This is a genomic window from Psychrobacillus vulpis (assembly GCF_006861825.1).
GTDB classification, from domain to species: domain Bacteria; phylum Bacillota; class Bacilli; order Bacillales_A; family Planococcaceae; genus Psychrobacillus; species Psychrobacillus vulpis.
In genome coordinates this window covers 1-44,331 of the sequence record NZ_VDGI01000025.1, presented here as the reverse complement: position 1 = coordinate 44,331, position 44,331 = coordinate 1, and the positions used below count along the sequence as shown (strand labels likewise).

The window sequence follows — 44,331 nt, the reverse complement described above, 5'->3', positions numbered from 1 at the left end:
CTGTCTACGCTTAAAGGCTAATGTTACCATTAGCCCTCCAAGACTCGCTACGAGTGAATGGCTAGTTCTTTCTCGACGGGAATCCCACCCGCTATATGATACGACCTAGGCTCGGCCGCACACCTGCTGCGTTAGTTCAATAACATTATTCACATCTTGTTTACATCTTTTTATCTCTGTCAGGTTCTTTCATAAACACATTTTCATTCTCATCAAATCCTTCAGGCATCCAGTATTCCTCTGGTAATCCCTCTTCCTCAAATAACTTTCGAAGTTGCCCAATCGCCTCGAACCACGTTTCAAATACCTTGATAGAATATGGGGGTTGTCCTTCATCATTCCAAACTGCCCACTTTTTATTGGGGAGTTCTGTCACATGCCAACCTGCATCTGGTTCTATACGATAAACATAAAACGTGTTTTCGTCGGCACCTTTCCAATCTGTGTAGCCTAAAACTTTTGCAAATTCATCATATTTATTAAAAATAAGAAAGCGTAATAACTTTTTTACTCGTTGCATCTACATCTTCTCCTCCTCTTTTTTTCAAACAATCCTAGCACTTCTTATTGAACTAAACTGCCCCTTTAGTTAAACAGGAATTGGTTTTATAATCTTTTCACCAAATCCAGTGCTTGTTTAGTAGAATCAATTAAAGTAGAATCGCCTTTAAATTCTCTTAGCTTGAATGCTTTTATAAAGCATTTTTCAGCTTCATCTAACATTCCCAATTCCATTAGACATTTTCCCTTGTGTTGTAAAGCATAATCTAAGTATGAGTCTATCTTATTGTCTTTACATTTATTAAAAGCTTCATCAAAAAACTCTATCGCTTTATTATGTTTTTTATGATATTTTAACGCTTCTCCAAGTCGTATTAATGTAACTATTTCTTTGCTTATGTTTTCTTCTTCTAATGCATAATTTAGGCAATAGTTTAAATAGTTGATTGCTTTCTCAGGCTCTCCGCAAATCCTATACAAATTACCTACTGTTCCGTAAAGAAAATACTTATCTTCTTCATCACTTATTCTTAATAGATTTTCAGCTTCAGCAATAACCTGTTTTAGTTTCAAAGGATTTGTGGTCTTTTCTCGTAGATAATCGTTACTATCAAAATAAATAAACTCATTTATGGAAGAAAGGTTTTTTTTAAAATCAACTATTCTCATCTCTTCCCCCCCCCATATTTTTAGTATCAACTAACCCCCCGTAAGTTAAATAAGAAAAAATGCTTTACTCCTTCTTGAAGTAAAGCATCCGTTAGTGCAGTAAGGTTAGTTAAGAACAAGATTTAAATAATCTCCATGACCTCTTATAAGTTCGACATCATCTATTGATGAAATCCAGAAGTAATGAAATGTTAGACCGTCTTCATCTCCTCCACCAGTTGGGTGATAGTCCCATTCATCTTCTATGCTTGAAACGGTTATCTTATAAAAAAATCTGTTATGTATTGCACCGTCATCATTCTCCCAAAAATCTTCTGCAATTAAATTCTCAACTTTAAAATTTCTAAGTCCAGTTTCTTCTTCAATCTCTCTAATTACTGCATTATAAGTATCTTCCTTTGGCTTTACTGTACCTTTGGGTATCTGAATACCTGCTTCAGCATTTGAATGTCGAAAAACTAATACCTGTGTTTTTCCTTCTCTAATTCTTGTTACATAACCATAAGCTTTTTTAATAGGATTCATGTAAGTATCCTTCCCCCACTCATGTATATTCTCCACCTTCTTCAACTAAACTGCTGCGTTAGTTTAAGTGTATTTCTTCACAATCTTTATATCTATTTTAATAAATATCCAGTTGAGGATAAACTAATTTTATTTGTGCAGGGCATGCGACATCATACCATTTTACGATAAATCAACCTTTTCCTTTAACATAGCATTTACTTAATAAAATTATTTGGTTAAAGAATAAGTAGCTAAGTAATAGACAATAAATAATGTATATTGGAGGGAAAGATAATTATGATATTAAAAAGTGATGATAAAGTAATTTATTGCTACAACTGTCGCAAAAGGACCTTATTTACACGTAGAGATACTAAAAATAATAGTGGAGTAGAGAGTCATTGTAGTGAATGTTTATATGTTTGGTTTGAATGGCAAAATCGAGCAGTAGAGCGAGAAAAAGAAAAATGGATTGAATTTAATGGAGATACAGACCTGCGAATCTGCTTGTTACCTTCCAAACAAACATCTTTTCAGAGTCTTAGTCTTGTAAAAGGGTAATGATAAAAGTCACCCTTGAGATTACCCGAGGACATTGGGTTTAGTAAATCTTATTATTTTTTTTGTAGTTATTCACATACTCTGCCAAGGCTGCTAATGGATTCTCCATAACATTTGGAGCATGCTTCCATGTGTTTGGAATAGTGGTAGGATGAACTTTTAGTTGTTTACATTCCAACAGCCGTCTGTTAAATGTTGAACGAGCCATGGATCTCTGCGGCGATGTCAAATCTCCGCGACTTACAATAGTCAGAAACTTCGTCAGTGATTTCTTACATATTATCGAGAGATTACTTTTTTCTATTTGGTTAATTGCCTTTGAAAACTTATAAAAATCTTCCGTCAGATATGTCTTCAAAAGATACTTTTCAACATAATAATTGAACGAAGCATCGTTAAAGTAATTATCAAGAGTTTTCAGAAGACCTGTGATTCGGAACTGATAATTAAGATGATCTTCTTTTAATCGAACTTCAAATCTTACAACATCTTTTTCGTAAGAGGCAATAACTTTGTTCTTTTTCTTGCGTTCGGCCACCTTGTCATAAATAATCGTTTCAATAGAATCATTAGTGTGTATTAAACCAGTTTGGTAATCTTCAAAAAAACCATAAATGTTATGATAACCTTGCTTCTTGTGTCTCTTTCCTATCTGTCTCATAGATTTACCAAAGAGCTTAATATAGTCCAATCTTTTGAGTTCTCCTAATATTATTACATCAAAACGATAGTCAAATCTCATAAGAATATGATTATCATAAAGTGCTCTCTCACCAAAAACTGTTTCAACAATATCTCTTAAGTACGCTTCAATAGTAGGTAAGTCTCTTACAGTAATATCTCCCTTATCAAGTACTTCTGTTACATCTACGAAGATGTGTGCATTTAAATCATTTCGATATGGAACATTTACAACCGAAATAGTCAAACCCTTAAAAGTTGTTCCAAATGTTCTTCCAACCTCGTAAATCCCGATCCCATGAATATCCTGCAAATACTGAAGGTGTTTTTCTTCCAAACTCAATCTCAATTTAAATGTATGAATCATTTCAATACCTCCTTATCTAAATTACTTTGTATCCTTTGGTGCCACTGGGATAGAGCCCTCTCTAACTCTTCTATCCCACCTATAATTATTACTCTTTCAATGATAGAGAAATAGGTTGTTTATGAGATGCTATTTAGTTGTGCACTAAATAATTCAAGAGAGTATGTCTGACAATTATTAACAATACAAAGTTAGTCTTAAAGTAAGAGTCAAACTTGTTTCTATATTATTGAACCTACAAAAATACATATAATTTACTACTATTAAGAACCAAGAATTAACACTCTAAAAGAAAACAATTTATACTCCTGAACGAGTCATAAAAGAGGTTCTTTTTCATATGTTTTATTTGGAAAAATTTAGGTAAAGAAGCGTAGAGCATTTTTCTGCTTTTTCGACTCTATTTCTTTTATAAAATTACCTTAAATAAACGAATTATATTTAGGGAGGAATTAATGAAATGGTAGTAGAGAGAGTTTTTTATGAAGATGATTTGATATTATTGGAAGATTTACTAACTTCGTTCGTAGAAGATCAAATTGAACAGGAAATAGGTAAATTCATTAAAAATACAACAATACTAAATGGTAGAGATGTTGCATAAGTATTGAATTTTAACGTACTCAGACATAGTAGAACCGATTTTAAGTTTGCACTAGCATTTCTTTTAGTAACATTATGCTAAAGCAAAATAAAGATAAAATTGGAGGCAATATAATGACAAGTTTATTAGAAAGAAAAGTTGAAACAAATAATGAAGGTAAGACACGAATTGACATGCATTTAGAAGACTCATACAATCTAAATAAGGTGAATGCAAGTACTTCTCATGAGCGTGAGGAGAAAGATTCTAAAATGAAATGTGCAGTATATATACGTGTTTCAACCAATAAGGAAGAACAAAAAGAATCTCTAATTTCCCAAAAAGAGTTAGCCTTTGCTTTTATCAAAAGCAAGGGTTGGACTTTTTACGATGTCTATACCGATGTTGCAACCGGTACAAATTCAAATAGACCACAATTTCAGCGATTAATTAAAGATGCAGAGGAACAGAAATTCGATGTAATTCTCACAAAAGAGCTTTCAAGATTAGCGAGGAATGGAGCTACTTCCTATCAACTCAGGGATTTAATTGAACAAAAAGGAATAGAATTAGCAACAGTAGACGGTAATATAGGATTTGGGTCACAAGGTAAATATATGTTTGGTATCTTAACCGCTATTTTTGAGCAGGAGTCACGTACTATGAGCGGAAGAATTAAATCGGTATATAAAATGAAAGCAAAGAAAGGTAAGTTTTTATCTTCAACCGCTCCACTTGGATATGAAATAAAAGACAAGAAACTCTTCGTTAGAAATGATGAAACCCCTGATATAGTAAGAAGAATATTTAGGGAATATATTAGTGGTAGTGGTCATGATGCAATTGCTCGAGGATTATATAATGAAGGGATCCCAACACCATCTTTCTATGCAGACAAAAGTAATAAATCTGATGTTTGGCATGGTTCTACTGTCAGGGGGATTCTCACAAATCCCAACTATACTGGAGCAGTCACTAATCAGAAATATGTTACAACAAGTTTATCCACAAAAAAAAGAAAACAAATGGATCCCTCTGAATGGATAATTGTAGAAGACGTCCATGAGCCAATAATTTCAAAAGCACAATTTCAGTTGGTTCAAAATCTGATACTTGAAAGAAAAAAAATAAGACCGCAATCCCAATCTCATTTATTTTCTAATCTGTTATTTTGTGCAGATTGTGGTAGAGGCATGCATTTTAAAAAAAATAGCAAAGGTTATGTATGTGGTAATTTTAACAAGCATGGTAGTAAGCGATGCTCAAATCATCGCGTACGAGAATTAGATTTAACGATAACAATACAATCAGAACTATGTAACTTAACAAGAAGTTTAAAAATTGAGGATATCGAAGGGAAACTCCTAAAGAAAATTGAGCGAACAAAAAAAGAGAAGCAGAAGAAATACCCGACTTTAGAAAAGAAATTGGCTAATATCTTAAATAAAAAAAATAAAGCAACTGCTTTTTTTCTAGATGAACAAATTTCACAAGATAATTATAATGACTTTATTGCATCCTTGGAAGTAGAGGAAAGAAAATTACAAATTGAAATTAGTTCAATAAAGGAAAGCTCTGATTTGCAGTTCGAAATAGATATAATTAAGGAGTTAAAAACAAAACTAATTAGTAAGTTGAATTTTGAAGAAATTACGCCTGAGATATTAAATTACTTTATAAGTAAAATAGAAATTAAAGCAGATGGCAGTCCGAGAATCCATTATCGATTCTCGGAAACCTCTGCTCTTTATTTATCTAAAACAAGCAACGCACAGCACTCCACGTGTGTTGTCTGCGGGAACATGTCCACTGGCTGAATTTCTTTCGTTTTATAACCACCATCTTCTAAAATGCGAAGGTCACGAGCAAGTGTCGCAGGGTTACACGATACATAAACTACTCGTTTCGGGCGTTGTTCAATAATCGTTGTTAGCAGCGCTTCATCACAGCCTTTTCTCGGTGGATCAACGACCAGAACATCTGCTGTTTTGCCTTCCTTGTACCATTTTGGAATGACTTCTTCCGCTGGACCAGCTTCAAAATACGTATTCTCAAAACCATTTAGCTCTGCGTTTCGTTTCGCATCTTCAATTGCTTGAGGAACGATCTCTACGCCTAAAACTTGTTTAGCTTTCTGTGCAAGGAATAAAGAAATTGTACCGATACCACAATACGCATCAATCACTGTTTCATCTCCAGAAAGCTGTGCGTAATCTAGTGCTTGCTTGTATAACACCTCTGTTTGCACGGGATTCACTTGATAAAATGAACGAGCTGAAATTTCAAAACGTACAACACCAATACGATCCTCAATGACTGCTTTGCCCCAAAGGATATTTGTTTCATCGCCGAAAATAACATTTGTGTTTCGAGTGTTCACATTTTGCATAATGGAAGTAACATTCGGCTCTACTTCACGGATTAGCTCAATAATGTCTTCTTTTTTTGAAAGCTTAACATGTTTTGTTACAAGGACGACCATCACTTCACCAGTTGCTCTTCCTTTTCGAACAACAAGATGGCGTAATTGGCCTTTTTTTGTTTCTTCATTATATGGAGTTAGATCTAGTTCCAGTGCTTTTTCTTTAATAGCTCGTAGCAAACGGTCTGCCTCGTCTGTTTGAATGATACAAGTATTTGTATCTGCAATTCTGTGCGATTTTGTTTGATAAAATCCTGCTACGACCTCTCCATTTTCTAAATCGAATGGGATTTGTGATTTATTGCGATAACGCCATGAGTTGTCCATTCCTTTTACAGGCAATACCGGAGCATCAACTTTTCCGATTCGTTGCATGACATTACGAACCATGCTTTCTTTCCATTGTAGCTGACCCTCATACGTCATATGCTGCAATTGGCAGCCTCCGCACTCTGAAAATACATGGCATGGTGCTTCTACACGAAATGGAGAAGGTTCTATAATATTCGTTAATTTTGCGAAGCCATAGTTTTTCAATGTTTTTAAAACATGGACTTCTGCTGTTTCATTTGGTAGTCCACCTTGTATAAAAAGGGGATATCCATCTACTTTTGCAACTCCTGCTCCGTCATGTGTTAAGTCCTCTATATGAACTGTTAACTGGTCATTCTTTTTTACTGGTGTATTCACGTTATTTCTCCGTTCTTATTTGATTGATTCATTATACCAAAAATACTCGTTTGTTTGGTACGTAGTATATGGCACCATTCATTTTTCCAACTATAGCTTCTATTTTTCCAACTAAACATCTAAAAATTCCAACTAACACGTCAATTTTTCCAACTAATCCTTATGTCACAAAAAAGAACCCCAAAATTGAGGTTCTAAAGATTAATTTACTTCCACCACTTCTTTTTTAACTATATCTAAAAACTCTGACCATGTTTGTATCTCGTAAGTCGGCTGTATTACTGTATCATTTTTCTTCATATGTGGATTAAACCAACAAGTATCTATACCAAAGTTATTTCCACCTTGAATATCCGATGAAAGGGAATCTCCAATCATTAAAACACGGGACTTGTCTAGAATTTGTAGTTTATCCAATGTATATTCAAAAATCTCCGATTGAGGCTTTTGATAACCAGTTTCTTCTGAAGTAATAATTGCCTCAAAAACATCTTTTAGTGAAGATCCACCGATTCTTGCATGCTGTACTTCTTTAAAACCGTTTGTTAATATTGCAAATCTGCACCCAGAAAGATTTGCGATCATTTCTTCTACACCGTCCATTAACTGAACTTCTTTCCCTAAATTCTCTAAGTACTTTTGCCCAATAACTTCCGCATCTAGATCAAGTGCTTGCTCTAAAAACAATCTCTTAAATCTCTCCACTTTAAGCTCGGCTAGGCTTGTACGACCATGCTCCAAATCATTCCATAATACTTTACTTATTGCTTTGTAGCTTATAAGATAATCGCTCACACCATTCGGTAAACCGTATTCTACAAATAAGTGATGCAGTGCATTTTTCTCCGTTATTCCAAAGTCAAACAATGTATCATCTAGATCAAACAATAAAACATCGTATCTCATTCGTATTCCCACCTTTACATGCGCAGATTATTTTTTACTTCCTCTTCATCATATCTTGCTTTTGAAAATCCTCTTCCTAATATTTCAGATGCATTTAAGAAGATGACAAATGAAGTTGGCTCTTTTTCTAATAGAAGTTTCTTAAAGTAGACTGCCTCTGATTGTTCTACTACGCATAAAATCATTGTTTTCTCTTCGTTTGAGTAACCACCTAAAGTTTTGATTTTCGTTAAACCACGGTTAATTTCTTCTCTGACAATTGTTTGGATTTCCTCTTCTTTGTCTGTAATGATGAGTACTAATTTAGTTGGTGATGTTTGAAGTTGAACAAAATCGATTACTTTACTTGATACATATATCGATATCATCGCATATAGGGCTAATTCAAAATTAAAGACTAATGCAGATGTTATAACAACTAAACCGTCTACTAGAAGTTGAGAGAACCCACTTGAAATTCCAGTGAATTTCTTTAATATTTGGGCGATTAAAGCCGTACCACCAGTTGACCCATTACCTCGATAAACTATACCAAGCCCCACGCCTAGCATAATTCCACCATAAATGGCACCTAGCAGCGGATTATCAACTAACAGCTTAATATCGTGCGTCAACCAAATGACCAAAGGAACAAATGTTGTACCAACGAGCGTTTTTGCACTGAAGTCCTTCCCTACAATTAAAATCGCTAAGAAAAATAATGGAATATTGATAAGCCACTGTACATAAGCGGGATTATATTGAAAAAGTTCATAAAGAATTGTACTTATCCCTGAAACTCCTCCTGCTGCGAGCTTAGAAGGCAGTAAGAATATATTGTACGCGAGCCCGACAAGAGCAGCTCCAAACATTATTTGAATATACTCGAAAATTAACGTTTTTTTACTATTCGTCTTCGCCATGTTGTTGTCTTCCCCTTTTGTAATATTAATGCTTTTCCATTCTAACAAACTTTGACGAAAAGTTTAATTGTACTTCCCTATATTTTGGAATTGATATTAAAAATATTTATAATATGTATAGAGAATCCTTTTTATCATGCTTCTTAAAACAAAAAAATAGAGGGGATCATCAACAATCCACACTCTACTTTTTACTTCTAGAAAATCGTTGAAAAAGGCGACACTCCTGTGGGAAAAGCTTTAGTCGAAGACCCCGGAGCGAAGCGAGGAGGCTGAGACAAAGCCCGCGGAAAGGGAGCCATTTCAACGATTTTTTTATTTATTGGACAATCCGTTTTTTTTTATTCGTCTGAAACGGCTTTATCTTTTGGAGCTATCCAAAAAGCTACAATGATTGATAAGATAACAACGATAAATGGTGCGTAAAAAATGAGAAAGTTTGTCATGGTGCTCCTCCTTATGCGTGATTGTCTTTTTTTCCGCGAACGTAGTCTTTATTGAATAAAAATAGTTTCAATAGTAAATACAACGATGGTATTAATAGTCCAAGTCCCGCTATAAATGCGATAATCAGTGCAACCGCCATCGTTGGGTTTGTAAACCCATCATACAATGTTAAATGTGGATATAGTAAATACGGATAATGTGAAATACCATACGCAAAAAACGCTAATGCAAATTGTCCTATTAATAAGCTAAGTGCAAGACCGTATTTTTTTCGCTTCCAAATAAGCCACACTGTTCCAACATACATAACTGCAGAGATTGCAAATAACCACCAAAAGTCAAGCATCCGTCCATAATGTTCTGCGTTATGCTGACGTAATTCAACCATAATTCCTATAGCTGTAATAATGAGGGGCAATGACCACAGTAGCGCATACTTTCTCATTAAGCTAGTTGCCTTTGCATCTTTCGCTTTGTCTGCATACCACGTTAAAAATACAGCGGAAATGTATAGTACTGCAGCAATACTAAGTACCACAATACTCCATGTTAAAGGGTTAGTAAAAAGCTCCCAGTAATCCAAAACTGGCTGACCATCCACCATGGACACGAATCCACCTTCAGAAATGGTTAATACAATCGAAAGCGAAGCAGGAATAAACAAACCTGCTATACCATACATAAACGAATAACCTTTATGCCCGCGAGAACCATACGTTTCAAATGCATAATAGGATCCACGAATCGCTAATAAAATTATCGCTATACTTGCTGGTACGAGCAAAGTAGTTCCATAATAAAACGCTGTTTTTGGAAAGAATCCAACAACACCTACAAAGAAGAACACTAAGAAAACATTCGTTACTTCCCAAACAGGTGATAAATATCTTTGTATAATATTCGTTAAAATATGTTGTCGCCCCGTTAACAAACTGTATGCATTGAAAAAGCCTGCTCCAAAGTCAATCGAAGCAATTATCAAGTAACCAAACAAAAAGAGCCATAATACAGAAATCCCTACAATTTCAAGCGTCATGTGAAATCACCGCCCTTTTCAGCATGTCGATCTTCCAGCTCTTGTTCAACTGGATTATTTCGGAACATTCGTCGCAATACTACAACACTTCCAATTCCCAATATAAGGTATAACCCGGAAAACAGTATTAACATGATATCAACATTATTACTTGTAGTAGCACCTTCCGCAGTACGCATAAAGCCTTTTAAAATCCACGGTTGACGTCCTACCTCTGCAAGCCACCATCCGAATTCAATAGCAAGAATTGCTAAAGGACCACCCATAACAACAATCCATCGGAACCATCTGGAAGAGATAAACTTCCATTTTCTAATTTTCCCTATAACATAAACAAAGGATATGAAAACGAGAAACATACCGATCATTACCATTCCATCAAACAAATAGTGAATGTAAAGTGGAGGTATCTCGTCTTGTGGGAAATCATTCAATCCAGTCACTTCAGTTGCTGGACTTCCATGCGCTAAAATACTAAGTGCATAAGGTATTTTGAATGCATATTTAACCTCTTCCCCATCTAATATTCCTAATAGAACAAGTGGTGCTCCTTTTTCTGTTTCAAAATGCCACTCTGCTGCTGCTAATTTTTCTGGCTGATATGCAGCTAAATATTTCCCAGAAAAATCTCCAATAATTGCTGCTGCTATGCCAAAAATTAGCCCAAGTTTCAGCATTAAAAATAAGGACTTTTTATGATAAATATGGTTGGAACCTTTTAGTAATCGGAATGCTGCAATAGACGCTAAAACAAACGCAGTTGTCATATATGCTGTAACAAGCACATGCGCAACCTTTGTTGGCATTGCAGGGTTTAACATAGCTACTAAAGGTTGGATATTAATGAGTTCTCCATTTAAAATATCAAAACCTTGTGGAGCATTCATAAATGCGTTTACGATCGTAATAAACACCGCAGATGCAGATGCACCAATGGCAACAGGGATAAGTAATAATAAGTGCTTCTTTTGATTTTCGAAACGATCCCAAGTGTATAGATAAATACCTAAGAAAATAGCTTCAAAGAAAAACGCGAACGTTTCCAAAAATAGAGGGAGTGCAATAACATTTCCCGCCAATTGCATAAAATTCGGCCATAATAGTGAAAGTTGCAAACCAATTGCTGTTCCGGTTACAACACCAACGGCCACTGTAATAACAAATCCACGTGCTATACGTCGAGCAAGTAAAATATAATGCTCGTCATTTTTTTTAATCCCAACCCATTGAGCAATCATAATCATTAGTGGCACGCCGACTCCAATTGTTGCGTAAATAATATGAAATGATAAAGTCAACTCGGTCAATACACGACTAAAAAATACTGATTCTTCATTTCCCATCTGTTATACCTCCTTAGCTTCCAAAAATCCGTCCAATAAATGACAATAACATAATACCTGCAACTATAAATGCAAGCCATATTAAGTATTTTTCTTGTTTTTTATACATACACTTATCTCCTTTGGTTTCATTCTACATTAGAATATATAGTAAACCATTCCCGTTCTTGTCTGATTTCTAACATATTCATGGTGAAAGAATGACAAACTTGTGTTAGATATGTGAAGTGTTCAAAAACCCAGCAATCGGCAGAATGCTGGGTTAGTTTTTTTTACGGTCTGTCTTGTTCACGAATTTCATCGATCGGTACAAAAACCTCTATATGTCTGTATAAATTTTCAAAAGCTGCTGGGATAGTTCCACCATATTCACCATCAAGATTCAATTGAACTTTGTCTTCAGATGTCACCTTAATATGTTTTGCTTTTGTCGAAATTACTAGTGGATCGTGTAAATGTTCTCCCCGGATGGCTAAGGACGCAAGACGAATAAATTCTGCTACATTACATTTCCTCAAAATCAATAAAGTAAATTTGCCGTCATTAATACTAGAACTAGGTGCCAGTTTTTCAAATCCACCTACAGAATTAGTCAGCCCTACTAAGAACATCATGGCTTCCTCTTCAAATACTTCATCATCGTACTCAATTCTTACTTTCGTTGCATTGATAGATGGAAGCATTTCAATCCCTTTGAGATAGTAGGCAAGTTGACCAAGTACTGTTTTTAACTTACTTGGTACTTCATATGTAAGTTCTGTAATTCTTCCTCCACCTGCAATATTAATAAAATAGCGGTCGTTTACTCGGCCAACGTCAACTGGAATTGTATCACCCTTTATAATGATTTCAACAGCTTTTGAGATATCTCTAGGAATATGCACAGCCCTTGCGAAATCATTCGTTGTTCCCATTGGGATAAGTCCAATTTTTGGCTTATGCTCAAACTCACTAACTCCTGCTACCACTTCATTGAGAGTGCCATCTCCACCAGCAGCTATAACTAAGTCAAAGCCATTTTCAACAGCCTTCTTCGCAGCAATCGTAGCATCTCCTTCACATTTTGTCGCATGACAAGATGTTTCATACCCTGCAATTTCTAAAGATTCCAATACATCTGGCAAACTCTTCTTGAAAAGTTCTCTTCCGGAAGTTGGATTATAAATGATTCTTGCACGTCTCATACAGATTTCCTTTCTGCTTCACAATTTCTTTCTTGTCATAAAGACTTTGTTACTTAACAAAAAGTTCCATTTCACTACTAAAAGAGCCGACTGATGCCGGCCCACACTTTTATTTACAATAATTTTTTTGTTATTTCTGAAGTGCTTGTATCCAGTTATTACGAATGTCCTCGTATACAGCTAAGTGAAATTCGTTATTCTCAGTGAACTCTTTTGTCATTTGCTGAAAAAAAGCATTTTGTATTTCTTCGAAAGTAGGATCTTCCTTCGGAGGAAACTTTTCTCTATTTCCTGCTACAAATTGTTGCACTTTTTCTGCACGAGGCCCCCATTTAGAAATAACTTCCCCATCACTATTTAGCAATAAATAAACTGGAATTGAGCGACCACCGTTTGTTAAATATTGATCGATTAACTCTAAATTTTCATCGCGATAGACAGCTCGAACTTCAATTTCTGCAGCTTCTGCTATTCTACGTAATATCGCGTTGTTCATCATTGCATCTCCACACCAATCTTCCGTTATAACTAGTACATGTGGAGATTTTTCTTTTAATAATTCAATAAACTCATCATCCGCTGGTACTTCGAACTTATCGTATATGCTAAAAGATTCTTCTTTTTTTGTAGTCATATCGTTCATATATTGTGTAAGTGGTTTAGCTTGATTATAATATTGTTGTTCTGTAGGCAATTTGAAAATCCTCCTTTTTGCTAAGTATACTGCGTTCTATCAGGTAATTCAAATAAGTTATTGACATGTGACAGAAAGAAGAATAAAGTATTTCTTATTTATTGAATACAAAAAAAGGAAGTGTTTTAATGCTAAAACATAAAAAGAGAAAACTTTTAGTTTCTCCTCCCCTAATTATTGCTGGTAGTTTTTTATGTTTAATCGCATTAGGTACAATTTTATTGAAATTACCCTTTGCAACAACGACATCCGTTTCGTGGGTAGATGCATTATTCGTTGCAACTTCTGCAACGACTGTTACTGGACTTAGTGTGTTTGACCCCGGTACAACTTTGACATTGTTTGGTGAGCTTGTTCTTCTTTTCCTTATTCAATGTGGAGGAATTGGTACAATGACATTTGCTGTTGCTATCCTTCTACTGCTAGGCAAAAAAGTTGGTTTACAAAATAGAATTTATTTACAAGAATCATTCAATCAGCAATCGATTGGTGGAATTGTGAAACTTACAAAACTTATTTTAATATTCGTATTAACGGTAGAAAGTGTAGCCATTTCTTTGTTAACTCTTCACTGGATACCAACTTACGGATTCTCAGATGCTTTTTATTATAGTTTGTTTCATGTAGTTTCCGCTTTTAATAATGCTGGTTTTTCACTGTTTGCTGATAATTTAATGGGCTTTACGAGTGACCCTATTGTTAATCTTATATTGTCCAGTTTATTTATTATTGGTGGACTCGGATTTGTCGTAGTTGTAGATATTTTTCAAAAGAAATCGTTTCGTACTTGGTCACTTCATACAAAGATGATGGTAATTGGAACGATTGGGTTGAATGTTTTCGCAGCGATTACTCTTTTTTTATTGGAATTTAATAATGATAGTACTATCGGGAAAATGAGTCTTTGGGATAAAATATTTACTTCCTACTTTACGGCAGTTACGCCTCGTACTGCAGGGTTCAATATGATTGATTATGGACAAATGGAAGATCCCTCATTATTATTTACTATGTTTTTAATGTTCATCGGAGGGGGTAGTGCATCGACAGCCTCTGGGATTAAATTAACGACATTTATGGTAACTTTATTGGCAACATTTGCTTTCTTTCGTTTTCAAGAAGAACCATCATTATTCGGAAGGTCTATTCGGAAGGAAACTGTTATTCGTTCATTAGCTATTTCAACTGTTAGTTTAGCTATTGTATTTCTATTTACATTTGCTCTAACTATAAGTGAGAAGTTGCCATTACTTCCATTAGTATTTGAAGTGTTTTCTGCATTTGGTACTGTCGGATTGACGATGGGAATTACAAATCAGCTTAGTAATATAGGCGAAGTACTAATATCTATAGTAATGTTTCTCGGACGAATTGGCCCGCTTACTTTATTTTTCATTTTGACTAAACCGAAGAAAGTGAACTATCGCTATCCGTATGACCAAGTGATTACTGGATAATTTATATGGATCTACTCGAAATGTATATTTCGAGTAGTTCTTTTTTTATTGAAATTAATTCCGATTCGAGAGAATTATTTTGGTATGCGAGAGAATCTGCGAGCTATGTGAGAGAATCTACGAGCTATGCGAGAGAATATCTAATTTATCCGAGAGAATGTACACCCTATCCGAGAGAATAGTAAATCAACTAGATTACTAGTTAATTTATAGGTTTATATTCTGGGAGTTTTTTTATTGGGATATAATTCCGATTCGAGAGAATCTACGAGCTATGCGAGAGAATAAATAAGTTATCCGAGAGAATGTACACCCTATGCGAGAGATCGCACACTCTTTCCGAGAGAACAGTATATCAACTAGATTACTAGTTAATTTATAAGTCTCTACCCTGGGAGTTTTTTAATTGGATTATAATTCCGAATCAAGAGAATCTACGAGCTATACGAGAGAATAACTAATTTATACGAGAGAATAACTAATTTATCCGAGAGAATGCACAACCTATCCGAGAGAATCCCATATCAACAAAAAAGAGGTGTCCTAGGACACCTCTACTAATTAGCGTTTTACAATTTCTTCGTTTAGAATTTTGTTTACAAGTGGTGGGTTCGCTTGTCCTTTTGTTGCTTTCATAATTTGACCAACAAGGAATCCAATGGCACGGTCTTTACCGTTTTTAAAGTCTTCAATTGATTGTGGATTTGCATCTAGTGTTGCAAGTACGACTTCACGAAGTGCACCTTCGTCTGAAATTTGTACTAGGCCTTGTGCTTTCACGATTTCTTCTGCTTCTCCGCCATTATCCGCAAGTTCTTTGAAAACTTTTTTCGCTATTTTCGATGAAATAGTTCCGTCAGAAATTAACTTAATCATACCAGCTAGGCCTGATGGAGTTAGTTTAATATCCTTCAGTTCTTTTTGGTCTGCATTTAAGTAAGCAGAAACTTCACCCATTAGCCAGTTGGAAGCAAGCTTTACATCCGCACCAAGTGCAATAGTTTCTTCAAAGAAATCGGACATTTCTTTTGTTAATGTTAAAACCATTGCATCGTATGCTGGTAGTCCAAGCTCTTCGATGTAGCGTTTTTTACGAGCATCAGGAAGCTCAGGAATTTCAGCGCGTACTCTTTCTCTCCACTCATCATCTATTACGATTTCTACTAAGTCTGGCTCAGGGAAGTAACGGTAGTCATCCGCGCCTTCTTTGACACGCATAAGTACTGTTTTACCAGTTGACTCATCAAAACGACGAGTTTCTTGTGGGATAACTCCACCAGAAAGTAATACTTCCGCTTGACGAACTTCTTCATGTTCCAAACCACGACGAACGAAATTGAATGAGTTTAAGTTCTTCAGCTCTGTTTTTGTACCAAATTTTTCTTGTCCGTATGGACGTAACGAAATATTTGCATCACAACGGAGTGAGCCTTCTTCCATCTTACAGTCAGATACACCTGTATATTGGATAATAGATTTAACCTTTTCCAAATATGCATATGCTTCTTCAGGAGTACGGATATCTGGTTCTGATACGATTTCGATTAACGGTGTTCCTTGACGATTGTAGTCTACAAGGGAATAACCGTTACTAGTGTGCGTTAATTTACCCGCATCTTCTTCTAAGTGAAGACGTGTAATACCAATACGTTTCTTTTCTCCACCAACTTCGATTTCTACCCAGCCGTTTTCACCGATTGGTTTATCGAATTGAGAGATTTGGTACGCTTTTGGATTATCGGGGTAAAAGTAGTTTTTACGGTCAAACTTAGTAACTGGTGCAATATCCATGTTCAATGCTAGTGCAGCTCTCATGCCCCACTCTACTGCTGTTTTATTCACAACAGGTAGTACGCCTGGATATCCAAGGTCAATTACATGTGTATTTGTATTTGGCTCTGCTCCAAAATGAGCTGGTGCAGGAGAAAATATTTTAGAATCTGTTTTTAATTCTACGTGAACCTCTAGTCCAATAATCGTTTCAAAATTCATCGTTTTGTTCCCTCCCAAATTTGAGGAGTTTGTTTATGGAAGCTTGTTGCTTGCTCATACGCATGTGCAACACGATAAATCGTTGCTTCATCAAAATGCTTCCCAATAATTTGTAATCCAAGTGGAAGACCATCAGAGAATCCACATGGAATCGAAATTCCAGGTACTCCAGCAAGGTTTACTGGAATTGTTAAAATATCGTTTGCATACATAGTTAGTGGGTCTTTTACGTTTTCACCAATTTTAAATGCTGGTGTTGGTGTAGTTGGCCCAATAATTACATCATAGTTTTCAAAAACAGTTTCAAAATCTTGTTTGATCAAAGTTCGAACTTGTTGTGCTTTTTTATAATAAGCATCGTAAGAACCTGCACTTAGCGAGTAAGTTCCAAGCATAATACGACGTTTTACTTCATCGCCAAAACCTTGCGCACGAGTTTCTTTATATAGTTCCATTAAGTTTTGTACATTTTCAGCACGGAAACCATAACGAATACCATCGAAACGAGCTAAGTTAGAAGACGCCTCTGAAGAGGATAATAGATAGTAAGTAGCAAGTGCATATTTAGAATGTGGTAGTGATACTTCTTCCCAAACAGCACCAAGTGATTCTAATACTTTCAGTGCATCTAAAACAGATTGTCTAGATGCTTCTCCTACACCTTGTCCCAAATATTCTTTCGGTACAGCGATTCGAAGTCCTTTAATATCTCCTGTTAGAGATTTAGTAAAGCTTGGTACTTCTACATTTGCAGAAGTTGAATCGTTCTTATCAAGGCCTGAAATAGCTTCCAATAAAAACGCATTATCTTCTACGTTTCGTGTAATAGGTCCAATTTGGTCTAAAGATGATGCGAATGCAACTAATCCTGAACGAGAAACACGTCCGTATGTAGGTTTCATCCCAACTACACCACAGAAAGAAGCTGGTTGACGAATAGATCCACCAGTATCTGATCCTAAAGAAAATGGAACCTCACCAGCTGCTACTGCAGCAGCAGAACCGCCTGAAGATCCACCTGGTACATGATCCAAATTCCATGGATTACGAGTTGTTTTGTAAGCTGAATTTTCGGTAGATGATCCCATAGCAAACTCATCCATGTTTAATTTTCCGATCGTAACAAGCCCCGCATCACGTAGTTTATGTACAACTGTTGCATCATAAATAGGGTTAAAGTTTTCTAAAATTTTACTTGAACAAGTTGTAATAATTCCTTCTGTCACGATATTATCTTTCACACCAATCGGTAAACCGAAAAGTGGACCTCTTTCTTCAAAAGGAACTTTATCCATTTCTTTCGATTGTGCTGTAGCTTTTTCTTCATTCAAAGCTAAAAATGCTTGCACATCTCCGTCTAACTCTTTCACTCTTTTATAAGATTCAGCTGTTAACTCTTCAACAGATACTTTTTTCTCTTTTAGTAATCCTTGAAGTTCTTTTGCTGAATGTGTAAATAATGTCATCCGTGGCCCTCCTTACTTATTTATTATTCGATGATAGTTGGAACTTTTACTTGTCCATCTTCTTGTTCTTGTACATTTTTCATCATTTTTTCACGGTCTAAACCTGGAATAGATTTATCTTCACGAAGAACATTTACTAATGGTAGTACATGCGAAGTTGGTACAACATTCGTTGTATCTAGCTCGTTTAGTTCATCTGCAAAGTTAGTAATTGCTGCTAACTGCTCTGCAAATTTTTCAGCATCCTCTTCTGTGATTGCAAGTCGTGCCAAATGTGCTACGTGTTTTACTTCTTCCTTTGAAATATTCGCCAATTTTCACACCTCCGAATTCAATAACCATAAGCAATATCATATCATTTTTCACTCTAATTGAACAGAGTGGCCCTTTTACTGTGAGTATATATGCACATACGGTTCTTCTTCACCTGGTTTTTTGATCAATAATGCCTCGGTACCGTTCAATGAATTCACATTAACTTCCACGCGCATCGAAGTATTAAAGTGATCCTTTAACAAACCTGCAATTTGTTGAGTAAACCCTATTATTTCAGCAGTTCCATAAAACTGAATAGGAATAGTGATCGTTAATTTTTGAAGCTGTTTATCTTTAAAATATCCAGTTCCAATAACACTTGTATAATTGGAAAAATACTTTTCTACATCTTGTTTGAAATTGCGGAAAACCGTATCTAAATCACGATACTTTTCTTCCGATTCTGTAGTAGGAAATAGAATATATTCTTCATCGATAGGTTTCCAGTCTGAAACGTTTTTTCCACCTGGAGCAACACTATATGTGAAGTATGTTCCTGGTACAACAGCATTCCTACTATTTTGTTTAAATAGACCAACAACTATTGGTATGTCTTGTAGACCATCCATTTGACGCATACGTTGAACTACTTCCTTTGCAATTCTTTTCCCATTTTCCTCTATTTGTGCTTGTGTTAACGGTTCTTCATACGTTGCACCGTAAGCTTCCTTTTGATAATAATAAATAGAGTTCAAAGCAAGTCCCACCGAAATTCCTGCGAGCTTCACTGTGTTACCTTCTTTTTTCAAATAGTTTTGTTCGACAATATGTGTAATATAAACTGGAGCATTTTTTGCTTTCGCTTCACCAGTAAGCCCTTCATCACTTGGATTTAAACCGCCATCTCTTTGATTACTTCTTGCTAACCAATTTTCTAACGTTTTCTTCTCTAAATATTGACCTTCTTGAAATAAGTACGTATCTACTGGGAATTCTTTTTGAGAAACTCGAAGGAGGCCAGTTTCGACCTCTTTCATATCGTATTTTGTTGCTAGATTGGATACAACTAATCCTCTACTTGCACTTTCCGCATAAGGTAATAATGTACGGTAATAAGTATCATCTAATTGTACACTTGGTATGATAACTGTTTTCGTTGCATCTTGCTCTGAGTCTTGAATAACCTCTGTTTCCTTTTTCAACGAAGGAGTACACCCAGAAACAATTAGCAATAAAATCAATATTGGCACGCCTAAATATTTTTTTGCCACGTTCAGAACTCCTTTTTATTACGATAATTGGTCTAATAGTTTTTGTTCATCCCAGACCTCTATGCCTAAGCTTGTTGCTTTATCAAGCTTAGATCCTGCCTCTTCTCCTGCAATCACAAGATCTGTTTTCTTACTTACACTTCCAGCAACCTTGCCACCTAGTGCTTCGATTTTTTCTTTTGCTTCTGGACGTGTCAATTGCATAAGTTTTCCAGTTAATACAATAGTTTTACCGGCAAATGGACTATTTTCAATAGTTGATGCGTCAATAATTTTACCTGTATATTGAAGATGAAGTCCTGCACCTCTTAATCTTTCTATTAGTTGCTGCACTTCTTCTTGTTCAAAGTATGTCACGAGAGAGTCTGCCATTTTATCTCCAATTTCAAAAACTGCTGTAAATTCTTCTCTCGTTGCTTGCATTAGTGCATCGAAGTTATGGAAAGTCTCAGATAAAATTTTAGCAGCTTTTTCCCCAATATGACGAATACCGAGACCAAATAATACACGTTCCATTGAGTTTTCCTTAGAAGTTTCAATCGCTGCCACTAAATTAGTAGCAGATTTCAATCCCATTCGTTCTAAATTGATAAGTTGATCAACTGTTAACCTGTAAAGGTCTGAAACGTCTACAACTAGCTGTTCTCTAAACAACTGCTCTACTACTTTTTCTCCCAGTCCTTCGATATTCATCGCATTACGTGAAGCAAAGTGATAGATGCCCTCTTGTATTTGCGCTGGGCATTGGGGATTCACGCAGCGTAATGCAACTTCTTCCTCTATTCTCACCAAGTCGCTTTCACATATTGGACAATTGCTTGGCATTTCAAAAGGTATTTCTGTACCTTTTCTTTCATCCAAGATAACCGCTACAACTTCCGGGATAATATCTCCTGCTTTTCGAATAATAACACGGTCTCCAATTCGGATATCCTTTTCACGGATTAAATCTTCATTGTGTAAAGAAGCACGTTGAACGGTAGACCCGGCAACTTGTGCTGGCTCTAAAATTGCTGTCGGTGTCACAACTCCAGTACGACCTACAGTTAAATCAATATCGATAATTGTCGTTACTACTTCCTCTGCTGGAAATTTGTAAGCAATTGCAAAACGAGGACTTTTCGCAGTAAATCCTAACTCCTCTTGCTGTGAATAATCATTTACTTTTATAACAATACCATCTATTTCATAAGGAATGTCGTTTCTTTTAGCTGTCCATTCTTGAATAAATTCAAGTACTTCCTCAATGGAAGAGCATACTCTTGTTTCTCTATTTGTCGGTAAACCTTGTTCTTTCATAAACTTCAGTGCTTCGGAATGCTGATCTACATTTTCTACAGTTCCATCACCACCCATTCCATAGACAAACATAGACAAATTTCTGCTCGCTGCCATTTTAGGATCTAGTTGACGTAGTGATCCTGCCGCTGCATTTCGAGGATTCGCAAGTAATTCTTCTCCTTGCTCCGCACGTTCTTCGTTTAACTTTATAAACGAAGACTTTGGCATATAAGCCTCTCCCCTTGCCTCGATCGTTACTACGTCTTTCAATCGAAGTGGAATGGAACGTATTGTTTTAATATTACTTGTAATATCTTCTCCAGTCGTTCCGTCACCTCTAGTTGCTCCACGTACAAGCATCCCATTTTCATACAGAAGAGAAACAGCTAGGCCATCTATTTTCAGCTCACATACATACGTAGGTGATTCATCAATAATGCCGCGAATTCGACGATCAAAGTCACGTAAATCTTCTTCGTTAAATGCATTTGATAGGCTAAGCATCGGATTTGTATGAGTTACTTTTTGAAAACCATCTTTTACTACCGCCCCAACTCTTTGCGTAGGAGAATCAGGTAATATTAAATTTGGATTTTGTTCTTCAAGTGCAATTAGTTCTTGTAAATACTGATCATAAACTGCATCTGGCACGATTGGTTCATCCAATACATGATAGGCATAACCATAGTCATACAAAAGCTTGTTCAGTTCTTTTACTCGTTGTTCTAATTTATCCATGGGCTTTCCTCCACTACGTGAATTATCCTTTTTCAATCGGTGCAAATTTAGCAAGTAATCGCTTAATACCCGTTGGACTTGGGAACGCAATGTCGAGTTCCGTATCTTCTCCGTCTCCTCGAACGCTAACGACCATCCCTTCGCCCCATTTTTTATGCACTGCTTTATTACCTACTTGCCAGCCCATTTTCTCGCCGCCAGACTCTTTATAGGACGGTCGAACAACCGCTGATTTCCTTGCTTGCGGTATTGCTTTAGGAGCAGATGACCTTTGCTTATTGTCGTTTGTACCTCCAACTGTATCAATAATTTCATCTGAAATTTCTCCGATAAAACGAGAAGGACTATTAAAACTTCCACGCCCAAAAATTGTACGGGATTGCGCACATGTAATAAACAGTCGTTCCTCCGCACGTGTTATACCAACGTAAGCAAGTCTGCGTTCTTCCTCCATCTCATCATCATCCCCAATGGAACGTGAATGAGGAAAAATATTTTCTTCCATTCCGATTATAAATACTACCGGGAACTCAAGTCCTTTTGCAGCATGCATCGTCATTAAGATAATATTACCTTGTGACGTATCTTCCTCTTCGTCCAGTTTATCAATATCCGAAACAAGTGCTAAATCTGTTAAAAATGTTACGAGTGATTTATCTTCACTTCTTTCTTCAAACGCTTTTGTTACAGATAAAAACTCTTCGATATTCTCTAATCTACTCTCAGATTCGATTGTTTTTTCATTTTTCAGCATTGTCCGGTAACCGGTTTTTTCGAGTACTTGTTCCACGATTTCTGTTACAGATAAATACTCTTGCATTTGAGTAAAGTTTTGAATCAGTCCTTGAAATTGAACTACTGCGTTTACTGCTCGTGCGGGTAATCCCATAAAATCTACTTCATTCATTGCATCTAGAATGGAACGATCTTGTTCTAACGCATACATGGCCATACGTTCGAAAGAAGTTGCTCCAATATTTCGCTTTGGTTCGTTAATAATTCGTGCAAGTGACAAATCATCGTCGTTATTAGCTATTAATCGAAGATATGCTAGTAAATCCTTAATCTCTTTGCGATCATAGAACTTAGTTCCGCCAACAATTGTATAGGACATATTTGATTTTACGAGTACTTCCTCCATCACACGGGATTGAGCGTTTGTACGGTATAAAATAGCAAAATCATCCAGAGTGCGGTTTTCTTTTTCCATCAATTCTTGGATGGATTGTACTACAAACTGTGCCTCCTGCTGCTCATTAAAAGCACGGAATAGCCCAATTTTCTCGCCTTCTTTATTGTCAGTGCGCAGAACTTTTGGGTACCTACTAGTGTTATTACCAATGACGTCATTTGCAGCTTGCAGGATTCTCCCGGAAGACCGATAATTTTGCTCCAGCATAATCACTGTAGCATTGGGATAATCTTTTTCGAATGATAATATATTTTGAATATCCGCCCCACGCCAGCGATAAATAGATTGATCGGAGTCACCAACTACACAAATATTTTTAAATTTTTGTGCGAGCAGTTGCACTAATTCATATTGCGCTTTGTTCGTATCTTGATATTCGTCTACATGGATATATTGGAATTTACTCTGATAAAACTCGAGCACTTCTGGAACACGTTTAAACAGCGTTAAAGTTGTCATGATTAAATCATCAAAATCGAGGGATTGGTTCTTTCTTAAACGCTTTTCATACCCTGCATAAACTTCTGCAACTGTCTTTTCAAATGGGTTGAACTCATTCATTTGTGCTTTAAATGTATCTGCATCTATACATATATTTTTAGCACTACTTATCGCATTTAACATCGAACGGGGATCATATTTTTTCGAATCAATATTTTGTTCTTTTAAAATATTTTTAATAACTGTTAACTGATCTGTCGTATCTAAAATGGAGAAGTTTTTGGAATAACCAATCCGGTCGATATCTCTTCTTAAAATACGAACACACATCGAGTGGAAAGTAGAGACCCACATCCGTTCCCCAGTTCCAGCACCTAATATACTATCGATACGTTCACGCATTTCGCGAGCTGCTTTATTCGTAAATGTAATGGCAAGTATTTTCGAAGGGTATACTTCTTTCTCCACTATTAAATAAGCTATTCGATGGGTTAATACACGAGTTTTCCCCGAACCGGCTCCTGCCATAATAAGTAGAGGTCCTTCAGTTGTTTTAACTGCTTTTTCTTGCTCTGTATTCATCCCGTTTAATAAATTTTTCGCTATAAGCTCCATAATACACTTCCTCAAAAGAACATTTGTTCTTGTTATTATACCTATGAATCATATATTTCTCAAATGTTACTTAACAGCATTTACTGTTTTTAATGCTTCCTCTAAGTCATCATATACTTGGTTTCCAACAATAATTGTGTCCGCATACTCTGCCATTTCACGCGCTTGTTCAACAGTTTGAATGCCTCCACCATAGAAAAGTTTCGTGTTAACAAGACCTGATTTCACTTTTTTAACAACTTCTATATCACCATATTTGCCGCTATATTCCATATAAAAAATCGGAAATTTAAACATATGCTCTACCATTTGTGCGTAAGCAATAATTTCGTCATTCGATTCTGGATGCTTGGCACTCGTTAGTTTAGCCGCTTTGCAATCAGGATTTAATATGCAATAGCCTTCTGGTATAATTTCTTCCCAGTTCATCACTTCTCCGAATTCCTTTGTTGCAGCATGATGTAAATCTTTCACCCATTTTGTATCCGTGCTATTTAAAACACTAGGAATAAAATAAAAATCAAAGCCAGGTGTAATCGACTCGATAGTTGACACTTCAAGTGCAACAGGTACGGCATACCGTCTAATTCGCATTAATAAATCAATTACATTATCAAGTGTTACTCCATCAGAACCACCAATAATAATAGCGTCAGTTCCAGATTCACAAACTTTTTCTAAAGCATCGGCACTAATTGCCTTTGCTGGATCCAATTTAAATATATGTCGCCATTCTTTATAATCCATTTCTTCTCCTTCAAATAATTAATTAAGTATTCTTCATTATAACAAAAAAACTGAACAGAGGCTTCTGTTCAGTAAAGGGTAAATATTAAATCTTATTTCAAATAGGCTTATCCTAAAACTGTCTTTATAATGCTTGTCAATTATCTGTTTTAGCTCTTGGATTTTGAAACGGCTGTTCATCCGGATATAAGCGTCCAAGCATTTCATCATACGTGTCATTTCCATAGTCAAAACAACGTCTAACTCGTGAAATCGTTGCTGTACTTGCACCCGTTTCTTTTTTAATCGTTTCATATGTTTTTTTCAGTCTCAATAAATGAGCAACTTCGAAGCGTTGTGCAAGCGATTGAATTTCACTGATTGTACATAGATCATCAAAAAAACGATAACATTCTTCCATATCTTTTAACTCTAAAACTGCTTTAAATAGCTGGTCAGTTTGATGACCTTTTATTTTATCCACCTGCATAATCTTATCATTCCCCTCATTACAATGTTCTACTTATGGTAAGAAATTTACCATACTCTCTAATCCAGGATTCGTTGGAACGAAGCTAACCCAAGACTTTCCTTTTACAAGTTTTGCAGGCACTCCATTTTCCATTGGGATAAGAACTCCATCTACATTCTCCCAATCTATTACTCTCATTACTCCAGCTTGGAATAGATAAGCCTTTCCACTACCCGTTAATGTTAAATCTTGTCTACCTGCATTATCAATTATTTTATGCGGTATTTCCATGAAAATCACATTGGAAATTTTAACAGGCTCTTCGGTTTCTTTATCCGTCGTTAAAACTCCAGCTGATTTTCTTTCGTATAAACCTTCTTCTGGTATATACGTATATTGGTTTTCAAAGCTTGCTCCTGATCCATATCGAATACTAACTGAAGAAGCAGGGTTCCCTATTTTTGCACCTTCTATAGAATCATAAAAAGAGAGGGAAGGAATTTTATTCATTTCCATGGATGCCCCTACTTTTTCTGCTCCGGCAAAAATATTTTCTTTCGAAATATACGAATTGTGTGGAGCTTTACGATCTTTCGAACGCTTAAAGAGTATACCATCATATTGCATCCCATTAATATTATCAACAACTCTAGCATTTAACATCTTCTGAGCATCTGGGCTATAACCATGCGCAATATAAAAAGCGTCGAGACCCTTCGCAAGATTAACAAAATAATCACGAGCACTTCGAACAGGACCTATCGTTTCAGGAATCTCACTTTGATAGAGTGCAAGAAACCTCGTAACATTTCCTTCGGCAACCATTTCATAAACGATATCTGCTTGTCCAATGCCTGATTGCGGCCTTGCAAGAGGATGGTTATTCATCGTAACAATTATTGGTCTTTGCTTTATCTCTTCTTCTGAGCCAACTCCTGTAAAAGGGGCTATGTATGGGAGTTCTATCTTCTCCTCCACCAATTCATTTTCAGGATTTACTGGTTCTTCTATAGGTTCTTTTGTTTCTTCTTGTCCCTCTCCCTTATTGGAACAAGCAGTTAAAACTAGCAAACTAATTGTACACAATATCCCCCATTTTTTGAACATAAGACATCCCCCTTACCTCATCACCGCTGGAAACATAACTTGTTTTTTCATCACATCGAAAATCCCTCTTTGTGTTATTCGAACATATGGTAAATGCGTCGATTGTAAAAATAGTAATGTATATATAGCGTCACCATGTTTAAATCCTCTAGCCGCCAACTCTTCCTTCAAAAGTAGCTCTTCTTCTATCAATTCTTCCATTGGTTTATCAGAAAGCAATCCCCCAATCGGAAGTTTAATAGAACATACGACCTGTTCATTTTCTACAAGGACAATTCCACCTTGCATTTTTTTCATCTCTTGAAAGGCCTTTAACATGCTCTTCTTATTCTTTCCAATTAATAATATATCACCAGTATTGGAATATGAAGATGCAAATCCTTTCAATGATGTAGCAAAGCCTTTAATTAGTGTTGTAACTTTCCACTTACCATCCCTATCAACTAACATAAGAAAACTCTCATCATGATTAGTAGAAAGCTCATTGTCTGTTGTATCTACTGCTATAGAATATGGCTTTGTAATGACGTCATTTACCATATCTATTCCAAACGGCATAGAGAATTGGAAGTCATCTTCTGTTAAGTCAAAATCTAAATCTAACGCAGGCATTGCAGACCAATCGATTGGTTCTAGCGCTTGAACTTTCTCACCATCTCTTTTTAACCAAACCCCTTTAGATAAAACACTCGTAGGAACTGGACTTTGCTCATCCTCCAAAAAGTTCAGAGTCGCAAACCTTCCTGTTGCGATAACTCCATGTAAATTGGATAAATTATAATACTTAGCCACATTGAATGATGCCATTAAGTATGCATCAATTGGGTTAACTCCAGCATCTAAAGCAACTTGAATACATTTATCCATTACACCATCAGTATGGAATGATGGCGTTGCACCATCAGTAGTCATCATTAAATGATCAAAAATCTGAAGGTCCTTCTCTAGTATTCCTTTAAGTAGATGTGGTAAATCTGGTCGTATCGAAGAATGACGTAATGTAACTGCATAACCATGAAGGATTCGTCGTTCCACTTCTTCTATTGTCATCGATTCATGGTCGCCATCCGCTCCAAGTAGACGCATTCGTGCTAACGTACGCTCAGAAGCTCCTGGAAAATGACCTTCAATTTTCATTCCATTCGATTTTGCTTGCTGCATCCAATAAAGCATTTGATCGTCACCGGATAATAGTCTTGGCCAACCAGTTAGCTCGCCTCCCATAATAACATCCGGCCGTTCAATCCATTCACCAATTGTTTTAGACGTGAATAGTTCTTCTTCATTTTCTAATTCCGTTTGAGAATCGAAACGAGCCCACCAATAAAATGCAAAAGGTAGTTTTTTTAACTGATTCATTATTGAAAACGCTTTCTTATTTTCAAGCGCCAAGAATAAGACTAAATTATCTGCAATGAATGTTGTAGTGCCGTGTTGTGCTGCATAGTCTGCAAAGCTTTGTGGTTGATAGAGTTGGAATGGATGTACATGAGGTTCCATATATCCAGGTACAATCTTTTGCCCATTTGCATCATACACCTCGGTCTTTTCAGAAAGGAGTGGCATTTCCAAACCAGTGTAAACAATTCGATCTTTCACAATCCAAATATTCCCGTTAATCCATTTTTTTAAATGACTATGTAAATATGTTGCGTTTTTTATAAGAATATCCGGTGATTTCGTTCCATTAACAACATCTAGTTGATGCCTTATGTCTTCTATTTTCCAAATAGGATACTGCATGCACAACATTCTCCTTCCTTTATTTCTCTTAAAAATAATAGTAGCACATCACTTTAGTAAAGCAAAGTGCTCAATTATATTTTTTGGAGAATTCCGATAAATTTTATAGTTTACTTAAAAATGGAAATTCTGTTACAATTATTATTTTATTCTAAATAGATAAGGATGTCACCAAATTATTGGGACATCCTCTTTAATCTTATTGAAAAGTTCGCCAGCCGATATCTTTACGGAAGAATAAACCATCCCATTCCAACGTAGACAAACCGTCATATACTTTTTGCTGTGCTTCTTTTAACGTTTTTTCACTTGCAGCAACTAAGATAACGCGACCACCGTTAGCGATAAATCCACCTGCTTCGGCTTTTGTGCCTGCATGAAAGACGTGCAATCCCGCCTCTGTTAAAGTTTGAAGTTCAGGGAGCATAGCACCTTTTTTCACATCTGATGGATACCCTTCTGATGCAACAACGACACCTAACATTACTTCTTCTGACCACTCTAATTCGAATGGCTTTTCATCCATTAATGCAGTCATAAATTCACCGAAATCACTCGTCATACGAGGTAGTACTACTTGTGTTTCCGGATCTCCAAAACGAGCATTAAACTCAATTACTTTTGGTCCTTCATTCGTAATAATAAGCCCAGCATATAAAATACCAGTGAACGGTGTACCTTCTAGCTCCATAGCTTTCACTGTTGGAACTACGACTGTATTGTAAGCTAATTCCACTACTTCGCTCGAAATTTGAGGAACTGGTGAATAAGCACCCATTCCTCCAGTATTTGGCCCTTTATCACCGTCATATGCACGTTTATGATCTTGAGAAATAACCATTGGATAAATTTGTCCGTTGTGAACAAATGACATATACGATATTTCTTCTCCAACTAAAAACTCTTCAATTACTACACTTGAAGAAGATTCACCAAATAATTGATTACCAATCATGTCTTCGACTGCCGTATTCGCTTCTTCCACTGTGAGGGCAACAACGACACCTTTACCTGCAGCAAGTCCGTCTGCTTTGATAACAATTGGAGCTCCTAGCTTTTCTATATATGCTTTTGCCTTATCTACTTCTGTAAATGTTTCATATGCAGCAGTTGGGATATTATACTTTTTCATAAGTTCTTTTGCGAATGATTTACTTCCTTCAATTTGTGCCGCAGCTTTATTAGGGCCAAAAATACGAAGTCCATGCTTTGTAAAATGATCAACAATACCAGCAACAAGTGGCTGCTCTGGACCAACAAACGTTAAGTCAATAGCATTATCTTTTGCAAATTGTTCAAGCTCTTCAAACTCCATTACATCGATTGGAACAATCTGAGCATCATTTTCCATTCCAGCGTTACCTGGTGCTACGAATACCTTACTAACAGAAGATGAATTCTTGAATTGCTTTACGATGGCATGTTCACGTCCGCCACTACCAATTACGAGAATATTCATATGAATGCGCCTCCCTTAATGTTTGAAATGACGAATGCGAGTGAAAACCATTGCAATTCCGTATTCATTTGCTTTTTGGATAGAATCTTCGTCTTTCACAGATCCCCCTGGTTGAATTATTGCAGTAATACCAGCTTTTGCAGCTGTTTCTACCGTATCATTCATTGGGAAGAATGCATCTGAAGCAAGTGCTGCTCCTTGTGCACGTTCACCAGCTTGTTCAAGTGCAATTTTTGCCGATCCTACACGGTTCATCTGACCAGCACCAACACCAATTGTCATATCTTCTGTTGCAACAACAATTGCATTAGATTTTACATGCTTCACAACATTCCATCCAAGCTCTAGTGCTTTCCACTCTTCAGCTGTAGGCTCACGATCTGTTACTACTTTCACGTCTGCATCTTTTAAGCCAAATGTATCAGGAGATTGAACTAATAGCCCACCTTCTACTGATACTGTATTTAATGCATCCTTTTTCGTTTGTTCAAAAGAAATCGTCATCAAACGAATATTCTTTTTCGCAGTTAACATTGAAATTGCCTCTTCTGAGAACGATGGGGCAATAATAATTTCTAAGAAAATACCAGCAAGAGTTTTTGCTGTTTCTGCATCTACTTCACGATTTAATGCGATGATTCCACCGAAAATAGAAGTTTCGTCTGCTTCATAAGCTTTTTGGAATGCTGCAGCAATTGTATCACCAGTTCCAACACCACAAGGATTCATATGCTTAACTGCAACAGCAGCAGGAAGATTAAATTCTTTCACAATTTGAATCGCAGCATTTGCATCTTGAATATTATTGTAAGAAAGCTCTTTCCCATGTAATTGAGTTGCAGAAGCTATAGAGAAATCTGAACCAAGTGGGCGCTTATAAAATGCAGCTTTTTGATGTGGATTTTCACCATAACGTAAAGCTTGCTTACGTTCATATGTAAGTGTCAACAACTCTGGGAATTCTTCACCAGTTAGATCAGTCATGAAACCAGCAATCATAGCATCATAAGCTGCTGTGTGACGGAATACCTTTGCAGCAAGTTTGCGGCGAGTTACTAAAGTTGTTTTCCCATCTGTTTTTAATTCAGCTAATACTTCATCATAATCAGTGGAATCAGTGATTACTGTCACATACTGATGATTTTTTGCAGATGCACGTAACATTGCTGGTCCACCGATATCAATATTTTCAATTGCGTCTTCCGTTGTAACGTCAGGTTTTGAAATAGTTTCGCGGAAAGGATATAAATTAACGCAAACAATCTCAATTGGCGAAATACCATGCTCTTCTAATTGTGCTTGATGAGATGGATCATCATGTTTTGCTAATAATCCACCGTGAATCATTGGATTCAATGTTTTTACTCGACCATCCAAAATTTCTGGAAAGTTTGTTACTTGGTCTACTGGTGTAATTGCTACCCCATTTTCTTGAAGAAATGCTTTCGTACCACCAGTTGATAATATCTCATATCCAAGTTGTTCCAACTCTTTTGCAAATTCGAGAATTCCTGATTTATCTGAAACACTAAGTAAAGCACGTTTTGACACGATATTTCCTCCTATAAGAAAAGCGCAAGCGCCTTTGTCTGCCCTGCAAATCTTTTTAATAGAGAATAATCTGCATTGATTTTATCGGGCTAGGCGCTAGAGCTAGACATTTAATTGATAGAAAAGCCGGTAAAATTACAGGCTAAATAATTGATTTAATGTTTTAGTATATAGTTCATGTTCCACTTCATGTATGCGAGCTTCGGTTTTCTCTCTATCTCCATCCACTACCGTAACAGCTGCTTGAGCTAAAATCGGACCAGTGTCCATCCCAGCATCTACATAATGTACAGTTACACCTGTTACTTTCACTCCATGAGCCATCGCTTGTCCGATTGCATCTTTTCCTGGGAATGAAGGGAGTAATGACGGATGAATATTAATAATTCTATTCGGATACGCTTCAAGCAGTACATCACCGATTAGGCGCATGTATCCAGCAAGGATAATCCATTCCACTTGTAGCTCTGATAGCTTTTGTAAAATTACATGCTCATATGCTTCCTTGGAAGGATAGTTTGCAGGCTTAATAGCAAGTGTTTCAATACCTGCAATACTTGCTCGTTCTACGACAAATGCGTTCGGCTTATCCGTTACGACAAGTGCAATAGAACCAGTTAAATCTCCAGCCTTCATTGCATCATAGATAGCCTGAAAATTACTCCCACTACCAGATGCAAATACTGCTATTTTGGGAGTTGCAGACATTAGACTAAACTCCCGTCATGTGTTCCGTTGAATAAAACACCTTCACCTTTGACAACACGACCTATAATGTAAGCTTTTTCTCCATGAGTCTCCGCAATTGTAATTGCCTTTTGCGCTTCTTCTTCTGAAAGTGCAACTACAAAGCCAATTCCCATATTAAATACATTATATAAATCTTTATCAGTTAACTCGCCTTTTTCTTTCAATAGATGGAAAATAGGAAGCACTTCCCATGAACCTAAATCAATTTCTACAGCTAAACCTTCTGGCATCATTCGCGGCAAGTTTTCATAGAAACCTCCACCTGTAACATGAGCCATTCCATGTATAGAAAGTTCGTTATGCATTTCGATAACTGGCTTTGCATAAATTTTCGTAGGTGTAAGAAGTGCGTTACCGATTGCTCCAAGCTCTTCATAACCAGTAACTATCGTATCCGTACTATATCCTTGCTCTTCAAATACAATTTTACGTACAAGTGAATAACCATTTGAGTGAACTCCACTAGAAGCTATCCCAACTAGCACGTCACCTTCTGCAATTTTTTCACCAGTTACAATTTTCGTTTTTTCGCAAGCACCAACAGCAAATCCTGCCAGGTCATACTCATCTTCTTCGTACAGACCTGGCATTTCAGCCGTTTCTCCTCCGATTAAAGCTGCTCCAGATTGTACACAGCCATCTGCAACACCTTTCACAATTTGTTCGATACGCTCAGGCACTGCTTTTCCAACCGCAACATAATCCAGGAAAAATAACGGCTCCGCTCCTTGCGCTACAATGTCATTCACACACATTGCCACACAATCCACACCGATTGTATCGTGTGAATCTGTCATAAATGCAAGCTTTAGCTTTGTACCAACACCATCAGTTCCAGAAATAAGGACAGGCTCTTTATAGTTCAATGAAGACAGATCAAACATTCCACCGAATCCACCAAAAGTACCCATGATACCTTTTCTAGCTGTACGTTCGACATGTGATTTCATTCTTTGTACTGCTTCATAGCCAGCTTCAATATTTACGCCAGCTTTTTCATATGCTTTTGACACGTTGAATCCCCCTATCGAACAAGCTCTTTTTCATGTGGTAAAACCGTATTTGGAGAAATAGATGTTGGATACTCACCTGTGAAACAAGCTAAACAGTGTCCACAATTTTTCCCTTCATCTGTACGTCCGATTGCTTGAACCATACCTTCAACTGATAAAAATGAAAGCGAGTCTGCACCAATCAATTCACGCATTTCTTCCACGCTATTGTTAGAAGCAATTAACTCCTCATCCGTACTAATATCTATTCCATAAAAACAAGGACTTTTTAATGGAGGGGAGCTGATAACAACATGTACTTCTTTCGCTCCCGCTTCTTTTAGCATTTTCACAATACGTTTAGAAGTGGTTCCACGTACGATAGAATCATCCACCATCACAACACGTTTCCCGTGGACTACTTGGCGTACTGGAGAAAGCTTCATCTTCACGCCACGTTCACGTAAATCTTGTGAAGGTTGAATAAACGTACGTCCAACATATCTGTTTTTAATAAGACCCATTTCGTAAGGGATACCAGATGCTTCCGAAAAACCAATCGCAGCAGAAATACTTGAATCAGGTACACCAGTTACAACGTCTGCCTCTACTTGAATTTCTTTTGCAAGCTGCTTCCCAAGGCGTTTTCGTGCCATATGAATATTAATACCATCGATATCTGAATCCGGTCTTGAAAAATAAACGTATTCCATTGTACAAATAGCTCGTTCTGCAGGCTCCGAAAAGCGTTCTGAACGTAAGCCTTTATCATTAATAATAATTAGTTCGCCTGGCTCAACGGAACGAATTACTTCCGCTCCGATCAAATCAAACGCACTCGTCTCAGAAGCTACAACCCAAGCATCGCCTAGTTTACCTAATGACAGCGGACGCATTCCGTGAGGATCTTGCGCAACCATCATAGTATCTTCCGTTAAAATGATGAATGCAAAAGCACCCTCCAATAACTTAAGTGCTTGTTTTGCACGTTCCTCTAAAGAGGTATGGTGACTTTTTTTCAACAGATGTGCTAGCACCTCTGTATCGGAAGTCGTTTGGAATATACTTCCTTGTTTTTCTAAATTACGTTTCAAATGAACTGCATTAACAATGTTTCCGTTATGCGCAATCGCTAGACTTCCAGTAGTGGAATTGAAAAGTAGTGGTTGAACATTTTCGATTCCTGAACCACCTGCTGTTGCATAACGCACATGTGCAATTGCAGCTTTTCCATCCAGTTTTTCAAGCTTACCATTACTAAAAACATCATTAACTAGTCCTTCACCTTTGACAGCACGTAAAAACTTTCCATCCGTTACGACAATTCCTGCACCTTCTTGACCTCTATGCTGAAGTGCATGTAAACCATAGTAGCTAATTGGCGCTGGATCTGGATGTCCCCATATTCCAAAAACACCACATTCTTCGTTTAAGCCTCTGAGTTCAGCAAGCATGATATTGCTCCTTTCCAAGCGGAACGGAATTCGTCAACAGAACCGCTAATCCATTCAGTTCCGTCTTCATTTGAAATAACTACTTTATTAGAATCTGTTACAGCACCAATTTTAACCGCGTCTTTTACGATTTCTTCAAATTTAGCTGTATTTTCAGGCTTAACAGTTACAAGGAAACGTGATTGAGACTCACTAAATAATGCTGTTGTAGCAGAGCCATTTAATGTTACTTCTACTCCAAGAGCTTTTGCACCAAATGCTTTTTCAGCTAACGCCACTGCAAGTCCACCTTCTGCAATATCATGAGCAGATTGTACAACTCCAGATTGGATTGCTGAAAGTAACGCTTTTTGACGTGCCGCTTCCACTTCTAGATCAATCGAAGGTGCTTGACCAAAAATACGTTTTTCCACTAATTTTTGAAGCTCAGATCCACCGAATTCTGTTTTCGTTTCACCAATTACATAAACGATATCTCCAGCTTGTTTTACAGACTGTGTTGTAACATGAGCTAAATCTTCTACAAGACCAACAAGACCTATAGTCGGTGTAGGGTAAACAGCTGTTCCACTACGCTCATTGTATAACGAAACATTTCCACCAATAACCGGTGAGTTTAAAGCGATACAAGCTTCTGCAATACCATCTGCTGATTTTTCCAGTTGCCAGAAGATTTCTGGATTTTCCGGATTACCAAAGTTTAAGCAGTCTGTAATTGCAAGTGGTTTCGCCCCTGAACATACTACGTTACGAGCTGCTTCTGCTACTGCGATTTTTCCACCTACAACAGGATCTAAGTAGATGTATCTAGAATTACAATCTGTTGTCATTGCCAACCCTTTATTTGTACCACGTACGCGTACTACAGCAGCATCTGAACCAGGTGTTACAACTGTGCTTGTACGAACTTGATAGTCGTATTGGTCATAAACCCATTCTTTTGAAGCAATTGTTGGTTGTTGCAACAAGTTCAGCAGTGCTTCTTTGTAATTTGAAACTGCTGGCTCTTCATTATTCATCGCTTGGAATTCTGTAAAGTAAGCAGGTACAGAAGATGGCTTATGATACACTGGCGCTTCTTCCGCTAGTGCATCTGCAGGTACTTCTGCAACAACTTCTCCTTTATGAAGCAAACGAAGCATTTTATCATTTGTTACTTTCCCAACTGCAACACAATCTAAGTCGTATTTTTCAAAAATCTTTACGATTTCATCTTCGCGACCTTTTTTCACTACGATCAACATACGTTCTTGGGATTCCGAAAGCATCATTTCATAAGCAGTCATACCTGTCTCACGCTGTGGAACAAAGTCTAGATTCATTTCTACACCGTAACCAGCCTTTGAAGCCATTTCAGCAGATGATGAAGTTAACCCTGCAGCACCCATATCTTGAATACCAATAAGAGCATCAGATTTAATTACTTCTAAACAAGCTTCTAGTAAAAGTTTTTCCATAAATGGATCTCCTACTTGAACTGCTGGACGTTTTTCTTCTGAAGCTTCTGTCAATTCTTCCGATGCAAATGTTGCTCCGTGAATACCGTCACGTCCAGTTTTAGCACCTGCATACATAACTGTATTGCCTTCACCTGCTGCAATTCCCTTTTGAATATCTTCATGGTTAATCAACCCTACACACATAGCATTCACTAATGGATTTCCTTCATAGCAATCGTCAAATTGGATTTCTCCACCGACTGTTGGAATACCGATACAGTTACCATATCCAGCAATACCTGCTACTACTTCTTCAAACAAGTACTTCACACGTGGAGTTTTTAATTCTCCAAAACGAAGAGAATTCAACATTGCAATTGGACGTGCACCCATTGAGAATACGTCACGAATAATACCACCAACACCTGTTGCAGCCCCTTGGTATGGCTCAATTGCTGAAGGGTGATTATGAGATTCCATTTTAAATACTACTGCTTGACCATCTCCTATATCTACGATTCCAGCACCTTCACCAGGACCTTGCAGTACTTGTGGACCTTTCGTAGGGAACTTTCGTAATACAGGTTTAGAGTTTTTATATGAGCAGTGTTCAGACCACATAACTGAGAACAACCCAGTTTCTGTGTAGTTTGGAAGACGACCTAAAATCTTCTCTACCATTTCAAATTCTTCGTCTGACATACCCATTTGCGCATATATTTTTTGTTCTTTAATTTGCTCTGGATTTGGTTCAAGCATGATTGACATGAGATTCCCTCCACTGTTTCACTATTGATTTGAATAACGCTAGTCCATCTGATCCGCCCATAATGTCATTAGCAGCACGCTCTGGGTGTGGCATCATTCCTAGTACATTTCCTTTTTCATTCACAATACCTGCTATATCTTCGATACTTCCGTTTGGATTTTCTGAAGCATATGTGAAGACGATTTGGTTGTTTGCTTTTAATCGAGCAAGAGTTTCCTCGTCACAGTAATAGTTTCCTTCACCATGTGCGATTGGAATTTGAATTACTTCGTCTTTTTTATATTCTGAAGTAAATTGAGTTTCATTATTTATTACTTTTAGACCTACTGTACGACACATGAATTTTAAGTTTTTATTACGTAGAAGAGCTCCTGGTAAAAGTCCAGCTTCTGTTAATACTTGGAAACCGTTACATACACCAAGAACTGGTTTACCAGCTTCAGCTGCTTTTACAACTTCCGACATAACATTAGAGAAGCGAGAAATGGCTCCACAACGTAAGTAGTCCCCATAAGAGAATCCTCCTGGTAACAAAACTCCGTCAAATCCACTTAAATCTGTTTCATCATGCCAAACATACTCTACTTCTTCTCCAAGCTCGTCTTTAATCGCATGGTACATGTCTAAATCACAGTTCGATCCTGGAAATACGATTACTGCGAACTTCATTTGCCAGCAACCTCCTCAACCTCATAACGATAGTCTTCAATGACTGTATTTGTAAGAAGTTTTTCACACATTTCTTTCACAGCTGTATCTAAATCACGATCACTTTCTTCTATTTGAAGCTCTAAAAATTTCCCAATACGAACATCTGTCACTTCGTTATAATTCATTGAATGAAGTGCCCCCATAACTGCAGAACCTTGTGGATCTAAAACACTCTCACGTAATGTTACATACACTTTAACTTTTTTCATTTTAATAGTCCTCCTAGGCGGGAAAGTATAATTTCATAAACATCTGTTAAACTACCTAAATTACGTCTAAATACATCTTTATCAAGTTTGTTGTTTGTTTTATCGTCCCAAAGTCTACACGTATCTGGGGAAATCTCGTCTGCAAGTAGGATTTCACCACTCGCAGACTTCCCAAATTCAAGTTTCATATCGATTAACGTGACACCTATTTCTTTGAAAATCGGCTGTAATACACGGTTAATTTCTAACCCTTTTATTTTGATCGTTTCTATTTCTTCCGGTGTTGCAAGTTCCAGTAATTCTAGATGTGCATCTGTTAGTAATGGATCTCCTAATGCGTCATCTTTGTAATAGAATTCTACAATAGGATGCTTTAGAGGTATTCCTTCATCCATACCAAGTCTTTTTGCAAGACTTCCTGCTGCTACGTTTCGAACAACTACTTCAAGAGGAATAATTTCCACTTTTCTTACTAGCTGTTCATTTTCTGAAATTTGCTCTACAAAATGTGAGTCAATTCCATGCTTTTTTAATTGTTCAAAAAGAATAGTCGTAATTTTATTATTTAAATTCCCTTTACCAGCTATCTCTTCTTTCTTCTCTCCATTAAAAGCTGTAGCACTATCTTTATAAGATACAAATAGGATGTTTTCATCTTCAGTTGCGAATAATTGTTTTGCTTTACCTTCGTATAATAGACGACCTTTTTTCACTGTAAATTCCTCCGAATCAAATGCGCCTCGGCGTATTAGCGTCCATATTTTGAATTGTGTCGCACGATTCAAAATATGGGACATCCGCCGGAGGCTTTAACTTTTTTCAGCAGACGTATACACACCCTGTTGAATAGATAACAATCTTATTTCACTTTCGGTACAAAAACATTTACTACTGAACAAAGTTAATTAAGTCCTAAACGCTCGAATATCAAATCAACATGCTGGATGTGATAGTTATAATCAAAGCAATCATCCAGTTCTTCTTTAGTTAGTAAAGATGTGATTTTTTCATCCGCATCTACAAATGTACGGAATGCAGTTTGTGTTTCCCATGCTTTCATCGCTAATGGTTGCACTGTGTCATAAGCTGTTTCACGTGCTAATCCTTTGTCGATAAGTGCTAAAAGCACACGTTGAGAATAAATTAATCCTAATGTGGAATCCATATTACGTTTCATGTTCTCTGGGAATACAGTTAAGTTTTTCACGATATTACTAAATCGATTTAACATATAATTTAGTGCGATTGTTGCATCTGGTAAAATAACACGTTCTGCTGAAGAATGAGAAATATCTCTTTCATGCCACAATGCAACGTTTTCGTATGCTGTCATCATATAACCACGAATAAGTCTTGCCATACCTACCATGTTCTCTGAACCAATTGGGTTACGTTTATGTGGCATTGCAGAAGATCCTTTTTGACCTTTTGAGAAGAATTCTTCTACTTCACGTGTTTCTGATTTTTGTAATCCACGAACTTCTGTTGCAAATTTTTCAATAGAAGTTGCGATTAAAGCTAATATACTCATATATTGCGCATGACGATCACGTTGAAGAGTTTGAGTTGAAATAGTAGCTGCTGCTAACCCTAAGTTTTCACAAACATATTTCTCTACAAATGGATCGATGTTTGCATAAGTCCCTACTGCACCGGACATTTTACCAGTTTCAATCACTTTTGCAGCTGCTTCAAATCTTTCTAAATTACGTTTCATTTCTTCTGTCCATAAAGCAAGTTTCAATCCAAAAGTAGTTGGTTCAGCGTGAACACCGTGTGTACGTCCCATCATGACAGTGTACTTATGTTCTTTTGCTTTATTTTCAAGGATTTCGATAAAGTTCAAAATGTCTTTGCGTAAAATAACGTTTGCTTGTTTGATTAAATAAGAAAGAGCCGTGTCTACTACGTCAGTAGAAGTAAGTCCGTAATGAACCCATTTGCGTTCTTCCCCTAATGTTTCTGAAACCGCACGTGTAAACGCCACTACGTCATGTCTTGTTTCTTGCTCGATTTCTAAAATACGGTCTACGGAGAATGATGCATTTTTGCGAAGCGCCACTACGTCTTCTTTTGGAATATCACCTATCTCAGCCCAAGCCTCGCAAGCTAAAATTTCTACTTCCAACCATGCGTTGTATTTATTTTCTTCTGTCCATATGGCACCCATTTCAGGGCGTGTATAACGTTCAATCATTTGTGTTCCTCCTGTTTAAGACCAAATTTTAGACTGCTCTATTTCTTCAAGTGTTTGTTCGATATTAGTTGAAAGAATAGTTACATGACCCATCTTTCGATTTGTTTTTGCTTCGTTCTTCCCGTATAAATGTACAGACCAGTTCGGATATTTACTAATAGAGTTTGTTAAAGAAACAACATGCTGTCCTAGTACATTCACCATTATAGTATGTGTCCAAAGTTTTGGTTCACGCAATGGCCAACCACAAACTGCTCTTATATGTTGATGAAATTGTGAGATATTACATGCTTCTATTGAATAATGACCTGAATTATGAGGTCTTGGTGCCAATTCATTTATGAGAATTTCATTCTCCTCTAAAACAAACATTTCCACGGCAAGTGTGCCAACAAGATTTAGATGATTCGCGATTGTCTCTGCTGCAACAATTGCTTTGTTTGTTAGCTCCTCACTAATTCTTGCTGGAACAATTGTTTCGTGCAAAATATGATTAACGTGAACGTTTTCTCCAATTGGGAGACAATATGTTTGTCCTTCACCGTTCCGTTGAACAATGACCGAGATTTCTTTCGTAAAAGAAACAAATGCTTCTGCAATACAAACAGAATGATCAAATAGATACTTCGCTTTTCGAAGGTCTTCCATCGATTGAACAATTTGCTGTCCTTTTCCGTCGTATCCACCTCGAGCTGTTTTAACAACACAAGGGAATCCCACTTGGTCAATTCGCTGTTCCAACTCTTCAAATGTACTCGCTTCGACAAATTTCGCAATTGGCACACCAGAAGCTTGAATTTCTGTTTTTTCGAGTATGCGATCTTGCGTAATTCTAACAAGTTCTCCACCTTGAGGCACATAAGCAATTTGAGATAACCTTTTCAATCCAGCGTAATCGATATTTTCAAATTCATATGTGATCACGTCACTTACTTCTGCAAGTTCTTCTAACGCCGCTTCGTCATTGTATGGTGCAACGATGCGAATATCAGCAACTTGTCCACATGGTGAATCTATTGTTGGCTCTAACACAGCTACTCTAAATCCAGCTTCTTTTGCAGCTAACGCCATCATTCGTCCAAGCTGTCCACCACCGATAATACCGATTGTTTGCCCTGGATAAATTACTTTTGTCATTGAAGCTCACCATTACTTTCATAAACTTTGTTTTTCGTGTCTTCTCTCCGTTGTTCTAATCGTTCCTCTATGGATTGGTCATGAATAGAAAGAATCTGTGCGGCAAGTAAACCAGCATTCGTAGCTCCTGCTTTCCCAATTGCAACCGTTGCAACTGGAACTCCTCCTGGCATTTGTACAATTGATAGCAACGAATCTAAACCGTTTAATGCACGCGATTGTACAGGAACTCCAATTACGGGAAGTGTAGTTTTCGCTGCAACCATACCTGGCAAATGAGCAGCACCACCAGCTCCAGCAATAATTACTTGAATTCCACGTCCTCTAGCTTGTTCTGCATATTCAAACATTAAGTCAGGAGTACGATGTGCTGAGACTACTTGTTTTTCATAAGGTATATTAAGTTCATCGAGAATTTCACAACTATATTTCATTGTTTCCCAGTCGCTAGAACTACCCATAATCACACCAATTTTTGCGTTCATTATTCTCGTCCCTTCTTCAAATCGCCTTGGCGTATTTGCCCCTAAGCATAAAAAAATTCCCCAAATAAACTACTCTCTTCGCATGAAAAGCAGTTTACTCAAGGAACTAATTCGCTCGGTTTGTGTGATTACTAACATATGCAAACACATCCTTCTAGCAGAGTCCAAAAGTCGCTTTCCCGCATAGTCCTGTCATTTACGGTGACATGGTAGAGACACTAAAGCCAATTCCTTAGCATATATGGGGATATTATCGTTCATTTCTAATCATATTTTAACAAGACTCAAGAGCCACGTCAATGACTAAATACGAACGATTAATTTTCAGAAAACTGCATTGTTCGGTTTTATACGTTTTTCTCTAATTATTTATCTCTTTTATACCCTTTAACATGATTATTTGTTTAATTGGCTCAGGTTGTCCATTGACTTCAGCAAATAACGGTTCTTCCTTTCTACCAGCCACCTGATATCCTAAACTATTCATTCTATCGAGACATTCGGCAATCGTCTCATTTTCTTCTACTTCAAACCAAACTGTCTCTTTTTTCATTTGTACAAAAGGATGACTTTTATTGTTAGTAACTTCGCCTAGTCATCCACCCTCCTATTCTTATACTTTTGATTATGATACCTTAAATAAGCCAATTCATCAATTTGTGACATGGATCGGGTTGGGTTTGGTTGGGTTGTCCAACTTTTTGACGTTATTGTCCAACTATTAGGTGTGATTGTCCAACTTTCGCAGCTTATTGTCCAACTATTGATTGTGATTGTCCAACTTTCACAGCTGATTGTCCAAATAGGCTATTTCTCATTTAATTTTTCCCACTCAAAAGTATATATTGTATTATTTTTCGAACTTCCTCTTCTTTTAAGATTCATTGAATTCAATATTCTACTTGCCAATTGATGTGATTCTATCTGTAAAAAGTTTCGACAATCTTTATTTGAAATATGCTTACCAACTAATGCAAACCACTCCCGTACAGTTTGTTCATGAGCTAATCTATCAATACTCATACAAGTCAAACAATGCCAGCCTCTATGAATTTTCACCATACCAAACTGATCACACTTTTCGCATTTAACTCCAGTTATCAAATCTCTTGGATCGATTCCCCAATTCTTACACATAGGATATGGAATAAATGGGCGATGCAATAGCATAATTAATTTTGCTATTTCATACATTTTTGTCACCGATATATATTCCTTTTTCCTCGGCAAATTTCTCAGGAAAGTAGGGATACTGGAAGTATAAATAACAGGCGTATGATTCGGCTTCTTCACTACCCTAGATTTCATACTACTAAGTACAATAACTCCAATAACAGGAATAAATACATCTCGTTGAGTTAACCACTCCTTTAGTAAATATTTATTTCGATCCACCTGAATTTCTGGACTTTCAAATACATCCTTTTTTTGATCTTCTAGTTTTCTTATTAGACATGATGGTTCATTCTCAAAACATAACTCTCCAATTATATTCTTACACTCCAAAATAGCTACATAATAAGGAGTTATAAATAGAACATCAATTTGGAACTTGCCAGTTGAAGTCATACTCACGTCATGTAAAACACAATAATCAAAAGGAAAGTGGTACTTATCAAATATTTCTTCCAGTTTTGATTCACCAATGATTCCTGCTCTTGTAGATAAGATATTCGAGTTTATAATACTTTTCATCGCGTGTTCTTTAGGCAATCTTTTATAGAGCATCTTCAATCCCATGTATTTATACTCCATTGATCGTTTCTTAATAATCAACTAATCACCCCTTTTATGCATACTATCACATTTACAAATATAGTAAATTTACATAGATTAGAGATAATTTCATTTTAAGTGCTAAAACTAGATCAAAATTCATATTTGATACATTATTGCTTACCAAAATTTAATTTTAAATTTGTAATATTCACAAATATCTTACATTTGATGACGAATGGAGTCATTATTTCCCGGGAAATGTCGCTCAAAGTAATTCTATTTTTAATATAAATTTAATTAAATGGTTTTCTAATAAAATGGCAGCTTTCTTTTTCATTTGTAGTCGTTCGATTCTCGGTTATATCATGCATTTCGAGTCTCTCTTCTTTGCTTCCTTGGACTCTTTATTTTTCTACTTTCTTGCTGCTCATTTTACAGTTTCCTTTGGCATTTTATTTTCTCCATCATACACAAAAAAAGCCGCTACCGATGACTTGGCAACGACTTCTTAGTGCCTTGCGACGTTCTACTCTCACAGGGTGAAACCCCCAACTACCATTGAGGCACGAGCATAACTTCCGTGTTCGGGCTGCGAAAACAGATGAACGGCAGATTTCTTCGTCAGCCGCAGTCGTTCGATTCTCGCGTATGTCATACGCTCCGAGTCTTTCTTCTTTGCTTCCTTGAACTCTTAGTTCCTCTACTTTCTCTCTACTTGTTTTCAGGTTGCCTTCGCATTTTATTTCCTCGATCATATACAAAAAAAGCCGTTACCGATGACTCGGTAACGACTTCTTAGTGCCTAGCGACGTTCTACTCTCACAGGGGGAAACCCCCAACTACCATCGACGCGCGAGCTTAACTTCCGTGTTCGGGCTGCGAAAGCAGATGAACGGTAGATTTCTTCGTCAGCCGCAGTCGTTCGATTCTCGCGTATGTTATACGCTCCGAGTCTCTCTTCTTTGCTTCCTCGAACTCTTTGTTCCTCTACTTTCTCGCTACTCATCTTACAGTTTGCCTTCGGCATTTTATTTTCTCGTTCATATACAAAAAAAGCCGCTACCGATGACTCGGTAACGACTTCTTAGTGCCTAGCGACGTTCTACTCTCACAGGGGGAAACCCCCAACTACCATCGACGCGCGAGCTTAACTTCCGTGTTCGGGCTGCGAAAGCAGATGAACGGCAGATTTCTTCGTCAGCCGCAGTCG

At 36.9% G+C, this 44,331-nt stretch carries 40 protein-coding genes and 1 riboswitch; of the genes, 4 read left to right on the top strand and 36 right to left on the bottom strand.

The features are described from left to right. Positions 1–160: 160 nt before the first annotated feature. From FG384_RS17455 to FG384_RS17445, 3 genes are all read right to left on the bottom strand, one after another. Positions 161–520, bottom strand: coding sequence for a hypothetical protein (locus FG384_RS17455; protein WP_142643971.1), 360 nt, complete (start codon positions 518–520; stop codon positions 161–163). Between the two features lie 86 nt (positions 521–606). Continuing rightward, complete coding sequence (locus FG384_RS17450) at positions 607–1,170, bottom strand: hypothetical protein (protein ID WP_142643970.1); 564 nt, start codon at positions 1,168–1,170, stop codon at positions 607–609. Between the two features lie 105 nt (positions 1,171–1,275). Then, a complete protein-coding gene (locus FG384_RS17445) occupies positions 1,276–1,695 on the bottom strand; it encodes an NUDIX hydrolase (RefSeq protein WP_142643969.1) in 420 nt (139 codons plus the stop codon). A gap of 279 nt (positions 1,696–1,974) precedes the next feature. Between FG384_RS17445 and FG384_RS17440 the strand changes: the two genes are divergently transcribed. Continuing rightward, on the top strand, positions 1,975–2,238 hold the full coding sequence (locus FG384_RS17440; protein WP_240793464.1) for a hypothetical protein: 264 nt from the start codon (positions 1,975–1,977) through the stop codon (positions 2,236–2,238). A gap of 40 nt (positions 2,239–2,278) precedes the next feature. Here FG384_RS17440 and FG384_RS17435 read toward each other — a convergent pair whose 3' ends face one another. Then, positions 2,279–3,286 (bottom strand): hypothetical protein, encoded by a 1,008-nt coding sequence (locus FG384_RS17435; protein WP_142643968.1) that lies wholly within the window; start codon positions 3,284–3,286, stop codon positions 2,279–2,281. A 460-nt stretch (positions 3,287–3,746) separates the two neighbouring features. Here FG384_RS17435 and FG384_RS19895 point away from each other — a divergent pair, with 460 nt between their 5' ends. Together FG384_RS19895 and FG384_RS17430 are read left to right on the top strand one after the other, a co-directional pair. Next, positions 3,747–3,890, top strand: coding sequence for a hypothetical protein (locus FG384_RS19895; protein WP_166462477.1), 144 nt, complete (start codon positions 3,747–3,749; stop codon positions 3,888–3,890). Positions 3,891–4,003: 113 nt separating this feature from the next. Then, positions 4,004–5,686, top strand: a complete 1,683-nt coding sequence (locus tag FG384_RS17430; RefSeq protein ID WP_166462476.1) for a recombinase family protein — start codon at positions 4,004–4,006, stop codon at positions 5,684–5,686. Here FG384_RS17430 and rlmD read toward each other — a convergent pair. The 8 genes from rlmD to FG384_RS17395 form a co-directional block, all read right to left on the bottom strand. Further along, entirely contained in the window at positions 5,617–6,981 is a 1,365-nt protein-coding gene (gene rlmD, locus FG384_RS17425) for a 23S rRNA (uracil(1939)-C(5))-methyltransferase RlmD (RefSeq protein ID WP_142643966.1), read from the bottom strand. The two genes, FG384_RS17430 and rlmD, sit on opposite strands and share 70 nt — an antisense overlap. 201 nt (positions 6,982–7,182) lie before the next feature. Then, positions 7,183–7,887 (bottom strand): YjjG family noncanonical pyrimidine nucleotidase, encoded by a 705-nt coding sequence (locus FG384_RS17420; RefSeq protein ID WP_142643965.1) that lies wholly within the window; start codon positions 7,885–7,887, stop codon positions 7,183–7,185. Between the two features lie 14 nt (positions 7,888–7,901). Continuing rightward, entirely contained in the window at positions 7,902–8,789 is an 888-nt protein-coding gene (locus tag FG384_RS17415; RefSeq protein ID WP_142643964.1) for a YitT family protein, read from the bottom strand. A gap of 341 nt (positions 8,790–9,130) precedes the next feature. Next, a complete protein-coding gene (cydS, locus tag FG384_RS20485; protein ID WP_420849978.1) occupies positions 9,131–9,235 on the bottom strand; it encodes a cytochrome bd oxidase small subunit CydS family protein in 105 nt (34 codons plus the stop codon). An 11-nt stretch (positions 9,236–9,246) separates the two neighbouring features. After that, entirely contained in the window at positions 9,247–10,272 is a 1,026-nt protein-coding gene (locus tag FG384_RS17410) for a cytochrome d ubiquinol oxidase subunit II (protein WP_142643963.1), read from the bottom strand. Further along, positions 10,269–11,615, bottom strand: a complete 1,347-nt coding sequence (locus FG384_RS17405; RefSeq protein WP_142643962.1) for a cytochrome ubiquinol oxidase subunit I — start codon at positions 11,613–11,615, stop codon at positions 10,269–10,271. Before FG384_RS17405 ends, FG384_RS17410 begins: the two co-directional genes overlap by 4 nt. Before the next feature lie 272 nt (positions 11,616–11,887). Then, positions 11,888–12,799 carry a diacylglycerol kinase gene (locus FG384_RS17400; RefSeq protein ID WP_142643961.1) on the bottom strand — a complete coding sequence of 304 codons (912 nt, stop codon included), beginning with the start codon at positions 12,797–12,799 and terminating at the stop codon, positions 11,888–11,890. Between the two features lie 130 nt (positions 12,800–12,929). Next, positions 12,930–13,493, bottom strand: coding sequence for a thioredoxin family protein (locus tag FG384_RS17395; protein WP_142643960.1), 564 nt, complete (start codon positions 13,491–13,493; stop codon positions 12,930–12,932). A 128-nt stretch (positions 13,494–13,621) separates the two neighbouring features. Between FG384_RS17395 and FG384_RS17390 the strand changes: the two genes are divergently transcribed. Next, entirely contained in the window at positions 13,622–14,950 is a 1,329-nt protein-coding gene (locus tag FG384_RS17390) for a TrkH family potassium uptake protein (protein WP_142643959.1), read from the top strand. Between the two features lie 561 nt (positions 14,951–15,511). Here FG384_RS17390 and gatB read toward each other — a convergent pair. From gatB to FG384_RS17270, 24 genes are all read right to left on the bottom strand, one after another. Beyond that, on the bottom strand, positions 15,512–16,942 hold the full coding sequence (gene gatB / locus FG384_RS17385) for an Asp-tRNA(Asn)/Glu-tRNA(Gln) amidotransferase subunit GatB (RefSeq protein WP_142643958.1): 1,431 nt from the start codon (positions 16,940–16,942) through the stop codon (positions 15,512–15,514). After that, positions 16,939–18,408, bottom strand: a complete 1,470-nt coding sequence (gatA, locus tag FG384_RS17380; RefSeq protein ID WP_142643957.1) for an Asp-tRNA(Asn)/Glu-tRNA(Gln) amidotransferase subunit GatA — start codon at positions 18,406–18,408, stop codon at positions 16,939–16,941. Before gatA ends, gatB begins: the two co-directional genes overlap by 4 nt. A 23-nt stretch (positions 18,409–18,431) precedes the next feature. Beyond that, positions 18,432–18,722, bottom strand: a complete 291-nt coding sequence (gene gatC, locus FG384_RS17375) for an Asp-tRNA(Asn)/Glu-tRNA(Gln) amidotransferase subunit GatC (protein ID WP_142643956.1) — start codon at positions 18,720–18,722, stop codon at positions 18,432–18,434. 75 nt (positions 18,723–18,797) lie between these two features. Continuing rightward, positions 18,798–19,934 (bottom strand): CamS family sex pheromone protein, encoded by a 1,137-nt coding sequence (locus tag FG384_RS17370; RefSeq protein WP_142643955.1) that lies wholly within the window; start codon positions 19,932–19,934, stop codon positions 18,798–18,800. Between the two features lie 18 nt (positions 19,935–19,952). Continuing rightward, positions 19,953–21,953, bottom strand: a complete 2,001-nt coding sequence (gene ligA, locus FG384_RS17365; protein WP_142643954.1) for an NAD-dependent DNA ligase LigA — start codon at positions 21,951–21,953, stop codon at positions 19,953–19,955. Positions 21,954–21,975: 22 nt separating this feature from the next. After that, positions 21,976–24,201 (bottom strand): DNA helicase PcrA, encoded by a 2,226-nt coding sequence (pcrA, locus tag FG384_RS17360; RefSeq protein ID WP_142643953.1) that lies wholly within the window; start codon positions 24,199–24,201, stop codon positions 21,976–21,978. Positions 24,202–24,267: 66 nt separating this feature from the next. Further along, positions 24,268–24,948: a heptaprenylglyceryl phosphate synthase gene (gene pcrB, locus FG384_RS17355; protein WP_142643952.1), complete on the bottom strand. Its 681-nt coding sequence runs from the start codon at positions 24,946–24,948 to the stop codon at positions 24,268–24,270. A gap of 136 nt (positions 24,949–25,084) precedes the next feature. Further along, entirely contained in the window at positions 25,085–25,417 is a 333-nt protein-coding gene (locus FG384_RS17350; RefSeq protein WP_142643951.1) for a YerC/YecD family TrpR-related protein, read from the bottom strand. Between the two features lie 33 nt (positions 25,418–25,450). Then, a complete protein-coding gene (locus FG384_RS17345) occupies positions 25,451–26,506 on the bottom strand; it encodes a DUF3048 domain-containing protein (RefSeq protein WP_142643950.1) in 1,056 nt (351 codons plus the stop codon). Between the two features lie 12 nt (positions 26,507–26,518). Further along, positions 26,519–28,249 carry an adenine deaminase C-terminal domain-containing protein gene (locus tag FG384_RS17340; protein WP_142643949.1) on the bottom strand — a complete coding sequence of 577 codons (1,731 nt, stop codon included), beginning with the start codon at positions 28,247–28,249 and terminating at the stop codon, positions 26,519–26,521. A gap of 199 nt (positions 28,250–28,448) precedes the next feature. Next, positions 28,449–29,708 (bottom strand): phosphoribosylamine--glycine ligase, encoded by a 1,260-nt coding sequence (gene purD, locus FG384_RS17335; protein ID WP_142643948.1) that lies wholly within the window; start codon positions 29,706–29,708, stop codon positions 28,449–28,451. Positions 29,709–29,723: 15 nt separating this feature from the next. After that, a complete protein-coding gene (gene purH / locus FG384_RS17330; RefSeq protein ID WP_142643947.1) occupies positions 29,724–31,259 on the bottom strand; it encodes a bifunctional phosphoribosylaminoimidazolecarboxamide formyltransferase/IMP cyclohydrolase in 1,536 nt (511 codons plus the stop codon). 135 nt (positions 31,260–31,394) lie between these two features. After that, positions 31,395–31,967: a phosphoribosylglycinamide formyltransferase gene (purN, locus tag FG384_RS17325; RefSeq protein WP_142643946.1), complete on the bottom strand. Its 573-nt coding sequence runs from the start codon at positions 31,965–31,967 to the stop codon at positions 31,395–31,397. Continuing rightward, positions 31,967–33,022: a phosphoribosylformylglycinamidine cyclo-ligase gene (gene purM / locus FG384_RS17320; RefSeq protein ID WP_142643945.1), complete on the bottom strand. Its 1,056-nt coding sequence runs from the start codon at positions 33,020–33,022 to the stop codon at positions 31,967–31,969. The genes purN and purM overlap by 1 nt, the downstream gene beginning before the upstream one ends. Positions 33,023–33,033: 11 nt before the next feature. Beyond that, entirely contained in the window at positions 33,034–34,455 is a 1,422-nt protein-coding gene (purF, locus tag FG384_RS17315; RefSeq protein WP_142643944.1) for an amidophosphoribosyltransferase, read from the bottom strand. Beyond that, a complete protein-coding gene (gene purL / locus FG384_RS17310; RefSeq protein ID WP_142643943.1) occupies positions 34,431–36,662 on the bottom strand; it encodes a phosphoribosylformylglycinamidine synthase subunit PurL in 2,232 nt (743 codons plus the stop codon). Before purL ends, purF begins: the two co-directional genes overlap by 25 nt. Continuing rightward, entirely contained in the window at positions 36,646–37,332 is a 687-nt protein-coding gene (gene purQ / locus FG384_RS17305) for a phosphoribosylformylglycinamidine synthase subunit PurQ (protein ID WP_142643942.1), read from the bottom strand. The genes purL and purQ overlap by 17 nt, the downstream gene beginning before the upstream one ends. Further along, entirely contained in the window at positions 37,329–37,583 is a 255-nt protein-coding gene (purS, locus tag FG384_RS17300; protein ID WP_142643941.1) for a phosphoribosylformylglycinamidine synthase subunit PurS, read from the bottom strand. Before purS ends, purQ begins: the two co-directional genes overlap by 4 nt. After that, positions 37,580–38,296 (bottom strand): phosphoribosylaminoimidazolesuccinocarboxamide synthase, encoded by a 717-nt coding sequence (gene purC / locus FG384_RS17295; RefSeq protein ID WP_142643940.1) that lies wholly within the window; start codon positions 38,294–38,296, stop codon positions 37,580–37,582. The genes purS and purC overlap by 4 nt, the downstream gene beginning before the upstream one ends. Positions 38,297–38,484: 188 nt before the next feature. Further along, complete coding sequence (gene purB / locus FG384_RS17290) at positions 38,485–39,780, bottom strand: adenylosuccinate lyase (protein WP_142643939.1); 1,296 nt, start codon at positions 39,778–39,780, stop codon at positions 38,485–38,487. 15 nt (positions 39,781–39,795) lie between these two features. Next, positions 39,796–40,917 carry a 5-(carboxyamino)imidazole ribonucleotide synthase gene (gene purK, locus FG384_RS17285; RefSeq protein WP_142643938.1) on the bottom strand — a complete coding sequence of 374 codons (1,122 nt, stop codon included), beginning with the start codon at positions 40,915–40,917 and terminating at the stop codon, positions 39,796–39,798. Next, positions 40,914–41,402, bottom strand: a complete 489-nt coding sequence (gene purE / locus FG384_RS17280) for a 5-(carboxyamino)imidazole ribonucleotide mutase (protein ID WP_142643937.1) — start codon at positions 41,400–41,402, stop codon at positions 40,914–40,916. The genes purK and purE overlap by 4 nt, the downstream gene beginning before the upstream one ends. Before the next feature lie 164 nt (positions 41,403–41,566). After that, positions 41,567–41,667: riboswitch (purine riboswitch) on the bottom strand. Positions 41,668–41,763: 96 nt separating this feature from the next. Beyond that, positions 41,764–41,955 (bottom strand): NETI motif-containing protein, encoded by a 192-nt coding sequence (locus FG384_RS17275; protein WP_142643936.1) that lies wholly within the window; start codon positions 41,953–41,955, stop codon positions 41,764–41,766. Between the two features lie 254 nt (positions 41,956–42,209). Continuing rightward, positions 42,210–43,178 carry a nuclease-related domain-containing protein gene (locus tag FG384_RS17270; protein WP_142643935.1) on the bottom strand — a complete coding sequence of 323 codons (969 nt, stop codon included), beginning with the start codon at positions 43,176–43,178 and terminating at the stop codon, positions 42,210–42,212. Positions 43,179–44,331: the final 1,153 nt, after the last annotated feature.

What these genes read in the sequence shown, in the direction of transcription:
- FG384_RS17455 (WP_142643971.1), bottom strand. Translation starts at nt 520, where the DNA reads ATGCAACGAGTAAAAAAGTTATTACGCTTTCTTATTTTTAATAAATAT.
- FG384_RS17450 (WP_142643970.1), bottom strand. Translation starts at nt 1,170, where the DNA reads ATGAGAATAGTTGATTTTAAAAAAAACCTTTCTTCCATAAATGAGTTT.
- FG384_RS17445 (WP_142643969.1), bottom strand. Translation starts at nt 1,695, where the DNA reads ATGAATCCTATTAAAAAAGCTTATGGTTATGTAACAAGAATTAGAGAA.
- FG384_RS17440 (WP_240793464.1), top strand. Translation starts at nt 1,975, where the DNA reads ATGATATTAAAAAGTGATGATAAAGTAATTTATTGCTACAACTGTCGC.
- FG384_RS17435 (WP_142643968.1), bottom strand. Translation starts at nt 3,286, where the DNA reads ATGATTCATACATTTAAATTGAGATTGAGTTTGGAAGAAAAACACCTT.
- FG384_RS19895 (WP_166462477.1), top strand. Translation starts at nt 3,747, where the DNA reads ATGGTAGTAGAGAGAGTTTTTTATGAAGATGATTTGATATTATTGGAA.
- FG384_RS17430 (WP_166462476.1), top strand. Translation starts at nt 4,004, where the DNA reads ATGACAAGTTTATTAGAAAGAAAAGTTGAAACAAATAATGAAGGTAAG.
- FG384_RS17420 (WP_142643965.1), bottom strand. Translation starts at nt 7,887, where the DNA reads ATGAGATACGATGTTTTATTGTTTGATCTAGATGATACATTGTTTGAC.
- FG384_RS17415 (WP_142643964.1), bottom strand. Translation starts at nt 8,789, where the DNA reads ATGGCGAAGACGAATAGTAAAAAAACGTTAATTTTCGAGTATATTCAA.
- cydS (WP_420849978.1), bottom strand. Translation starts at nt 9,235, where the DNA reads ATGACAAACTTTCTCATTTTTTACGCACCATTTATCGTTGTTATCTTA.
- FG384_RS17410 (WP_142643963.1), bottom strand. Translation starts at nt 10,272, where the DNA reads ATGACGCTTGAAATTGTAGGGATTTCTGTATTATGGCTCTTTTTGTTT.
- FG384_RS17405 (WP_142643962.1), bottom strand. Translation starts at nt 11,615, where the DNA reads ATGGGAAATGAAGAATCAGTATTTTTTAGTCGTGTATTGACCGAGTTG.
- FG384_RS17400 (WP_142643961.1), bottom strand. Translation starts at nt 12,799, where the DNA reads ATGAGACGTGCAAGAATCATTTATAATCCAACTTCCGGAAGAGAACTT.
- FG384_RS17390 (WP_142643959.1), top strand. Translation starts at nt 13,622, where the DNA reads ATGCTAAAACATAAAAAGAGAAAACTTTTAGTTTCTCCTCCCCTAATT.
- gatB (WP_142643958.1), bottom strand. Translation starts at nt 16,942, where the DNA reads ATGAATTTTGAAACGATTATTGGACTAGAGGTTCACGTAGAATTAAAA.
- gatA (WP_142643957.1), bottom strand. Translation starts at nt 18,408, where the DNA reads ATGACATTATTTACACATTCAGCAAAAGAACTTCAAGGATTACTAAAA.
- ligA (WP_142643954.1), bottom strand. Translation starts at nt 21,953, where the DNA reads ATGGATAAATTAGAACAACGAGTAAAAGAACTGAACAAGCTTTTGTAT.
- pcrA (WP_142643953.1), bottom strand. Translation starts at nt 24,201, where the DNA reads ATGGAGCTTATAGCGAAAAATTTATTAAACGGGATGAATACAGAGCAA.
- pcrB (WP_142643952.1), bottom strand. Translation starts at nt 24,948, where the DNA reads ATGGATTATAAAGAATGGCGACATATATTTAAATTGGATCCAGCAAAG.
- FG384_RS17350 (WP_142643951.1), bottom strand. Translation starts at nt 25,417, where the DNA reads ATGCAGGTGGATAAAATAAAAGGTCATCAAACTGACCAGCTATTTAAA.
- FG384_RS17345 (WP_142643950.1), bottom strand. Translation starts at nt 26,506, where the DNA reads ATGTTCAAAAAATGGGGGATATTGTGTACAATTAGTTTGCTAGTTTTA.
- FG384_RS17340 (WP_142643949.1), bottom strand. Translation starts at nt 28,249, where the DNA reads ATGCAGTATCCTATTTGGAAAATAGAAGACATAAGGCATCAACTAGAT.
- purD (WP_142643948.1), bottom strand. Translation starts at nt 29,708, where the DNA reads ATGAATATTCTCGTAATTGGTAGTGGCGGACGTGAACATGCCATCGTA.
- purN (WP_142643946.1), bottom strand. Translation starts at nt 31,967, where the DNA reads ATGTCTGCAACTCCCAAAATAGCAGTATTTGCATCTGGTAGTGGGAGT.
- purF (WP_142643944.1), bottom strand. Translation starts at nt 34,455, where the DNA reads ATGCTTGCTGAACTCAGAGGCTTAAACGAAGAATGTGGTGTTTTTGGA.
- purL (WP_142643943.1), bottom strand. Translation starts at nt 36,662, where the DNA reads ATGTCAATCATGCTTGAACCAAATCCAGAGCAAATTAAAGAACAAAAA.
- purQ (WP_142643942.1), bottom strand. Translation starts at nt 37,332, where the DNA reads ATGAAGTTCGCAGTAATCGTATTTCCAGGATCGAACTGTGATTTAGAC.
- purS (WP_142643941.1), bottom strand. Translation starts at nt 37,583, where the DNA reads ATGAAAAAAGTTAAAGTGTATGTAACATTACGTGAGAGTGTTTTAGAT.
- purB (WP_142643939.1), bottom strand. Translation starts at nt 39,780, where the DNA reads ATGATTGAACGTTATACACGCCCTGAAATGGGTGCCATATGGACAGAA.
- purK (WP_142643938.1), bottom strand. Translation starts at nt 40,917, where the DNA reads ATGACAAAAGTAATTTATCCAGGGCAAACAATCGGTATTATCGGTGGT.
- purE (WP_142643937.1), bottom strand. Translation starts at nt 41,402, where the DNA reads ATGAACGCAAAAATTGGTGTGATTATGGGTAGTTCTAGCGACTGGGAA.
- FG384_RS17275 (WP_142643936.1), bottom strand. Translation starts at nt 41,955, where the DNA reads ATGAAAAAAGAGACAGTTTGGTTTGAAGTAGAAGAAAATGAGACGATT.